General features: G+C 67.1%; 58 protein-coding genes and 1 tRNA gene. 36 read left to right on the top strand and 23 right to left on the bottom strand.

Annotated elements, in window-relative coordinates:
- The 5 genes from ABIB26_RS00005 to purU form a co-directional block, all read left to right on the top strand.
- Positions 1–222, top strand: a 222-nt coding sequence (locus ABIB26_RS00005) for an L-serine ammonia-lyase, iron-sulfur-dependent, subunit alpha (RefSeq protein ID WP_354238397.1), incomplete at its 5' end; no start/stop codon positions are given.
- Between the two features lie 13 nt (positions 223–235).
- Positions 236–1249 (top strand): lipoyl synthase, encoded by a 1014-nt coding sequence (gene lipA, locus ABIB26_RS00010; RefSeq protein ID WP_354238399.1) that lies wholly within the window; start codon positions 236–238, stop codon positions 1247–1249.
- A 19-nt stretch (positions 1250–1268) separates the two neighbouring features.
- Positions 1269–2096 (top strand): methylenetetrahydrofolate reductase, encoded by an 828-nt coding sequence (locus ABIB26_RS00015; protein WP_354238400.1) that lies wholly within the window; start codon positions 1269–1271, stop codon positions 2094–2096.
- Complete coding sequence (cycA, locus tag ABIB26_RS00020) at positions 2093–3559, top strand: D-serine/D-alanine/glycine transporter (RefSeq protein ID WP_354238402.1); 1467 nt, start codon at positions 2093–2095, stop codon at positions 3557–3559. The genes ABIB26_RS00015 and cycA overlap by 4 nt, the downstream gene beginning before the upstream one ends.
- A complete protein-coding gene (purU, locus tag ABIB26_RS00025; RefSeq protein WP_354238404.1) occupies positions 3556–4464 on the top strand; it encodes a formyltetrahydrofolate deformylase in 909 nt (302 codons plus the stop codon). The genes cycA and purU overlap by 4 nt, the downstream gene beginning before the upstream one ends.
- 27 nt (positions 4465–4491) lie before the next feature.
- Here the strand turns inward: purU and ABIB26_RS00030 are convergent, their stop codons facing one another.
- Positions 4492–5514, bottom strand: coding sequence for a PHP domain-containing protein (locus tag ABIB26_RS00030; protein ID WP_354238406.1), 1023 nt, complete (start codon positions 5512–5514; stop codon positions 4492–4494).
- Positions 5515–5716: 202 nt separating this feature from the next.
- On the opposite strand from ABIB26_RS00030, the gene ABIB26_RS00035 reads away from it, so the two are divergent.
- Genes ABIB26_RS00035 through ABIB26_RS00045 form a run of 3 tightly spaced genes read left to right on the top strand, consistent with a single transcriptional unit; the run spans position 5717 to position 7883 of the window.
- Positions 5717–6907: a GGDEF domain-containing protein gene (locus ABIB26_RS00035; RefSeq protein ID WP_354238408.1), complete on the top strand. Its 1191-nt coding sequence runs from the start codon at positions 5717–5719 to the stop codon at positions 6905–6907.
- Between the two features lie 23 nt (positions 6908–6930).
- Positions 6931–7401 (top strand): ester cyclase, encoded by a 471-nt coding sequence (locus ABIB26_RS00040; RefSeq protein ID WP_354238410.1) that lies wholly within the window; start codon positions 6931–6933, stop codon positions 7399–7401.
- Positions 7398–7883: a hypothetical protein gene (locus tag ABIB26_RS00045; protein ID WP_354238412.1), complete on the top strand. Its 486-nt coding sequence runs from the start codon at positions 7398–7400 to the stop codon at positions 7881–7883. The genes ABIB26_RS00040 and ABIB26_RS00045 overlap by 4 nt, the downstream gene beginning before the upstream one ends.
- 25 nt (positions 7884–7908) lie before the next feature.
- Here ABIB26_RS00045 and ABIB26_RS00050 read toward each other — a convergent pair whose 3' ends face one another.
- Positions 7909–8394 (bottom strand): hypothetical protein, encoded by a 486-nt coding sequence (locus ABIB26_RS00050; RefSeq protein WP_354238413.1) that lies wholly within the window; start codon positions 8392–8394, stop codon positions 7909–7911.
- 181 nt (positions 8395–8575) lie between these two features.
- Here ABIB26_RS00050 and ABIB26_RS00055 point away from each other — a divergent pair, with 181 nt between their 5' ends.
- From ABIB26_RS00055 to ABIB26_RS00065, 3 genes are all read left to right on the top strand, one after another.
- Positions 8576–8878, top strand: coding sequence for a DUF4193 domain-containing protein (locus tag ABIB26_RS00055; RefSeq protein WP_354238415.1), 303 nt, complete (start codon positions 8576–8578; stop codon positions 8876–8878).
- 116 nt (positions 8879–8994) lie between these two features.
- On the top strand, positions 8995–9399 hold the full coding sequence (locus ABIB26_RS00060; protein WP_354238417.1) for an NUDIX domain-containing protein: 405 nt from the start codon (positions 8995–8997) through the stop codon (positions 9397–9399).
- 176 nt (positions 9400–9575) lie between these two features.
- Positions 9576–9905 (top strand): nucleoside triphosphate pyrophosphohydrolase family protein, encoded by a 330-nt coding sequence (locus ABIB26_RS00065; protein WP_354238419.1) that lies wholly within the window; start codon positions 9576–9578, stop codon positions 9903–9905.
- Between the two features lie 243 nt (positions 9906–10148).
- Here ABIB26_RS00065 and ABIB26_RS00070 read toward each other — a convergent pair whose 3' ends face one another.
- The 7 genes from ABIB26_RS00070 to ABIB26_RS00100 form a co-directional block, all read right to left on the bottom strand.
- Complete coding sequence (locus ABIB26_RS00070; protein ID WP_354238421.1) at positions 10149–12284, bottom strand: FtsX-like permease family protein; 2136 nt, start codon at positions 12282–12284, stop codon at positions 10149–10151.
- Positions 12285–12370: 86 nt separating this feature from the next.
- Positions 12371–13084, bottom strand: coding sequence for an ABC transporter ATP-binding protein (locus tag ABIB26_RS00075; RefSeq protein WP_354238423.1), 714 nt, complete (start codon positions 13082–13084; stop codon positions 12371–12373).
- Entirely contained in the window at positions 13081–13608 is a 528-nt protein-coding gene (locus ABIB26_RS00080; protein WP_354238424.1) for a PadR family transcriptional regulator, read from the bottom strand. The genes ABIB26_RS00075 and ABIB26_RS00080 overlap by 4 nt, the downstream gene beginning before the upstream one ends.
- A 144-nt stretch (positions 13609–13752) precedes the next feature.
- Complete coding sequence (locus tag ABIB26_RS00085) at positions 13753–14823, bottom strand: CU044_5270 family protein (protein WP_354238426.1); 1071 nt, start codon at positions 14821–14823, stop codon at positions 13753–13755.
- Positions 14789–15385: an RNA polymerase sigma factor gene (locus ABIB26_RS00090; protein WP_354238428.1), complete on the bottom strand. Its 597-nt coding sequence runs from the start codon at positions 15383–15385 to the stop codon at positions 14789–14791. Before ABIB26_RS00090 ends, ABIB26_RS00085 begins: the two co-directional genes overlap by 35 nt.
- A 263-nt stretch (positions 15386–15648) precedes the next feature.
- Positions 15649–16782: a CU044_5270 family protein gene (locus tag ABIB26_RS00095; RefSeq protein WP_354238430.1), complete on the bottom strand. Its 1134-nt coding sequence runs from the start codon at positions 16780–16782 to the stop codon at positions 15649–15651.
- On the bottom strand, positions 16779–17249 hold the full coding sequence (locus ABIB26_RS00100; protein WP_354238432.1) for an RNA polymerase sigma factor: 471 nt from the start codon (positions 17247–17249) through the stop codon (positions 16779–16781). Before ABIB26_RS00100 ends, ABIB26_RS00095 begins: the two co-directional genes overlap by 4 nt.
- A 232-nt stretch (positions 17250–17481) precedes the next feature.
- Here ABIB26_RS00100 and ABIB26_RS00105 point away from each other — a divergent pair, with 232 nt between their 5' ends.
- The 6 genes from ABIB26_RS00105 to ABIB26_RS00130 all read left to right on the top strand — a co-directional run bounded on the left by ABIB26_RS00105 (position 17482) and on the right by ABIB26_RS00130 (position 22777).
- Positions 17482–18702, top strand: a complete 1221-nt coding sequence (locus ABIB26_RS00105; protein ID WP_354238434.1) for an SLC13 family permease — start codon at positions 17482–17484, stop codon at positions 18700–18702.
- A gap of 111 nt (positions 18703–18813) precedes the next feature.
- The gene (locus ABIB26_RS00110) at positions 18814–19476 is read left to right on the top strand and encodes a PRC-barrel domain-containing protein (RefSeq protein WP_354238436.1); all 663 of its coding nucleotides are present in this window, start codon (positions 18814–18816) and stop codon (positions 19474–19476) included.
- Positions 19477–19835: 359 nt separating this feature from the next.
- Complete coding sequence (locus ABIB26_RS00115; RefSeq protein WP_354238438.1) at positions 19836–20504, top strand: hypothetical protein; 669 nt, start codon at positions 19836–19838, stop codon at positions 20502–20504.
- Between the two features lie 175 nt (positions 20505–20679).
- On the top strand, positions 20680–21396 hold the full coding sequence (locus ABIB26_RS00120; protein ID WP_354238439.1) for a glycosyltransferase family 2 protein: 717 nt from the start codon (positions 20680–20682) through the stop codon (positions 21394–21396).
- An 8-nt stretch (positions 21397–21404) separates the two neighbouring features.
- Positions 21405–22073: a TIGR04282 family arsenosugar biosynthesis glycosyltransferase gene (locus ABIB26_RS00125; protein WP_354238441.1), complete on the top strand. Its 669-nt coding sequence runs from the start codon at positions 21405–21407 to the stop codon at positions 22071–22073.
- Positions 22070–22777 (top strand): class I SAM-dependent methyltransferase, encoded by a 708-nt coding sequence (locus ABIB26_RS00130; RefSeq protein ID WP_354238443.1) that lies wholly within the window; start codon positions 22070–22072, stop codon positions 22775–22777. The genes ABIB26_RS00125 and ABIB26_RS00130 overlap by 4 nt, the downstream gene beginning before the upstream one ends.
- Here ABIB26_RS00130 and ABIB26_RS00135 read toward each other — a convergent pair.
- Both ABIB26_RS00135 and ABIB26_RS00140 read right to left on the bottom strand, forming a co-directional pair.
- A complete protein-coding gene (locus tag ABIB26_RS00135; protein ID WP_354238445.1) occupies positions 22732–23181 on the bottom strand; it encodes a hypothetical protein in 450 nt (149 codons plus the stop codon). The genes ABIB26_RS00130 and ABIB26_RS00135 overlap by 46 nt on opposite strands.
- Before the next feature lie 50 nt (positions 23182–23231).
- Positions 23232–24437, bottom strand: a complete 1206-nt coding sequence (locus tag ABIB26_RS00140; RefSeq protein WP_354238447.1) for a molybdopterin-dependent oxidoreductase — start codon at positions 24435–24437, stop codon at positions 23232–23234.
- Between the two features lie 111 nt (positions 24438–24548).
- On the opposite strand from ABIB26_RS00140, the gene ABIB26_RS00145 reads away from it, so the two are divergent.
- Genes ABIB26_RS00145 through ABIB26_RS00155 form a run of 3 tightly spaced genes read left to right on the top strand, consistent with a single transcriptional unit; the run spans position 24549 to position 28001 of the window.
- Positions 24549–26015, top strand: coding sequence for a glycosyltransferase family 87 protein (locus ABIB26_RS00145; protein ID WP_354238449.1), 1467 nt, complete (start codon positions 24549–24551; stop codon positions 26013–26015).
- Between the two features lie 49 nt (positions 26016–26064).
- Entirely contained in the window at positions 26065–26946 is an 882-nt protein-coding gene (locus ABIB26_RS00150; protein WP_354238451.1) for an MTAP family purine nucleoside phosphorylase, read from the top strand.
- Positions 26943–28001: an NAD-dependent epimerase/dehydratase family protein gene (locus tag ABIB26_RS00155; RefSeq protein WP_354238453.1), complete on the top strand. Its 1059-nt coding sequence runs from the start codon at positions 26943–26945 to the stop codon at positions 27999–28001. The genes ABIB26_RS00150 and ABIB26_RS00155 overlap by 4 nt, the downstream gene beginning before the upstream one ends.
- A 65-nt stretch (positions 28002–28066) precedes the next feature.
- Here ABIB26_RS00155 and ABIB26_RS00160 read toward each other — a convergent pair whose 3' ends face one another.
- A complete protein-coding gene (locus tag ABIB26_RS00160; protein ID WP_354238454.1) occupies positions 28067–29215 on the bottom strand; it encodes a sensor histidine kinase in 1149 nt (382 codons plus the stop codon).
- Positions 29212–29952, bottom strand: coding sequence for a response regulator transcription factor (locus ABIB26_RS00165; RefSeq protein ID WP_354238456.1), 741 nt, complete (start codon positions 29950–29952; stop codon positions 29212–29214). The genes ABIB26_RS00160 and ABIB26_RS00165 overlap by 4 nt, the downstream gene beginning before the upstream one ends.
- A gap of 224 nt (positions 29953–30176) precedes the next feature.
- Here ABIB26_RS00165 and ABIB26_RS00170 point away from each other — a divergent pair, with 224 nt between their 5' ends.
- The 3 genes from ABIB26_RS00170 to ABIB26_RS00180 all read left to right on the top strand — a co-directional run bounded on the left by ABIB26_RS00170 (position 30177) and on the right by ABIB26_RS00180 (position 32492).
- Positions 30177–30788 (top strand): hypothetical protein, encoded by a 612-nt coding sequence (locus ABIB26_RS00170; RefSeq protein ID WP_354238458.1) that lies wholly within the window; start codon positions 30177–30179, stop codon positions 30786–30788.
- Between the two features lie 119 nt (positions 30789–30907).
- Positions 30908–31657 (top strand): YcnI family copper-binding membrane protein, encoded by a 750-nt coding sequence (locus ABIB26_RS00175; protein WP_354238460.1) that lies wholly within the window; start codon positions 30908–30910, stop codon positions 31655–31657.
- Positions 31658–31799: 142 nt separating this feature from the next.
- Positions 31800–32492 carry a maleylpyruvate isomerase family mycothiol-dependent enzyme gene (locus ABIB26_RS00180; RefSeq protein WP_354238462.1) on the top strand — a complete coding sequence of 231 codons (693 nt, stop codon included), beginning with the start codon at positions 31800–31802 and terminating at the stop codon, positions 32490–32492.
- A 61-nt stretch (positions 32493–32553) separates the two neighbouring features.
- On the opposite strand, the gene ABIB26_RS00185 is transcribed toward ABIB26_RS00180, so the two are convergent.
- Positions 32554–33240 carry a haloacid dehalogenase type II gene (locus ABIB26_RS00185; RefSeq protein WP_354238463.1) on the bottom strand — a complete coding sequence of 229 codons (687 nt, stop codon included), beginning with the start codon at positions 33238–33240 and terminating at the stop codon, positions 32554–32556.
- A 378-nt stretch (positions 33241–33618) separates the two neighbouring features.
- On the opposite strand from ABIB26_RS00185, the gene ABIB26_RS00190 reads away from it, so the two are divergent.
- The 4 genes from ABIB26_RS00190 to ABIB26_RS00205 all read left to right on the top strand — a co-directional run bounded on the left by ABIB26_RS00190 (position 33619) and on the right by ABIB26_RS00205 (position 36443).
- Positions 33619–34227: a hypothetical protein gene (locus tag ABIB26_RS00190; RefSeq protein ID WP_354238465.1), complete on the top strand. Its 609-nt coding sequence runs from the start codon at positions 33619–33621 to the stop codon at positions 34225–34227.
- Between the two features lie 192 nt (positions 34228–34419).
- Positions 34420–35178 (top strand): hypothetical protein, encoded by a 759-nt coding sequence (locus tag ABIB26_RS00195; RefSeq protein ID WP_354238467.1) that lies wholly within the window; start codon positions 34420–34422, stop codon positions 35176–35178.
- Between the two features lie 16 nt (positions 35179–35194).
- Positions 35195–35908 (top strand): class F sortase, encoded by a 714-nt coding sequence (locus tag ABIB26_RS00200; RefSeq protein ID WP_354238469.1) that lies wholly within the window; start codon positions 35195–35197, stop codon positions 35906–35908.
- 73 nt (positions 35909–35981) lie between these two features.
- Entirely contained in the window at positions 35982–36443 is a 462-nt protein-coding gene (locus ABIB26_RS00205; RefSeq protein WP_354238471.1) for a cupredoxin domain-containing protein, read from the top strand.
- A gap of 87 nt (positions 36444–36530) precedes the next feature.
- On the opposite strand, the gene ABIB26_RS00210 is transcribed toward ABIB26_RS00205, so the two are convergent.
- Positions 36531–36899, bottom strand: a complete 369-nt coding sequence (locus tag ABIB26_RS00210; RefSeq protein ID WP_354238473.1) for a hypothetical protein — start codon at positions 36897–36899, stop codon at positions 36531–36533.
- Between the two features lie 589 nt (positions 36900–37488).
- Here ABIB26_RS00210 and ABIB26_RS00215 point away from each other — a divergent pair.
- From ABIB26_RS00215 to ABIB26_RS00230, 4 genes are all read left to right on the top strand, one after another.
- Entirely contained in the window at positions 37489–38868 is a 1380-nt protein-coding gene (locus ABIB26_RS00215; RefSeq protein WP_354238475.1) for a hypothetical protein, read from the top strand.
- Positions 38869–38879: 11 nt separating this feature from the next.
- Positions 38880–39590, top strand: coding sequence for an ABC transporter ATP-binding protein (locus ABIB26_RS00220; protein ID WP_354239255.1), 711 nt, complete (start codon positions 38880–38882; stop codon positions 39588–39590).
- Positions 39587–40771, top strand: coding sequence for an ABC transporter permease (locus ABIB26_RS00225; protein WP_354238476.1), 1185 nt, complete (start codon positions 39587–39589; stop codon positions 40769–40771). Before ABIB26_RS00220 ends, ABIB26_RS00225 begins: the two co-directional genes overlap by 4 nt.
- 527 nt (positions 40772–41298) lie before the next feature.
- Positions 41299–42750: a glycosyltransferase 87 family protein gene (locus ABIB26_RS00230; RefSeq protein WP_354238477.1), complete on the top strand. Its 1452-nt coding sequence runs from the start codon at positions 41299–41301 to the stop codon at positions 42748–42750.
- A gap of 53 nt (positions 42751–42803) precedes the next feature.
- Here ABIB26_RS00230 and ABIB26_RS00235 read toward each other — a convergent pair whose 3' ends face one another.
- Together ABIB26_RS00235 and ABIB26_RS00240 are read right to left on the bottom strand one after the other, a co-directional pair.
- Entirely contained in the window at positions 42804–43478 is a 675-nt protein-coding gene (locus ABIB26_RS00235) for a ScbR family autoregulator-binding transcription factor (RefSeq protein WP_354238478.1), read from the bottom strand.
- Between the two features lie 139 nt (positions 43479–43617).
- Positions 43618–43690 (bottom strand) — tRNA-Lys (locus ABIB26_RS00240).
- 211 nt (positions 43691–43901) lie between these two features.
- Between ABIB26_RS00240 and ABIB26_RS00245 the strand changes: the two genes are divergently transcribed.
- The 3 genes from ABIB26_RS00245 to ABIB26_RS00255 all read left to right on the top strand — a co-directional run bounded on the left by ABIB26_RS00245 (position 43902) and on the right by ABIB26_RS00255 (position 46556).
- Positions 43902–44558 (top strand): hypothetical protein, encoded by a 657-nt coding sequence (locus ABIB26_RS00245; RefSeq protein WP_354238479.1) that lies wholly within the window; start codon positions 43902–43904, stop codon positions 44556–44558.
- 362 nt (positions 44559–44920) lie between these two features.
- Positions 44921–45538 (top strand): DUF47 domain-containing protein, encoded by a 618-nt coding sequence (locus tag ABIB26_RS00250; protein ID WP_354238480.1) that lies wholly within the window; start codon positions 44921–44923, stop codon positions 45536–45538.
- A 1-nt stretch (position 45539) separates the two neighbouring features.
- Entirely contained in the window at positions 45540–46556 is a 1017-nt protein-coding gene (locus ABIB26_RS00255) for an inorganic phosphate transporter (protein WP_354238481.1), read from the top strand.
- A 573-nt stretch (positions 46557–47129) separates the two neighbouring features.
- On the opposite strand, the gene pstB is transcribed toward ABIB26_RS00255, so the two are convergent.
- From pstB to ABIB26_RS00280, 5 genes are all read right to left on the bottom strand, one after another.
- Positions 47130–47909 carry a phosphate ABC transporter ATP-binding protein PstB gene (gene pstB, locus ABIB26_RS00260; protein WP_354238483.1) on the bottom strand — a complete coding sequence of 260 codons (780 nt, stop codon included), beginning with the start codon at positions 47907–47909 and terminating at the stop codon, positions 47130–47132.
- Between the two features lie 54 nt (positions 47910–47963).
- Positions 47964–49073 (bottom strand): phosphate ABC transporter permease PstA, encoded by a 1110-nt coding sequence (pstA, locus tag ABIB26_RS00265; protein WP_354238485.1) that lies wholly within the window; start codon positions 49071–49073, stop codon positions 47964–47966.
- Entirely contained in the window at positions 49074–50006 is a 933-nt protein-coding gene (gene pstC / locus ABIB26_RS00270) for a phosphate ABC transporter permease subunit PstC (protein WP_354238487.1), read from the bottom strand.
- 141 nt (positions 50007–50147) lie between these two features.
- A complete protein-coding gene (pstS, locus tag ABIB26_RS00275; protein ID WP_354238489.1) occupies positions 50148–51269 on the bottom strand; it encodes a phosphate ABC transporter substrate-binding protein PstS in 1122 nt (373 codons plus the stop codon).
- Positions 51270–51427: 158 nt separating this feature from the next.
- The gene (locus tag ABIB26_RS00280; RefSeq protein ID WP_354238491.1) at positions 51428–51601 is read right to left on the bottom strand and encodes a hypothetical protein; all 174 of its coding nucleotides are present in this window, start codon (positions 51599–51601) and stop codon (positions 51428–51430) included.
- Between ABIB26_RS00280 and ABIB26_RS00285 the strand changes: the two genes are divergently transcribed.
- On the top strand, positions 51602–52729 hold the full coding sequence (locus tag ABIB26_RS00285) for an FUSC family protein (RefSeq protein ID WP_354238493.1): 1128 nt from the start codon (positions 51602–51604) through the stop codon (positions 52727–52729). It begins immediately after the preceding gene.
- Between the two features lie 58 nt (positions 52730–52787).
- Positions 52788–54161 (top strand): DNA repair protein RadA, encoded by a 1374-nt coding sequence (radA, locus tag ABIB26_RS00290; protein WP_354238495.1) that lies wholly within the window; start codon positions 52788–52790, stop codon positions 54159–54161.
- A gap of 175 nt (positions 54162–54336) precedes the next feature.
- Here radA and ABIB26_RS00295 read toward each other — a convergent pair whose 3' ends face one another.
- Positions 54337–55755 carry an MFS transporter gene (locus tag ABIB26_RS00295; protein ID WP_354238497.1) on the bottom strand — a complete coding sequence of 473 codons (1419 nt, stop codon included), beginning with the start codon at positions 55753–55755 and terminating at the stop codon, positions 54337–54339.
- Positions 55756–55862: the final 107 nt, after the last annotated feature.

A 55862-nucleotide genomic window follows, 5' to 3' on the forward strand; every position in this document is an offset into this window, starting at 1 on the left:
GACCCGATCGGCGGACTCGTGCAGATCCCCTGCATCGAACGCAACGCGATCGCCGCGGCCAAAGCCATCAACGCCGCCAAGATGGCGCTCTGGGGTGACGGCACACACCGGGTCTCCCTCGACGAAGTCATCGTGACCATGCGCGAAACCGGCAAGGACATGTCCTCCAAGTACAAGGAAACCGCGATGGGCGGCCTCGCCGTGAACGTCGTCGAATGCTGAAGGAAAGAGAACTATGACCCTGGCACCTGAAGGCCGCAAGCTGCTGCGCGTTGAACAGCGCAACTCGGCAGTACCGGTCGAACGCAAGCCCGAGTGGATCAAGGCCAAGGTCCAGATGGGCCCCGAGTTCGTCCAGCTCAAGAAACTCGTCAAGAAGGAAGGCCTCCACACCGTCTGCGAGGAGGCCGGCTGCCCCAACATCTTCGAATGCTGGGAAGACAAGGAAGCGACCTTCCTGATTGGCGGCTCCGAATGCACCCGGCGCTGCGACTTCTGCCAGATCGATACCGGCAAGCCCTCCCCGGTTGACGTTTTCGAACCGACCAAGGTGGCGCGTTCCGTCCAGGCCATGGCGCTGCGCTATGCCACCGTCACCGGGGTGGCCCGCGACGACCTCGCCGACGAGGGCGTCTGGCTCTACGCGGAAACGGTCCGGAAGATCCACGAACTCAACCCGGGCACCGGCGTCGAACTCCTCATTCCTGACTTTTCCGGGAAGCCGGAGCACATCGAGGCCATCTGCGATTCCAAGCCCGAGGTCTTTGCGCACAATGTGGAGACGGTTCCCCGGATCTTCAAGCGCATCCGGCCGGCGTTCCGGTACGACCGGTCCCTGGACGTCATCACGCAGGGCCGGAACCTGGGCATGGTGACGAAGTCGAACCTGATCCTGGGCATGGGCGAGACCCGCGAAGAGATCTCCGAGGCACTCCGGGACCTGCACGACGCCGGCTGCGACCTCATCACCATCACGCAGTACCTGCGCCCGAGTGAGCGGCACCTGCCGGTGGACCGCTGGGTCAAGCCGCAGGAGTTCGTGGACCTGCAGCAGGAAGCGGACGAGATCGGCTTCCTCGGCGTCATGAGCGGGCCGCTGGTGCGTTCCTCGTACCGCGCCGGCCGGCTCTGGGCCACCGCGATGCGCAAGAAGGGCCGGGAAATCCCCGCCCAGCTGGCCCACATCGAAAGCTCCGGCAGCACGCGCCAGGAAGCCAGCTCCATCCTCGCCGCGCACGCCGGCGTCTAACACCCGTAAAGGACCAAAGATGTTCCCCACACGACTAGAGATCATCCCTTCCGAGGGAATCGTCGAAAAAGTCACGGCGGACGTGCCCCTGGGCACCACACTCACCATCACCTGCCTGCCCCACCACGGGATCGGGCGCACCATCCGCACGGCAGTCCAGCTGGCCCAGCTGGGCTACACGGTGGTCCCGCACCTCGCGGCACGCGCCCTGCAGGAGCGCTCCCAGCTCGTCGGAATCCTGCGCGACTGCGACGCTGCCGGCATCAGGGAAGTCTTTGCCGTCGGCGGGGACTCCCCGCGGGCCGCCGGGCCCTACGGCACGGCGGCAGAGCTGATGGAAGACATCGCCCAGTACTCCGGCGGCGGCATCTCCATCGGCATCGCCGGCTACCCCGAGGGCCACCCCTCCGTCTTCGGGCTCGACCTCCTGGACGCACTGCTGGCAAAGCAGCACCTGGCGAGCCACATTGTCACGCAGATGTGCTTTTCCGCCCCGAAGATCGTGGACTACGTGGGCCTGCTGCGCCGCGAAGGCGTGGAGCTGCCGGTCTGGGCGGGCGTCGCCGGCACCGTGCCCAGGGCCAGGCTGGTGGCCCTGGGCACCCAGATCGGCGTCGGGGCCTCCCTGAAATTCCTCAGCCGCAAGGGCCCGCTCGCCCGCCGGCTCCTCAGCGGGGAACACTACGAGCCTGCGACCCTGATTTCCGAGCTTGCCGAACACCCGGACAGGGTATCTGGCATCCATTTCTACACTTTCAATCACCTGAGCGCGGTGACGGACCGGGCAACCCCTCCGTCGAGTCCCGTGGCTACCGAACTCGTTTCGATGCAAGGAGCAGCAAAATGAAGACCCAGAGTGAAAACCTGGCGCAGGCCCCGCACCTGGAGAGGCAGCTCAGCAACCGGCATATCCAGCTGATTGCGATCGGCGGCGCCATCGGTACCGGCCTGTTCATGGGCTCCGGCAAGACGATTTCGGCGGCCGGGCCTTCCGTGATCTTCGTGTACATGATCATCGGCTTCATGCTGTTCTTCGTCATGAGGGCGATGGGCGAACTGCTGCTGAGCAACCTGCACTACAAGTCCTTCAGCGACTTTGCCGCGGACCTGCTGGGCCCCTGGGCCGGCTTCTTCACGGGCTGGACGTACTGGTTCTGCTGGGTGATCACCGGAATCGCGGATGTTATTGCGATTGCCGGCTATTCGCAGGAACTCTGGCCGGGGCTACCCTTGTGGATCCCCGGACTGGTCACCATCGCCATCCTGCTGCTGCTGAACCTGGCCACGGTGCGGGCGTTCGGTGAGACCGAGTTCTGGTTCGCGCTGATCAAGATCATCGCCATCGCGGCACTGATCGTGGTGGGCCTGTTCATGATCTTCAGCGGTTTCCAGTCCGACGCCGGCCCAGCCACCTTCACCAACCTGTGGAGCCACGGCGGCTTCTTCCCGAACGAGTTCATGGGCTTCGTAGCCGGTTTCCAGATTGCCGTGTTCGCGTTTGTAGGCATTGAACTGGTGGGCACCACGGCCGCGGAGGCCAAGAACCCGGAGAAGAACCTGCCCCGCGCCATCAACTCCATCCCGATCCGCGTGCTGCTCTTCTACGTGGGCGCCCTGATCATCCTGATGTCCGTCACGCCCTGGACCCAGTTCCAGGCCGGACACAGCCCCTTCATCGCCATGTTCTCCCTGGCCGGCCTGGGTGCCGCCGCCACCATTGTGAACCTGGTGGTGCTGTCCTCGGCCATGTCCTCGGCCAACTCCGGCATCTACTCCACCTCGCGCATGGTCTATGGCCTGGCCCAGGAAGGCGACGCTCCGGCCGTGTTCAGCGGCCTGTCCCGCCGGAAAGTCCCGCAGAACGCGCTGTTCCTCTCCTGCGTACTGCTGCTCTCCGGCGTGGTGCTGATGTACGCAGGCCAGGATATCGGCAAGGCCTTCGACATGGTGACCACCGTGTCCGCCGTCTGCTTCGTCTTCGTCTGGTCCATCATCCTGGCCAGCTACATTGCCTTCCGCAAACGCCGCCCGCAGCTGCACGACGCATCCAAGTTCAAGATGCCCGGCGGCATCCCCATGGTCTGGGTGGTCTTCGCCTTCTTCGCCTTCGTGCTCTGGGCACTGACCACCCAGCCGGACACCCTCGCGGCCCTGCTGGTCACGCCGGTCTGGTTCATCATTCTTGGCATTGCCTGGTTCTTCCTGCGCCGGCGCCCCGCCCACCTGGCCCGCTACGCGACCTTCCAGGCCGACCTCGCCACCGAACTCGCCCTGGAACAGGAAGCAACCAGCGGGCGGCAGGGTCAATGAACACCGCGCAGACTTTGAACAATCCCACCCAGGAACCGGCGGAACATACCGCCCTGACCGAGCATGTGCTCACCCTTGACTGTGCGGAGTCCCCCGGCATCGTCCACGCGATCTCGGGGTTCCTGCTGGATCACGGCAGCGACATCATCGACATCAAACAGTACGGTGACCGCGGGCAAGGGCACTTCTTCATGCGCGTCCACTTCTCCGCCGCGAAGGAGTCCTTCGGCACCGAGCAGCTGCGCGGGGATTTCACGCCCCTGGCGGAAAAATGGAAGATGAACTGGCAGCTGGAGCCACAGGGCCGCAAACGCCGGGTCCTGGTCATGGTCTCGAAATTCGGGCACTGCCTCAACGACCTGCTCTTCAGGGCACGCACCGGAGACCTTCCGATCGACATCGTGGCCGTGGTGTCCAACCACCGCGACCAGGAGGGACTGGTCCAGTGGCACGGCATCCCGTTCTTCCACCTGCCGGTCACGAAGGACTCCAAGCCGGAGGCCGAGGCCAGGCTGCTGGAACTCGTGGATGAACTTGACGTGGAACTGGTGGTCCTGGCCCGCTACATGCAGGTCCTCAGCGACGGCCTCTCCGCCCAGCTGGCAGGCCGGACCATCAACATCCACCACTCCTTCCTGCCCAGCTTCAAGGGTGCCAAGCCTTACCACCAGGCCTATGACCGCGGCGTGAAAACCGTGGGCGCCACGGCCCACTACGTCAATGCCGAACTGGACGAGGGGCCCATCATTTCGCAGCAGGTCATTGACGTGGACCACACCTACACCCCGGACGACCTGGTGGCGGTGGGCCGGGACGCCGAATGCGCCGCCCTGCGCAACGCGGTCCGCTGGCACTGCGAGGGCAGGATCCTGCTGCTCGGCAACCGGACCGTGATTTTGCGATAGGGCACGGTCCTAACGGAGCAGCCGGATTCAGTTCCCGGACGCGGCCCAGGCCAGCAGGCGTTCCAGCGGCCAGGTGGTGATGATCCGGTCCGCCGGGACGCCGTTGGCTGCCGCCCGCTCGGCCCCGTACTGGAGGAAATCGAGCTGGCCCGGGGCGTGCGCGTCGCTGTCAATGCTGAACAGGCATCCGGCGTCGAGGGCAAGCTGGATGAGCCGGTCCGGCGGGTCCTGGCGTTCCGGCCGCGAATTGATCTCGACCGCCACGTCGTGTTCGGCGCAGGCGGCGAAGACCAGTTCCGCGTCGAACTCCGATTCGGGGCGCGTCCCCCTCGACCCTTGAATCAGCCGCCCCGTGCAGTGGCCGAGCACGTCCGTGTGCGGGTCTGCAACCGCGTTGAGCATCCGCCGGGTCATGGTGCGCTTGTCCGAGCGGAGCTTCGAGTGGGCGCTTGCCACCACCACGTCAAGGCGCTCCAGCAGTTCCGGCGTCTGGTCCAGGGTGCCGTCCTCGAGGATGTCCACCTCAATGCCGCGCAGCAGGCGGAAGCCCCCGTCGCGGCGGGCGTTGATGCGTGCCACGACGTCGAGCTGCTGCTCCAGACGCTCGGCGCTCAGCCCGTTGGCGATGGTGAGCCGTGGCGAATGATCGGTCAGCGCAAGGTATTCGCGGCCCAGCAGCTGCGCGGCGTCCACCATGAGCTCAATCGGAGACCCGCCGTCTGACCAGTCGCTGTGGCTGTGCAGATCTCCCCGAAGCAATCCCAGCAGCTCTCGGCCGCCTTCAGCCAGGGGGTGCGAGCCACGGCGGCGCAGTCCCGCCAGGTAGCCGGGCACATCGCCGTCGAGGGCTTCCCGGATGACTTCCAAGGTGCGGTCCCCGATCCCTTTCGTCCGCTTGAGCCGGCCGTCCCGCGCCCGCGCCTCGAGCTCCGCCGGCTCCAGCCCGGCGATGATTCCGGCGGCTTTCCGAAACGCCTGCACCTTGAACGTGGGTGCAGGCTCGCGTTCGAGCCAGAATGCAATCTCATTGAGGGCAGCGGCGGCGTCCATGCCACCATCTTGCACCAGGCCGGGCCCACACGGGCCTCGACTGACCCTGACGTACGGGCGCGCCAGCCGCAGACCGCGTCGCAACCCGGGGTGCCGGGCCGGGTTCTGAGAGACTTGACCCGGCCGGGGCCTGATCCGGCAGGGAACTACGCCGAGGGTCTGCCGGGGGGCCGCCTCCGGCAGCTTGGAAATCGTCCGGAAAATGGTCCAACTCGACAGGTCAACGCTCATGGTCGTCTTCGCCGTGATGACGCTGACCATGCTGGTGCTCTTCTACTTCGATACTTACCGGAAGAGCCGGGCACCGTTTGCCGGCTGGTGGTGCGTCGCCGTCGGCTCCTTTTTTTGTGCTGCCGTCTTCTACTTCCTGGGCGAAGTCTCGGGCGTGGTCTGGGCGCCGAGCGTGGGGAACGGGGTCATGGTGCTGGGTTCCGGCTGCGTCTGGGCGGGCGTACGCTCGCTGGCGGGACGACGCGTCCGTCCCGTGCTGCTGGCCCTTCCCGCTGCTGCGGCCTGCACGGTTGGCTTCGCGGTCCACACATCGGGCGACACCCGGATCGGCAGCATCGTCCTGCTGGCCATGATGGGGACGGCAATCGGGCTGGCCTCACTCGAGCTGTGGCGCGAACGGGCGAGCTCCTGGCACCTGGTGCGCTCGCTCGCCGTCGCGACCGCTGTCTGTGCCGCCTACTACCTCAGCCGGATGGCCGGACTGGCCCTCCTTGGACCCCAGGACGCGCTGTTCCAGCTCCTGTTCGGCACCGGCGTCACCCTTCTGATGGCGATGGTGCTGCTGGTGGTGGTCTCCTCCAGCATCACCGCACTGAACACCGCCCGCCGGACCGAGGACCTGACGGAACTGGCCTCCCGCGATGCCCTCACCGGGCTGCTGAACCGCCGCGAATTCACGCAGCGGGCACAACAGCGGCTCCGGAACAATCTGGACGCCGGCGTTGACACGGCGATTGTCATGGCGGACCTGGACAGCTTCAAGGCCATCAATGACGGATTCGGCCACGACGCGGGCGACGGCGTCATCCGGGCCTTCAGCGATGCCTGCCGCTCCGCGATGCGGACCGCCGATCTGGTGGCACGTTACGGCGGCGAGGAATTCGCCATGCTGCTCACCGGTGTCGACGCGGATGAGGCAGTACGGATCGCGGACCGGATCAATGCGGTGCTGGCAGAACACAGCTCCCTGCCCGACGGCGCGCCGCCGGCCACCGCGAGCTTCGGAATCGTCGACACGCGGAACCGCAGCGGCGGGCTCCAGCGGCTGATCCGGGAAGCGGACGAGGCCCTGTACGAGGCGAAGGCCGCGGGCCGCAACCGCGCCGTCGTCGGCCGCGCCCTTGCAGAAGCGGCCGGACACGCAGTGCCTCTTGCCCCCTAACGGATCAGCGGGCAGGATGACAGATGACCACAGCGGCCGTCCGCGCGGGCCGGCCCGGTGACAATGACGGAGGATTCATGACCAGGGATGCAAATATCCACGCCCAGGAGCGCTTCGCTGCTGCCGTGAACAGCGGCAGGCTCGATGGCATCGATGAAGTCGTCGCGGCCGAGTGCGTGGACCACGACCCCGCACCGGATCAGGGTCCGGGCCCGCAGGGATTCAAAGACTTCTTCGCGGGACTGCGCGCGTCATTCCCGGATCTGAACATCGCCGTCGAACACCTCACAGCCACCGACGACGACGTCGCCTTCGCCTACGAGATCACCGGCACCCATCAAGGGCCGCTGATGGGCCACGCACCCACCGGACGGAGCATCAAAATCCGGGGGATGCAGATCGGACGCTTCCAAGACGGCAAACTCACCGAACGCTGGGGCAGCAGCGATCAACTCGGCATGCTCACTCAGCTCGGCCTGGCACCCCAGCCATGAGAATCATCCGCGCGCTCGCCGCCGGAGCCGCAGCCGGGGCCGCCGGGACCACGGCACTGAACACCCTCACCTACCTGGACATGGTGTGGCGGGGCCGCCCCGCCAGCAGCACCCCGGAGGCGACCGTGGAAAAACTCGCCGACGTCACCGGCCTGACCATCAAGGGCAACGAGGAAGAACGCACCAACCGCATCGCCGGACTCGGCCCGCTGACAGGGCTGGCTGTCGGCGCCGGCGTCGGCGCCGTCCTGGGTCTCGCCCGGGAGGCTGGCTGCCGGCCCGGACTCCTCGGCTCCTCACTGACTGCGGCGGCCGGCGCACTGATCGGCAGCAACGGACCCATGACCGTCCTCGGCATCACGGACCCCCGCACCTGGTCTCCCGCGGACTGGGCCAGCGACATCATCCCCCACCTGGCCTACGGCGTCGTAACCGCCGCCACCCTGCAGGCACTCCGCCCCGGCCTCCCCCGCCGGCGCTGACCGGACGCAGGCGGGAAGTGCCTTGTTAATCCCGGTGAGGCCTGGGCTGGACCTGCCAGGGAGGCAGGACGAGAAGGAACATGATGGCCGCCGTCACCACGCCGGACGCAAAGATCGCAGCGAGATGGATGGAGAGCGGCCCGCCGCTATACATGGTCAGCCCGACCGCCAGAAGCGAGGCGGCCAAAACAGTCAGGACCACCGGTTTTTGCCGCCGAAGTCCCGCCAGGAGCAGAAGCGCCGGAACGACGTACCAGATCACGCTGGCGGTTCCCATAGAATTGATCTGCTCGGTGACGGCGGCGCTGCCCGGGATAAAGGCAACCAGCGGCTGATAGAACATCGACGCACAGTGAAGCATGAGGCCCAGCAGCCCCGCCGCGGCCAGTGCGAAATCCACGGCGGCCAGTTGGACTGCCAGCCCCACCGGGGGCAATCCGGGAACCAGAAGCCGCAGGAGCAGCAACAGCAAAGCAACCACGGCGAGGCCCACGGCAAATTCGGTCGGCATTTTTACAGCCTACAGAGCTACGCGGCGAATCCGCCGGTGTAGCTTATGAGGCCACGGGTTGCCCCGGATATCGCGAATCTGCCGCACCTGCAATTCGTTCTGACAACGGGTATGGAATACCTATGAGATCCTGTACGTTGCATAGCCGACACCCATAACACGAGAAAAGAGAACCACCTAAGTGGCAACCGACTACGACGAACCCCGCTCCGACGTCAAGGAATCACAAAACAACTCCCTGGAGGCACTGCAGTCCGCCAGCGCCCCGGACGCACGGAGCGTCGTCCGCGACCTGGACGAAGCCGACGGCCTGGACGGGCTCGACGTCCCCGGCGGCGAATTCGTCGCCGAAGAACTCACTGTCCAAGTGATCCCGCAAAAGCATGACGAGTTCACCTGCTACTCCTGCTTCCTGGTCCGGCACCGCTCCCAGCTGGCCCGTGAGAAAAACGGCCACGCCTACTGCAACGAGTGCGAACGCTAACGATCGCGACCATCCAATACCGCGGCGGCGGCGCAAGACCCTTCCATCTCCCAGAGGCGGTCTCGCAGGACAGACAGTCCTGGCTTCGACGCGAACCTGTCTGGTCGGCTGGTTCCATGGCCCATCGTGTTGCAGTCGGGGCGCTCGTCGGGCCTTTGGGAGTTCTCCTGTGCCACCGGCGCCCGTCCGTGCGCTGGTATGCCGGTAAGTGGGACTTTCCTGGTGGTCATGTCGAGAACGGCGAAACGGCGGGCGACGCTTTGACCCGTGAGCTTCGTGAGGAGATCGCGGTGACAGTTGCCCCGCCTTCGGGTGAGCCGGACTTCATCATCCGCGAAAACGAAGACTCACCGGACGGTTTGGCTCTTTCCGGATGGGTCCTCACGGAATGGTCAGGCAACCCGGCGAATGTTGCCGCAGAAGAGCACGACGACGTCCAATGGTTCGCGCCCAGCGATGCCCTCGAGCTCGATCTAGCCCATGACGCCTACGCGGCGGTGCTGCGTCGGATCGGCGCTTGAGTCACGCCAACGAGCAGGACGAATACTGGCGCAACCGCACGTTGGTCGCTCTCACCGATGTCGATCATCTGGGCCCAGGCCAGCGCTGAGTCCATGGGATTGTCATCGCCGGGCTGCGAACATCTGGCCCGCGCGCCTCTGACCCCTCGGGTCAAGGCGGGCCTTAGGGTTGCCCCATGGATCTGAGCCAACTCGAGCAAGAATTAGAAGACGTATCTGAACGGTATGCGCGAACAAATGGAATCGAGCGAGACTCGAACTGGTACACACTCAAGCTTCATGAAGAAGTCGGAGAGCTCACGCAGGCATACCTTATGAAGACCGGACAGGCACGATCCAAGGGGTTGAGCCAAGTCGAAATTGAGGACAATTTCAAAGCTGAGATAGCCGACGTTTTCGCTCATATTCTGCTCCTGGCAAGGCACCACGGCGTCGACGTACTTGGCGCCGTGGACGACAAATGGCTTCGGTGGCATCCGTCCCGCGCGGAGCCGGCAAACTCGTAGGGGGGCATTTTCTCGGATCCGTGCGTCCGCCCGTCCCTCGCCGGACCGGCGGGATGTCTATGGTGCCGCGCGACACTGAGCACCATGAAGCCCGGACCAGAAATATTGTCGTCGGAGTGCCCGGGCGCATGCTGCATCCCGACCATCGCAGCAGGATTCACATCGGCGGTCAGGCCCCGACCAGACTTCTTGGTCGGGGCTTCTGGCACCGATGGGACAACCTTCGTGTGGACCGTGGCGCTTTTATTCGAAGCGTGTGGCAGTCATTGCCGTATTGCCCCGGATGAGGCTGAAGGTTGCTGTGACCGCGCCGAGGGCGAGAAGGAGGCTGAGGGACAGCGCGGCGTAGTACTCGGTGCTGGGCCAGGTGATGGTCCGGCCGCCACCGAATGAGGTGATCATGAGCCACGCGACGAAGAACCCGAGCCCGACCGATAGCAGCAAAACGGCCAGGAGGGGCACCGCGGCCTCCTGAACAATGACCCTGCGAAGGACGGACACGGGCATGCCCATCAGCCGGATCAGGCCCAGCACGCGTTTGCGGTCCAGGATCGCGGCCGCGGTGGACACGGCCAGCGAGACGCCTGCGATGACGACGGCCACGAAGACACCGATGTAGGCAAGGGCCGCCAAGCCCTGGATCAGCCGGGTGTTGCTCATCGTTGCGGTGTCCGCGGGAGAGGTGGCAGGGGTGGCAGTTACGCCGGAGGTGTTCAGAGCCGTGCGCGCCCGGTCAATAGCCTCCGGAGTCCCGTCGGTACTGACCACCATCACTACCGGAACAAGGCCCTCCAAGTTATCGACCGGCGCGGCCGCGAGCGGAACCGGCTTGCTGGTCCAGGTGTTCAGGAACGACGCGTCGAAGGCCTCAATTTTCCCCGCCTGGATCTCTGCGAAGCCGAGGGAGGGCGCATCGGCGGCCGCAATATACATGTCCATGGTGTCCCCGCGGCCGAGGGCCGTTGAGGCGTAGCCGATGGTGGCGTCACGGATGCCGGTACGTTCCTTGGTACTCTGGGCGGCGGCGGACACCTGGCCTGGTGTGTAGCCGCTGGACACGAACGCGTAGACGCTGGTGTCCAGGAGCAGCCCGGGACGGGCCTGGGGTGTCTCGACCGTTCCGATGGCGCTGATGCCTCCGGCGAAGACGGAGACCATGAACACGGCAATGACCAGCCCGGAGACGGAACGGAAAACTGCGACGGGGGTCCGGCGGATCCGGCTGGCGGCGATGACGGTTGAAGCTGTACGTGCCCGCTGTAACCCGATGGTGCTGACCGCCTTGGTCAGCCACGGGCCGACGGTCACGATGCCGACCGAGGTCAGCGCGAATCCGCCGATCAGCAGCGGCGAAGTCCACGGATTGCCGTCTGCATCGATCTTGGTCAGTAGGGTTCCGGTGGCCATGCACGTCAGTCCGGCCAGCAAGGGCACGGCACGCCACCCGGTGGGGGTTTTCTCGTGCATGGCCCGGGTGACTCCCAACGGGCCGATTCCGCTCCTGGCGGTACGGCCCGCTCCCACCAGCGCGGCGGCCAGCACCACGAGGACGACGACGGCGGCAGCGAATCCCGCGCCGAACGTGAAATCTGCGAGGAACATCCTCATGCCGTTGACAGGTATTTGGGCTGCGGCCGGCCGGAAGACGCCGGCGAGAATCACACCAAGGAGGGCACCGGCCAGGCTGGGGACGGCTGTCTCGACGGCCGCCATGCCTGAGACCAGCCGCGGCGAAGCGCCGATCAGGCGAAGGGTCGCGAACCGTTCCCGGCGCTGGGCGGCGCCCAGCCCGGTCGCGATGCTGACCAGCAGCAGTACCGGGAAGAGCACCGCGATTCCGCCAACCAGCAGCGCGGTCCGGTACAGGCTGGCGCTCTCGCCGTAGGGGTTAGTGGTGAACTCGGTGACGAGCATTGCTGCCGGACCCTGGCGGAGCTGGGCCTCCGTGACGCCGGTGATGACCACCAAAGCGTCGGGCCCGGGGAGGGCCGTGTCATCGATGATGCCAACGAACTGTCCATACCGATCTCCCAGCTCGTCGGCCGGGGTCGATTCGATCAGTCTCTGGAGTGCGGGTGAGGCGTAGTACTGTCCCGGGGCCGGCGGGGCGTCGATGCCCGGTAGCTTTACGGTGGTGGTGGGGAGCGCGGCGATGTCGCGGTGATTGATGAGCTGGTCACGGAAGACGTCCACCGGGAATCCCAGCAGAATCCTCTCCGGCGTCAGGGGTATCGGTTCCAGAGGTCCGTTGACCGTGCGCCCGTCGGCTGCCAGCGGCACAGTAGCCGAGGCCTGGCCCATCTCCCGCAGCCACGCACCCCGCGCGTCGCGCTGCGCCAGCCCGTTGGCGCCGCCCCAGAGCAACAGCAGCAGGCACACCCCGACGGCGATCCCTCCGGCGATTCAAGCGAGCCGGCCGTAGGCGGACCGGCTGCCGACGACTGCCAGTTTCAGCAGCCCGGGATTCATGCGGACACCCGGTAGCCGGCGCCGATCACGCCGTCGCGCACCATCACTTCCCGGTCCGCATATGCGGCGGTGCGTGCATCGTGAGTGATCATCACCACCGTCGTGCCTGCTTCCCGGACCAGCTCGACCATGAGCGTCAGCACATTCTCTGCGGCGAGGGAATCCAGGGAGCCGGTGGGCTCATCGGCGAACAACACGGCGGGGGAAGTCACCAGGGCACGGGCCACGGCGACGCGTTGGGCCTGGCCGCCGGACAGTTCACCGGGCAGCTTCGCGCCCAACCCGCCCAGACCGAGGCGGTCCAGCAGCTCCGCCGACCGGCGCAGCGCCTCCGGGCGCCGGGTCCCGGCCAGGAGTAGCGGGATGCTGACGTTATCCACCGCCGTAAGCTCCGGCAGCAGCTGGCCGAACTGGAAGACGAACCCGAAATCGGTCAGCCGCAGCCGGGCCCGTTTCGGCTCCCCGAGGGCACTGGTCTCCATCGGGGACCGGCCGGCGGGACGGTAGGTCACCGAACCGCCGTCGGGGACCAGAACGCCGGCCAGGCAGTGCAGCAGCGTGGACTTGCCGGATCCGGACGGGCCCATCACGGCGAGCACCTCCCCTGCATGGACGTCGAGGTCGATGCCCCGCAATGCCTCGGTCTGCCCGAAGGTGTGCTGCAGGGCGCGGGCACTGAGGATGGGTGCAGCGGTGTCATTGGTGCTCATGCACTCTGGAGCTCCTTCTTGAGTTGGGTCAGGCGGGCGCTGGTGAGGTCGATCCAGCGTAGGTCGGCTTCGATGTGGAAGAGGCCGTGGTCGCACATCAGGACCTGCAGCAGGTCCGCGTCCTGCTTCAGGCGGGTCAGTTCACGCATGCGGGCCATGTGCTCGCTGCGCTGCACGTCGAGCAGCCGGTCGGCGTCGTCGTCGAGCAGCAAGGCGATCACGGTCTTGGCAAAGAGGTTGCTTTGCAGGGTTTCTGATGGAACGTCGGGGGTGAACAACCACTCGTGCACCCTGTCCTGGCCGGCAACGGTGATCTCGTACTTCTTGCGGTCCGGACCGCCGCCGGTCTCCTCACCCAGGGCGCGGATCAGCTCGTCACGGACCATCCGGGCCAGGGTGGAATACACCTGCCCGAAGGCCAAGGCCTTTCCGGCTCCGAAATAGCGGTCATAAGAGTGCTTGAGGTCGTAGCCGTAGCTCGGCTCGCGGCTCAAGAGGCCCAGCAGGGTAAGGGAGTTGTTCACACCTTCATCTATACACTTAGTGAATAGTGTGACGCCAGCTTTGCGTCAGACAGATCTGGCCGTGTCGTGTGTCCGGGGCAAGGCAAGCGGGCAATGGCCGCCTGGAGCTTAGCTTTCCAGGCGGCCATTCGTGTCCGTTGCAGTTTAGGGCGCGGAGTCCACCACGGATGTCCGCACCGAGGTCCAGGTCGAGACGGTCCCGGCGGGAGAGCCAGGATAGTCCTTCAGCAGTACGTCCTGTTCCCCGATCACCAGTCCCGAGGTGGGATCGATGATGATGTCCTGCCTCGCTCCTCCGTCGGGAGAGGGGATGCCGATGGCGATCCCCGTCCTGCCGTCGACTGTTGCCTGCCTGTCGCCGACGGTGACGCCGGGGATGAGGGCAGCGGCCTTGTAGAGGGCGGCGCGAAGGTCGGCGGGGACGACTCCGGTGCGCAGTCCGTCCGCGATCGTAACGAATGCCTCTGCTTCAGGAGACTTCCCGGCGCCTTTTGTCCGCTCGTAGATGATGTCCAGCAGAGCCTGTGGGTCCCTGGGCAGACTGCCGGCTTCCTTGAGGGGTGTGCCGATAATGACTGTTGGCTTGTTCCCGTAGAAGGCACCTCCGGGGGCACGCTGAATCCCGACCGGCCGGGGCTGCCCTTCCGGCCACAGTGATGAGGCAACCCGTTTCCGCATCTCGGCTGCTGCGGCCTTGGCGGCTTCACTGGAGGACTCAAGGGGGACACGCTCTTCACGGTTCCAGACCCATTCCCCTTCCCTGTCTGCCGGAACATAGACCTGCCCACCCGCCGTTTCCTGCCAGGAAATGTCACTTCCATCGGCCGCTTGCATGCCTCCGCCGGTGAGCTCCGTCGTCTCGATTTTCAGGTACTGGCCGGGTCCCACCACCGGGTCGGAGGTCCGGATGGTTGCTGCCGCGGCGTTGTTCAGGACCTCGGCTGCTTCAGCGGTTGCTCCCGGACCACTTGGCCGGACAACATCTGCCACTATGATTCCGCCCACGAGCAGGGCCGCGGCGGCCGAGGCCATCAGGACACGGCGCCGGAAGCGGATCGGGCTCACCGTGGCCGGGGGGTGCGTGCCGGTCGTTGCCCCGGGACGGGAATCCGAATCGATTCTGGCCATGAGTTTGGTGCGGCCGCGGGCCAGCGTGGCCGCAGGGGCGGAGCCGATGTCGCTACGCATTTCGCGCAGCAGCTGCAAGTCGTCCATGGTCGTTCTCCGTTTCATCAAGTTTTCCGAGGTTGAGTTCGGTCCGCAGGGTCCGGCGGGCGCGGTTCAGGCGGGACCGCACCGTTCCCACCGGAACGTCCATGGCCAGGGCGATGCCCTCATAGGTCAGGTCCGCCCAGGCATAGAGCAGCAACGTTTCGCGGTCGATGGCGGCCATGGACTTCAGCGTGCCGGCGATGCGCCCGGTCGCCACAACGGCGTCCACCTGGGCAGCGATCCGGTCCGAAGAATCAGCGACGGATTCCCGTGAAGCTGCTTTCGCCGCGGTTTTCAGCACCTTGGCTTCGGCGCGGTGGTGCCGCCGGAGCAGATTGGTGGCAATGCCGAACAACCAGGGCCGGGCATCATCCCGGTCAAGGTCGTAGGTTTCCAGCTGTTCCCAGGCGACCAGAAAGGTCTCCGACGTAACGTCGTCGGCCGCGAAGTCGCCGGCCCTTCTGGCGGCGTATCTGTAGATGACCGAGGCGTGTCTGTCGTATAACTCCCCAAAAACTGCGGGGCTGGCCCGGGACCGCCTGATGATGTCGTTATCTGTGCTCACACTATGTATTGCCCGTTCCCCGCAAAAGAGTTCACGGAGGCATCCGCGATATGCGCTAGGGGTCCCTGATCGGGAGAAAAATCAAGCATATCCGGGGTCGCAGGCGCCCAAATTGAATGGGCACTCCCGTCAAGGACTGTCGGTTGTCCCGGTTGGATCGGGCCGGAAGCGCCGGGCCCTTCGATGAGACCGGAGGGCTGAACCGTGAGAAGACCTCCCGGGAGCTCATGCTCCCGGGAGGTCTTCCGGTGGTCCAGCCGTTGCTATGGCGCAGAATCGACCACTGAGGTTTGAACTGAGGTCCAGGATGTCGCCGTTCCGGCGGGGAAGTCGGCGGTGGCTTTCAGCGACACATTCCGTTCTCCGATCAGCAGGCCGGTTGTGGGATCAATGATGATGTCCACGCGGCCGCCGCCGTCGGGGTCTTCCATCCCGATCGCGACGCCTGTCTTGCCGTCAAGGGTGGCCTGGCGGTCCCCGACTGTGATCCCTGGGATGAGCGCCGCCGATTTGTAGAGCGCGGCCCGCAGGTCTGCGGGGATGACTCCGATGCGCAGCGTATCGGCGATGGTGATCAGCGCTTCTTCTTCCGGTGACGAGCCGTGGCCCTTCGTCCGTTCGTAGATCACGTCCAGGAGTGCCTTCGGATCCCGGGGCAGATTCCTGACTCCCTCGTCCAGAGGCATTTCATTGATGATGGTCTGCTCGTTGCCGTAAAAGGCGCCGCGCGGGGCACGCTGGATCCCGGCCAGACTCACGTTTGCGTTGGTCAGTGATTTCGGCCTCGTGGTCGCTTCGACTTTTGCGGCTTCACTGAAGAACGTGTCAGGGACGCGGTCTTCACGGTTCCAGATCCATTCTCCATTCCGGTCTGCCGGGACATAGACCTGGCCACCGGTCCTAACCAGCCAGGACAGCTGCGTTCCGTCGGGGGTGACCGTACCTGTGCTGTAGACGGCTTTCGTGTCAATCTTCAGGTACTGGCCCGGCGTCACGACCGGGTCTGACGTTTTGATGGTGGCGGCCGCCGCGTTGCTGAGCACCTCGGCTGCCTGTGCGGTGGCGCCGGTGTGTGGGCCGGGGACCAGTACGTCGGAGGCGACCAGGACACCGGCGAGAACGGCAGCAGCGGCAGCGGAGAGCAGAAGCGTCCTGCGCACGAACCTGCGGGGGCGGCGCGAGGAAAGCGAAATGACAGCGGGGCCGGTGTCGACTGGCGTGTGCGGGCCGTCCATGTGGCCCGCGGGGAGCTGGTGAGGCGCAGCGTCGGCATCGGGAATCAGGAATGAAAGCGATCTGGCCCGGCTCCTGGCCAGTTCAGATTCGGTGACGGAGTCTCCCGGATCGGCAGAGGCAAGCCGGCGCTCGAGGGTACCAGACATAGTGGTTTTGTTCATTTTGCTGCTCCCTCTGGCTGCGTCTGTGTCTTAAGTAGGTGGCTGAGCGCCTTGCGGGCCCGGTGCAGGCGCATCCTGACCGCGGTGGCGCTGGTGTTAAGCAGGTCGGAGACCTCTGCGGAGCTGAAGCCGTCCCAGTACGTCAGGAGCAGCACCTGGCGGTCTTCGGCGCGGAGCTGACTCAGAGCTTCATGGACTGGGGATCCATTGGTGCGGCTATTGTGGTCCCGCTCGAGCTGAAGAGCACCGCGGAGGCTGGCGGACCGGACAGCTGACCGGTCATGGTTGCGGAGCACGTTTTTCGCAATCCCGAAGAGGACCATGACTGAAAGGCTGCCGTCCTGCGCTGTCTTCTCCCAGGTGATCCTGAAGACCTCGGCACAAAGATCTTCGGCGGTAGCGGCGTTTTCTGTTCGACGGCGGAAATAGCGGTAGATGCGGTCGTGGCCGGCAGCGTGCGCGGCCAAGAATCGTTTCTCCTTCTCCAAGTCCCCTCGTTCCATACGGACTGTTTGTAGGCTCATGCCCTGTTAATGTCCGGCAGCCCCCAAAGTGTAACCACGCGACCCAAAAACTTTGGCAGCTGGGGCGCGCTCAATCCGGGGGAGATTCAAAAGGACGTTGACCAGCTGACGTGACGGCACCTGGGCCCGCACCCTAATGGTTCGTGCTGCGGGACGCCGGGACTAGAATCCGTGCATGCGTCTGGCGATCATTGGAGCGGTCCTGCTTCTGGCCGGTGCCGCGGCGGCGGCCACCGGGGTGCTGCCCGTGGCCGATCTCGCGGCACTGTTCGACCGGGTGGCGCCGATCCTGCTGTTCGTCGTCGCGATGACCGTGGTGACCGAGCTGGCCAGCGAGGCCGGCGTCTTCCTTTGGGCGGCCCGCCGGTTACGGCATTGGGGCCGCGGGCACAGCGTTCTCCTGTGGCTGTTCCTGGCGGCTTTCGCCGCGTTGAGCACCATCTTCCTGTCCCTGGATACGACGGCGGTGCTGCTGACCCCGGTGGTGGTCACCGTGGCCCGGCAGCCCGGACTGCCGGCGCTGCCCTTCGCCCTGACGACGGTGTGGCTGGCCAACACCGCCAGCCTGCTGCTGCCCATTTCCAACCTGACCAACCTTCTGGCCCAGCACAGCCTCGGCGGTCTCAGTCCGGCGGGTTTTGCGGCCCTGATGTGGGCCCCGGCCCTTGCTGCCGCCGTCGTACCGCTGGTGTTCATCGGCATCGTCTTCCGCCGCGACCTGCGCAAGCGCTATTCGCGGATCGCGGTCAGCCGGATCCGGCCGGATCTGCCAGCCAGCGCCGGGTCCAGCGCCGGGTCCGGCGTTGCCGGGCCCCCAGCCGGGGACCGGGTTCTGCTCGCCGCGAGCGCCCTCGTGCTGGCAGTCTTGCTGCCGGCCCTGGTGTCCGGGGCCCCGGTGTGGATACCCTCCGCGGCCGCCGCCGTCGTGCTGGGCGTTGTGTTTGCGCTCCGGCGGCCGCGGGTGCTCAGGGCCTCGTTGATTCCCTGGTCCCTGCTGCTGTTCGCCTCCGGGCTCTTTCTGGTGATGGAAACCGCCCGGCATCTGGGCGCTCCGGCGCTGCTGAGCCAACTCGCCGGAGAAGGCCAGGGCCTCCTGGATCTGTTTCGGCTGGCCGCAACGGGCGCCCTCGGTTCCAACCTGCTGAACAATCTGCCCGCCTACCTGCTGGCCGAACCGCTCGCCGGGACCCCGCCGCGGCTGGCGGCCTTGCTGATCGGAGTCAATGCCGGCCCGCTTATCACTCCGTGGGCGTCGCTGGCCACCCTGCTCTGGCACGACCGGCTGGTGCGGATGAATGTCCTGATCAGCTGGAAGGGCTACGCGCTCTTCGGGCTGATCGTCGCACCCCTGACGGTGCTCGCCGCGGTGACGGCACTGGCGGCCACGCTGCCGTGAGTCCCTTCACGGCCGCCCGGGGCCAGGGCACTTTCCGATTCCGAACAATCAGGCAAGAATAAAGGACACCGCCCCGCTCCCCCGCATCCACTTACGACAAGGATGTGCGCCATGCTCAGCCTGCAGGACATCGACAACATCGTCCTCAACGGAGGCATCGTCGTGGACGCGGCCGGGGACAAGATCGGCTCCGTGGAGCAGGTCTTCATCAGCGGCGATTCCGGGGATCCGGCCTTTGTCACCGTGCGGACCGGCCTGTTCGGCATGTCCGAATCCTTTGCCCCGCTCTCCGGGGCCAGACTCAAGGAATCCGTGATCCAGGTGGCCTTCGCCAAGGACCTGGTGAAGAACGCCCCGCGCATCGACAGCGACCGCGGCGCGATCACCGCGACGCAGGAGCAGGAGCTCTACCGCTACTACGGGCTCGTCACCGGCAGATCCGGCAATGCATTCACGCCCGGATCCAGTGCGGACGACGGTTCGACGGCGGCCGACGGTTCGAGGGTGGCCCCGGAGGCCGTGCCGGCCCAAGCCACGGCGGATGCTGCGGGCAACGATGGACTGGTGGAAGCCGCCGGGCCGCGGCTGGCGGGACCGGTGGACCTGCCGCCACTGCCGCACGGCGGGCCGCCACCCGCACCGCCGCATCTTCGCAAACATGTGCCTGTGCCGCCCCCGGGTCCGCATCCTGGTCCGCATCCGGGTCCGCATCCTGGTCCCCAGCGGTGGCACCGGGCGCCCGGTCCCCCGTCGGAACGGGGCCCCGCTCAATAGTCGCCGACGGAAGCCGCCGATTCAGCTCGCGGAGTCGCGGGCGTCCTCGAGCCGCGCGTTAGCGTCCGTACGGGCCGTCATCAGGCAACCGCCAACGTGTGCAGCCGGCGCGAGAGCCAATGGCAGTCCCCGAAGACGTGCGCCAGGGTACAAACTCCCGGGGCTCCAGGCCGGCGGGTCGGTTGTGGGGCCGGCCGGGGGCGCGTAACGGATTGGCGACGGTTGCGGTAGGACCCATCCGGGGCCGGGGGTGCCGTCGAAGTACTCCTGACAGACCACTCCACCACTCCGGACCCGGAGAAAAACCCAGGCCAGCACCGCGGCCGCGGGACACCCCCACCACGCAACAGGAGCACACCATGCATACCCCACTCAAGACCTTCCTCGGCGTCGCCGCGGCCGGTTCCCTCATGTTCTCCCTGGCCGCCTGCAGCCCGGCCAACAACGCCCCCGCCCCGGCCGCCTCTTCGGCGTCGGCCGAAATGCCGAAGCCGCTGGCGTCCATCCCGGCCCTGACCGGGGTGAGCACCGCCGTGAAGCTGGACGCCTCCTTCACCGCCGCCCTTGAGACCCTGAAACTGACCCCCGGCGTGGTCGGCACCGCCGCGCTCACCGATGGGTCGCTGGTCTTCCCGATCACCGCCGGCAAGGTCGACTACTACGACCCCGCCAAGGACTACCGCCCCTACGTCCAGGGCCTGATCAGCCACGCCGGCTCCGGCTTCTCCCTCACCGCCGGGGACACCAAGGTGGACCTGACCAACTTCACCATCGACCCCGGCACCTCCAAGCTCTACGGTGACGTGGCCGTCAACGGCGAAACCGCCGCGAAGCAGGCCTACATCTTCAACCTCGACGGCTCCACCCTGAAGCCGTTGGCGAAGTCCGGCGACACCGCCGTCCTGGAAGGCACCCGCGTGCTGATCTCCGACACCGCCGCCGGCCTGCTGAACAAGACCTTCAAGACCGACGCCGTGAAGGCCGGCATGCTCGTCGGCATCGCCAAGATCACCGTCAACACCAAATAGCCCACGCCAGGAAAACCCGCCGGATGCATGGTCTGCACCGGCAGGAAGTGCCGCGGCCCTCCCTGAGGGTCCGCGGCACTTTTCCGAGGGTCCGCGGCACTTTTCCGTGCGCATACCGTAAGGATTCCCGGGCCAAGCAACGCCGCCGGATCCGTAGCCTTGAAGGATGGTTGACATGACCGACGCCAAGGTTGATGTCGTTCTCCCGTGTTTGAACGAACGAGGTGCCTTGCCGTGGGTTTTGTCCCGCCTGCCGCGCGGGTACCGGGCCATCGTGGTCGACAACGGCTCCACGGACGGTTCCGCCGCGCTGGCGGCCAGCCTTGGCGCCGTCGTGGTGACGGAGGTGCGCCGGGGCTTCGGGGCCGCCGCCCATGCCGGTCTGCTCGCCTCAACGGCCGAGTTCGTCGCTTTTTGCGACTGCGACGGCTCACTCGATCCGGCGCAGCTGCCGGCGCTTCTCGCGCCCGTCATGGACGGCAGCGCGGACCTGGTGCTGGGCAGCCGCCAGCCCCAGCGCGGGTCATGGCCCCTCCATGCCCGCATCGCCAACGGTGTCCTGGCGTGGCGGCTCCGGCGCCTGACCGGGGAACGGGTCACGGATCTCGGCCCGATGCGGGCCGCACGCCGGGAGGCTCTGTTGTCTCTGGCACTGGAGGACCGCCGCAGCGGCTATCCCCTGGAGATGTTCCTCAAGGCAAGCCTGAGGCACTGGCGGATCCGGGAGCTCCCCGTGCCCTATGCCCCCCGCACCGGCAAGTCGAAGGTGACCGGCACCGTCCGCGGAACGCTGACCGCGGTGAAGGATATGTCCGCCCAGCTCAAGGCTGCCGCCAACGCTTCGGCTTCCGGACCGGTCCGGACCGCCGCCCGCGACGAAGAACCTATATGAGGGACAGCATGGAACTGAGCGTGGCGGTCATCGCCAAGGAGTGTGTGCCGGGTAAGGTCAAGACCCGGCTCAGCCCTCCACTGACGCCCGAGGCCGCGGCCGCGCTGGCGCAGCTGAGTCTCAGCCGCACGCTGGACACGGTTCGGCATCTCCGGGCACGGCACAGGATTCTGGTCATCGACGGAACCCCGAACGCGCACGACGCGGCGCAATTCACGGTGGTGCCGCAGGCTGCCGGCGGCCTCGACGAGCGTTTGGCCGCCATATGCGATGCGGCCACGGGTCCGCTGCTCATTGTCGGCATGGACACCCCGCAGCTCTCAACGGAGCACGTCGCTCCACTGCTGCGCGACTGGTCCTCGGACGCACCCCGGCACGAAGCCTGGCTGGGGCTGGCTACGGACGGCGGCTTTTGGGCCCTAGCGCTGCGCCGGCCCGACGGCGCGCTGATCCGGGGAGTGCCGATGTCCACTGAGACCACCGGAGCCGAGCAGCTCGCCCGGCTTGCCGCGGCCGGACTCTCCGTCGGAATGCTTCCCGAGCTTCGGGACATGGACCACTTCAGCGACGCCCTGCAGATCGCTGCCGAAATTCCGGGCACGGACTTCGCCTTCGCAGTGGATGAGGCCTCGGACCTGGCGCAGGCCGAACACCCACGCGCGGGAGTACTGCGGTGACCGCCGTCGGGGTTGCCCCCGTGGCGCTCTTTGGCCAGGGCCGGCACGAGCCGTACGCCCGCGCCCTACAGAATGGCGCCGGAACCCTGACGCTGCGCCCGGTGAACCACTACCACCACGCGGAACCTGTGGAATTCGATGTCAGCAGCTGGTGCGAGGATGCCAGCCCTATGGAAAGGTCACTCCTGAACAGTCTTCAGGGGCCGATCCTCGACGTCGGCTGCGGACCCGGCAGGCTGCTGGCGGCAGCCCGGTCACTTGGGCTGCAGGCGGTGGGCATAGACACGAGCGCCGAAGCGGTCCGTTGGGCACGCGTCCGTGGGGACCGCGCCCTGGAGCAGTCCGTCTTCGCCGCGGTACCCCAATCCGGGCACTGGCAGACTGTTCTCTTGCTCGATGGCAACATCGGCATCGGCGGAAGTATCACCTCCCTGCTTCGCCGCTGCCGGCAGCTCATTGCGCCCTCCGGGACACTCCTGGTGGAAGTGGAGGCCGACGAGGACCTGGATGCCGCCTACCTGGCGGTGCTGGAAGACGAACTGGGCAACCGGAGCGAGCCTTTCAGCTGGGCGCGGACCGGCGGGGCAGGCCTGGAATCCCGGGCGCAGTCCGCCGGATGGACGGTTTCCGCCATCCAGCGCCGTCAAGGCCGGGTGTTCTACTGTCTCTCGCCGCGGCCGGAGCCGCCACGTTCAGACCTGTAGGCACGTTCAATCCCGTAGATGAGGATTGCGGCCAGGGTTACCAGGAACGCCCAGAACCAGAGCAGGTTGGCGGCGTAGTCGCCGTCCAGTGCGCTGAGAATGCGGGCCACGGACTGCGCCTTGAGCAGCACCCCCGCGATCAGCGTTACCACCGCGCCCGTCATCAGCGCGCCGCGGAGAACCGCCACCGACGCCGGACGCAGCCGGGACCCCACCCGGGTGAGGCCCGCGCCGGCCAGGGTGGAGATCGGCACCATGACGCCGTCGTGGAGCAGGACGGCCACCGCCAGCCAGACCAGCAGCCCGAACAGTTGCGGTGGCCCCAGTTTGGTCGGCAACCCCAAAAGCCCGTACCCGATCAACCCTGCGCCCGCCACTCCGAGTACGTACCGCGTGATCTTCACGGAATTTCCCGCCCGGGCCGGGGTTGAAACCTTCGGGCTCTTCACGGTTTTCACAGGACCTCCACAGTCTTCAGCCATTTGGTTTGCAGGACGCCGGGGCGCCCGGGCGCGATGATGCGGGCCGGATACCCGTGTTCCAGATCGAGAGTCTGCCCGTTGAGTTCCAGGGCCACCAGGGTCAGCTCATCCTGCACGTAGACGGCGGGCATGGACATGATCCGGTAGTTGCCCTCAGGTTCCAGGCTGGTGACACGGAGCGAGGACGACGGCGGGGCCCCGACAGCGCTGACCAGATCCCGGGTCCGCACGCCCTTCCACCGGGCCGTCTGGCTCCAGCCTTCGACGCAGGCGATGGGCAGCTCGCTTTCATACTGCGGCAGGGCTTTGAGCTCCGCCCACGTGAAGGAACGTCTGGTCCCCTGGTGGCTGACGGTCAGCTTCCAGTCCGCAGCGCCGGCCAGGGCCGCGACCTTCGCATCGGCGGAAGTGCGGTTCACCGGAACGGCCTGAGGGCCCGTTCCCATGGCCCGGGGCGCGAAAAAGTTGAGCGGGTGCAGCCACGAGAACGACTGCCCGGCCGTCGTGAGCACCACCACCCCCGTGGTGGTCCCGACGGCGGCCAGGAAAGCACGCCGCGACCAGCGGCCCGGTGCCGGCGCGCCGTCGTCGGTCAGCTGCGCGGGGGCGTCGGTCAGCTGCGCGGGGGCGAGCGCGCCGGAAGCCCCCGCCGGCCCGCGGCCCGGACGGGCGCGCCAGTGCTCCATGATCGCCGGAAGCTTGACGGCAATGTGGAGCAGCAGCGACCCCCAGATGACCCACGACAGCCAGAAGTGCGTTTCACGGAACGGGAAGGGCCAGGGGTACCACTTGTAGGTGTTGATCAGGCCGGTGGTCAGCTCCACCAGCGAAGAGGCGATGAACAAGGCGATGGAAGCCCGCTCCAGGCCGTGCGCCACGGACTTGATCGGAGGCCACTTCAGCAATTCGGGGTAGACGGACCACAACTTGGCCAGGAGCAGCGGAATGGCAGCGATACCGGCGGTCACGTGGAGCCCCTGGGTCAGCTGATAGATCCAGACGGGCCGGGTGGGGAAGAACATCCACGACGGCGGTTCCTGCAGCCCGTGGCTCAAGAGACCGGTCAGGAAACAGATGGTGAAGCTCAGGCCGAGCCACCGCCCCAGGACAACCGTCAGCCGCGTACTGCGCGTCGGCGACGCAAATCTGGCGGCCAAGGCGTTGGTGAGCTTTTCCATACGTAGATCACACCACCATTCCGGCCGCCGAACCGCCCCCAGACCTTACGATTCGCTGAAACCTTCGGCAGGGCGCAAAGGCAGCTCCCGAAATGAGGCAGGATCGGTAGGGTGGCTGCCAGTACATCAGAATCAATCCGCACCAACGGGATCAGGCTCTTCGTGGTCCTTCCCTTCGTGTTCCTTGTGGGTGCCGCCTTGTTGTGGTGGATGGTGCTCCCCGGCAACCCGTTCGACCCGGCGCCGATAGTCGGCACCTGTCTATCCTCGCTGGTCCTCGTGGTTGCCGTCCTGCTCCTGCGGCACGTGCCGCGGCGCAGGGTGGGAGCCGTCATCGTGGCGGGCACTGTCCTGCTGGGCTTGGTTGCCGTCAGCGCCCCGCCCCGGACCAGCAACGATTCAGCCCGGTATGCGTGGGACGGCATCGTCCAAAAAGCAGGCATCTCGCCGTATTCCTATGTGCCCATCGACGAGACCCTCAGCGGCCTCCGGCCCGGCTGGCTGTTCGCGCCGGGCGCCTCCGGCCCCGATGGCAAACCTGTCTGTCCCCAGAACCTGTTCGGGACGGAATCCGTTGCCGCAACCGGCTTTCCCTCCGGGGACCCGTTGTGCACGGCAATCAACCGGCCGCATGTGCCTACCATCTATCCGCCCACGGCCGAACTCTACTTCGTCGGGGTGCGTGCCGCCGTGCCGGACACCGTCGGCTACCTCGCCTTCCAGCTCGGCGGGCTGCTCATCAGTGTGGCCGTCACCCTCATGCTGCTCCGTGTGCTGGCCAGACGCGGACTGCCCCGCGAGCTGGCCGCGGTGTGGGGATGGAGTCCGTTCGTGCTTCTTGAAGCGGTGAACAACGCCCATGTCGATGTGCTCGGCGGTGCTTTCATTCTGGCCGCCGGCATGCTGCTGGCCGGCGGGAGGCCGCTCCGGTCGGGAGTGGCGTTCGGGGCAGCGGTGGCGACCAAGCTCATCCCGGTCATCGCCGCACCCGCACTGCTTTTCCGGCGCCCGGTCAGGTTCATCGCCGCGGCGGCGGGAACTTTCGTGCTCCTCTACGTGCCGTACCTGGCGGTCGCCGGGGCCGCGGTTCTCGGGTTCCTGCCCGGATACCTCAAGGAAGAGGGGTACAGCCAGAGCGGCGGCATCCGGTTCGGCCTCGCGCAGCTCATCTCCGCCGGCCAGTGGCCGCCGGTTCTCAGCGCGGCCACGCTGGCCATCGTGGCGCTGGCAGTCATGCGGCGGACACGCGCCGACAACGTCTGGGACCAGCAGACCGTCATGATCGGGCTGACGCTGCTGATTGTCAGCCCCAACTACCCCTGGTACGCGCTGATGCTGTTGCCGTTCATCGTGCTCAGCCGCAGGTGGGAGTACGCCGCGGTGATCCTTGCCCTGGACGTCATTTACATGGTGCCCAAGGTGGAGCGTTACAGCTTGCCGATCAACCAGGGCCTTCTCCTCGCCGCGGCCGCCGCACTTGCCGCCGGAGCCTGGCTGCGGCGCCGCGCCGGGCTGCGCCTGGCCGCCGCGTCGGCGCTCCGGACCGAAGCCTTGAGCTGCAACCCGGAACAACGGTGACCGGGACGGCCCGGTCGTGGGAGCTCCCGCAGGCTGGCAGGATGGCCCTATGGAACAATCATCTAGCCGCACGGCACAGGCGCGCATCGGAATCATCGGGGGCTCCGGGACCTACCGGCTCCCCGGCGCAATAATCCGGGCGACCGTCGACGTCGGCACTCCCTACGGACCGCCGTCGGGCCCCGTGACGCTGGCCGACGTCGCCGGAAGGACCGTGGCATTCATGCCCCGCCACGGCGGGGAACATTCGCTGCCGCCCCAGAAGATCAACTACCGGGCGAACCTCTGGGCACTCAAGAGCCTCGGCGTCGAGGCGGTGATTTCCTCCTCGGCGGTGGGCGGACTGCATGAAGGCTTCGGGCCGGAGACGTTTGTGGTCACGGACCAGCTGATCGACCGGACCTGGGGACGCACCGATACCTTCTTCGACGGCACCGTGGCCGACGGCGTCACCGCGGCCGGCGTCCAGCACCTGCCGGCCTCGGAGCCGTTTTGCCCGGCCCTGCGTTCACTTCTCGGTGCCGCGCTGGCGGCGCAGGGTGTCCGCTACGTTCCGCAGGGAACCGTGGTGGTGGTCAACGGGCCGCGCTTTTCCACAAAGGCCGAGTCGGCCTGGTACGTCACCGGCGGCGCTGACATCATCAGCATGACCCAGTACCCGGAACCGGTCCTGGCCGCCGAGCTGAACATGGGCTTCGCCAACCTGGCGTTCATCACCGATTCGGATACCGGGCATGACGGTTCGGATCCGGTGACCGCCGAAGCCGTTTTTGCGCGCCTGAAGGATGCCCAGCGCAGCGTGCTTGCAGTGCTCGAAGCGACGATCGCCGCCATTGGCGATGATTATGCTCCCCGCACCCTGATGGATCCAACCGCCGTGGACCGGATCATGGCTCTTCCGGTTGCGGGCCAGGCGGTGTCCGCCCGGTGAGGCTCCTCGTCACCGGCGGTGCCGGGTTCATCGGTTCGCATATCGTCGACGCCGCGCTCGCCAAAGGATGGTCGGTCCGGGTCCTGGATTCGCTGGACCCTGCCCTCCACGCCGGCCCGCCGGAGTTTGATCCGGAGGTGGAGTTGCTGACCGGAGATGTCACAGACCCGGACGCGGTGGACCGCGCGCTGCAGGGAATGGACACCGTCTGCCACCAAAGCGCGAAGGTGGGGCTCGGCGTCAGCTTCGCGGACGCGCCCGACTACATCCGCAACAACGACTTCGCGACCGCTGTCCTGCTGGCTGCCATGGAGCGCCGTGCCATCGGGCGGCTGGTCCTGGCTTCCTCGATGGTGGTCTACGGCGAAGGGGCCTACACGGACGCCGAGACCGGGCTGCCTTGCCGGCCGGGTCCCCGCGACGAGGCTGACCTGCGCGCCGGGATCTTCGATCCCCGCAACCCGGAAACGGGAGCAGTCCTGATCCCGGCGATGGTCACCGAGGACGCCCCGCTGGATCCTCGGAACGTGTACGCCGCATCAAAAGTCAGCCAGGAGCATCTTGCCGCTTCATGGGCCAGGAGTACTGGCGGCTCAGCGGTCGCGCTGCGCTACCACAACGTCTACGGCCCCAGGATGCCCAGGGATACTCCCTACGCCGGCGTCGCTTCGCTGTTCCGTTCGGCCCTGGCCCGCGGCGAAGCGCCACGCGTGTTCGAAGACGGCGCCCAGCGGCGCAGCTTCATCCATGTCCGGGACGTGGCCGCGGCAAATACCGCCGCAGCAGAGGCGCTGTCCTCCGGCGGCCCGGGCTTCCGCGCTTACAACGTGGGGGCCGACGAAGTGCACACCATCGGCGACGTAGCCCGGGCGCTGAGTGAATTCGGCTCCGGTCCGACGCCGGTTGTGACCGGAGAGTACCGCCTCGGGGACGTGCGGCACATCACCGCCTCCTCCAAGCGGATCAAAACCGAACTGGGCTGGTCCCCGGCCGTCGGCTTTGCCGAAGGCATGCGGGAATTTGCCACCGCTCCCCTGCGAGGCGCGAGCCTCTGAGCGGAACGGGCGGGGCCGCAGACTGCGGGCCCGCGGCCGGGGATCCCCGGCGCTCCGCCGGGCCCTCAAGCCACGCGGGCTCCGTACCGCGGGAGGGTGACATCGAACCGGCATCCGCCGGGAACGTTGCGGACCGACACCCCACCGGCGTGGGCTTCGACGATGCCCGCCACGATGGCAAGCCCGAGGCCGGCCCCTGCAGACATCCCTGCCGTCGTCGAGGGTGTCCGGGAGGGCGTGCCGCGCCAGCCGGCGTCGAAGATCTTGCCGAGGTCTTCTTCCGGGATTCCACCGCCGGCGTCCTCGACGCTCAGCGCCACGTGTTCGTCGCTGGTCTCGCGGGCCGAGATGAGGATCTCGCTGTTCGCCGGGGAGTGCTGGATGGCGTTCATCAGAAGGTTGTCGATAACCCGGGAGAGTTCCCGCGCGTCGCCGAAAAGGGTCAGGTTTCCGGTCCGCGACTCCTTGAGCGTGATCGATCGTGATGCGGCGACCGGGTGCAGGTCTGCCACAGCATCGCTGACCAGATCAAACAGCGACACGGGCCCCATATGCAGGGACAGCGTGCCCGTCTGGATCTTGGAGAGCACAAACAGGTCCTCGACCATACTGCCCAGGGTTTCCGTCTGGAGACGGATCTGCCGGTAGTAGCGGGCAGGGTCTTCGGCGACGCCATCCTCAAGGGACTCGGCCATCGCCCGCAACGCGGCCAGCGGGGTGCGCAGATCGTGCGAGATCCACGCAACCAGACGGCGTCGTGATTCATCCAGCGTGGCCACCTCCTCCCGGGACCGGGCGAGCCGCTGCGAAGTATCGGCCAGCTCGCGGGCCAGGGCGGCGAACTCCAGCCCGTCGTGATCCTCGGGCACAACGATCTGGCCGTCCCCGACTGCCCGGGCCGTGGAACGCAGCCGGTCGCTGGTGCGGGTGATGCCGACGCCGATCACCGCGGCGCCGGCCAGGCTGACAGCCGCCGTGACCCCCATCACCCAGAACAACACGAGGAGATCGTGATCCGAGATATACATCTCGGCAGCGATCGCGATGGTCGCGGCCGCAACCGACGCAACCGTGGCTCCCACCACAATGAGGAGCCGAAGGAGCATCGATTTGTGCCGCGCGAGACGCAGTGCAATCCCTGCGAGGACCGCGACGGCGGCCGCTGCCCCCACCGCGGTGAGGAGGATGATGCCGAAGTCGGCCAGCCCGATCATGACCCACCGGTCCCCGGGACGCTCAGCCGGTACCCGACGCCCCACTCGGTGGTCAGGAACAGCGGTTTGGTCGGGTCGACTTCGATCTTCTCGCGGACCCGGCGGACGTGGACCGTGACAGTGGACAGGTCCCCGAAATCCCAGCGCCACACCTCTTTCAGCAGCTGCGCCCGGCTGAAGACCTGATCAGGATGTTTCAGCAGGAAGGCAAGCAGATCGAATTCGCGGACCGCCAGGACCAGCAGCCGTCCGTCCTGGAAGATCCTGCGGTTGGACGCATCCACCCTGAAGCCGTCCAGGACGAAGGGGGCTTCGGGGGTGATGTCAGTGATGCTGCGGCGCAGGATCGACTGCACGCGAAGGACGAGTTCGCGCGGCGAAAAGGGCTTGGTCAGGTAGTCGTCGGCACCGGCTTCGAGTCCCTCGATGCGCTCCTCGGTGGAGCCGAGTGCGGTGAGCATTAGGATCGGTGTCGAGGCACGGGCCCGGATCCTTCTGCAGACTTCCGCCCCGTTGATACCGGGAAGCATCCGGTCCAGCACGATCAGGTCCGGCCGCGTACGCTCCGCAGCAGTCAAGGCGCTGATTCCATCGATGGCCTGGTCGACGATCAGGCCGGCCGAGCGAAGGTAGTCGCACGCGACCTCCCTGACCGTCGGATCATCCTCAACCACGAGGACCCGACGGTCGCGCAGATCTCCGTCAAGGTGCCGCGCGCTACCTCTGGTTTGCGCCATGTACCCACCCTATGTCGCCGCCGTCCAGGCTGCGAGAGCCCACCGGCCCCAGCAGGAACACGTCGGCAATTCGTAATGATTGCCGCCGCAAATCCGTCCGCGTTCCGCCTACGACGCCGACGGGCCGTGTCATGAACTCCCCTCTTGGGGACCGAGGCCGGCCGTCCCGTAGAATTCCAGATAAATCCCAGCCCTGCCCTGGAACCCGGAAAGGACCGCCCACTGTGACGCGAGCTCCCTTCCGGCTGTTCCGCACCGGGCTGATCGGCTCCATCATTCTGGGGCTGGCCGCCGGCGGACACCTGGCCGGCGGTGGCCAGCTTCCCCAGCCGGCGATCCTCACGGCGCTGTGTGCAGTGGCGATGATCCCTGTAGCGGTCCTGACCCGGTTCCGGCTGCCCCTCCTTGTCCTGACCGGGCTGCTCGGGGCGGGACAGGCCTGGCTTAACTGGTCCTTCGACGCCCTGTCCGCCGCTGCGCCGGCGACGTTTCCGGAGCCCGGGGCACACGGCCATGCCGGGCATGCCGCTGCGGGCCTCGCCCCCGGGGTGTTCAGCCAAGCCATGCCGTCCCCGGCGGCGGGCATGGACGGGGCCATGTTCGCCGCCCACGCGGTTGCGACGCTGGGCACCGCCGTGCTGCTGGCCCGCGGGGAACTGGCCCTTTCCACGCTCTCCGCGTGGCTGCGCCCCCTGGTGCAGCTGCCCCAACCTTTCACCATCGCGCCGGTGCGCGTCGCCGGACCCTGCGCAGCCACCCCAAGCCGCCCTCTGGACCGGGCCGGCCGGCGGCTGCCGACCCGGCGGGGCCCGCCCGCTCCCGTGCCGGCCGCCTGAGACGAACCCTTTTCACACACGGACAGGGACCGCAGGGGGCCACCCGCTGCTTTCACCGGACGGATGCTGTTCCGTCCGGTTCCTGCTCCGATTTTTCTTTTGTGAAAGGCACCATTGCCATGAAGACCTCCCTTCGCCGTACCCTCAAGACCGCCGCAGCCGCCACGATGACCGCCGGCCTGCTCGCCGCCGGCGCCGCTGCAGCCTCGGCCCACGTCCACGTCGAAACGGATGACACGGCCGCGGGCGGCTACACGCACCTGACCTTCAACGTCCCCAACGAATCCGCGACGGTCAAAACCAGCAAACTCGAAGTCACAATGCCCGCCGACACCCCGTTCACCTCGGTGTCTGTGAAGCCCATCGAGGGTTGGAAGGCCGAGCTCACCACCAGCGACCTGCCCCAGCCGGTCACAGTCGCCGGGGCAACGATCACCAAGGCCGAAAGTTCCGTGGTGTGGACCGCCGACGCCGCCCACCAGCTCGGACAGAACGAATACCAGGCGTTCTCGCTCTCCGTCGGCGTCCTCCCCGACGCCGGGACCACGGTGACGCTTCCCACCGCCCAGACCTACACCGACGGCACGGTGGTGAAGTGGGACGAGAAGACCGTCGAAGGCCAGGACGAACCCAAACACCCGGCCCCGTCGTTCGTGACCACAGCCAAGGACGCGCCCGCCTCAGCCGCTCCGGCCGTGGCCACGGCGCCCTCCGCGTCCCCGGCTCCGTCTGCGGCCCAGGCCGCGGCGACCACCACATCCGGTGATGCTGGCTCCACTGCCGGCTGGTTCGGACTCGCAGCGGGTCTGATCGGCCTCGCCGCCGGCGTGACGGCCCTCGCCCGAACCCGTACCGTCAAGGCCAACTGACCGTAACGGGCCACACCCGAAGCTACCCGCGCCGGGCCCTCCGCCGCGGGTAGCTTCGTGCAGCCCTGTCAACGGCGCCCGCCGCGGCACGGCCGTCCGTAGATCCCGGATGGCTTCCCCGGTGGCCCGTTATGCTCAACTCATGTCACCCGATTGCTACCTTGCCGAGCTGAGCAGCAGCCTCGAGCGCCTGAGGACGCTGGCACGCCAGCCGGACGAAATACTGGCTCGATCTGTTCCGGCCTGTCCGGGCTGGACCCTCGTTGAGCTTTTCGGGCACCTCGGTTCGATCGAACGGTGGGCGGCCGCAGTGGTCCGCGCGGGGACGTTCGTCGAGGAACCGGCCCCGCCGGCCGAGGCCGCGGCATGGTTCCTCGAAGGCGCTGACGCGTTCCTCGCGACGATGGCGGCGCTTGATCCGGAAGCCCAGTGCTGGAACTTTGGCCCGCCACCGCGCACGGCCGGGTTCTGGCTCCGGCGCCAGGCACACGAACACGCCATCCACCTCGTCGACGCCTGCCAAGCGTCAGACCTGGAAGGACCTGCCCTCGGAGAGGACTTCATGCTCGACGGTATTGACGAGGTCCTGGCCATGTTCGCCCCACGCCAGCTGCGGTTCGAACGGATGCCGCACCCAGAAGGGGCCGTGACCTTCCACGTGCCCGGGGGCACCAGCTGGACACTCGGCCAGGGTGCCCCCGCGGCCTCGATTACCGCGCCCGTACGCGGAATGTACCTCGGTCTCTGGGGCCGCTCCAATCTCACAGGTACAGCAATCATCGAAGGTGATGCTGACCTGGCACTCCGCGTCCTTCAAGGCCCACTCACACCGTGAGCCGGCACGATCAGAGGTGGTTCATGAATCACCCGCTGTTCACGACGGCGCATGGCGTGGGCTATGGCCTGGCTGCCCGCGCCAGAACCACGGCAAGGCCGCCGATCGATTCCGCGGTGTGGTCCGGCCCAGCGAAGTAGCCCGGGTAGGCACTCCCGGACCGGTTGATCCACGCGGTGGCCAGCCCCGCACGGGCGGCACCGTGAATGTCCCAGGGGTGGACGGCGACCAGCATCATCTGCTCCGGCGCCACCCCGCAGGCGGCGGCTGCGTACTCGTAGGCTGCCCGGGCCGGCTTCCAGCCCGAAGCGTCTTCGACGGAGAGCAGGAGGTCGAACTCGTCAAGAATCCTGGCCGGAGTGAACAGCGCTTCAGCAACTGCAGTGGACCCGTTGGTCAGGGTCGCCAGCCGGTACCCGGCGTTTTTAAGTGCCCGAACGCCCTCGGGTACGTCAGGATGCAGCCCCAGTTCTGCCATGCCGGCCATGATGTGTTCCACCGCCTGGTCCAGGCCCCGGTCCAGGGCCAGCCGGCCGAGGACTCCACGCAGAACCTCGGCCCCGATCTCGGCGAACCGGCCGTTGTCCCCGGCCGCGGTAAGGGCGAATCCGTCCCTCAGCAGAGAGGCGAACCACAGCGTGGCCAGCGGTGCAGGGGCACCGACGTCGGAGAACCGCGCCCCCATGGGGGACATGTCGGAGAGAGTTTCATTAACATCGAACACAATGACGGACGGCGGCGTGGTCACAGCTTCTCCTTGCAGGTAAGTGTTGCCCGGCTATTTGGCCGCCAACGAGGCGCGGTCGTTGCGCACCCGAAATCCGGGTATTGCAACGGAATTGACAGCCTAAGCCCGGTCGACCCAGACCTCAACGGTGCAGTTACTGGCGCTGGAAGAGGTTGAGAATGTTGCCTTCGCTATCCGTGAACCGGGCGGCCTTTCCCACCGGGTCTCTTCAGCGCCGCGTCAGCGCCGGCCGGAAGAGTCCGGAGCCCGCCCCACACTGCGGAGTCTCATTCTGGATTCACGTGTCGGTGGACCGGTCCGTGGACGACGCGGCAACGAATACCTTACGAAGTGTCAGTGTTTATCCTCAGTCCGTGAATGTGTGGAAGTGGTGCCTTGATGAGAAGCAGGATCTGCGCCGGTCCGTCCGGTAAGAGCCCTCTGGCCGTTGCGGCACTCTTGGCGCTCTTGCTGGCCGGCTGCGCTGCCGACCCGGGCGGCCCTGCGGCGAGCGGCGGCACGGGTCCCCAGAGTTCGTCGTCGACCCCTGCTGTCCCGGCGCCAGGGGCGGTCGACGAGGCCCCGTCGGCATCGGCGAAGATGGTGTGCGGGAAGGAAACCCGGACCAATATTGTCCGGATTCTGGCCCTGTCCGTTCCTCCCCGGACCAGCGATTCCTGGGCGGATAAACTCTATACCTGCACCTACGCGCTGCCTGCCGGTTCCCTTGTGCTCTCGGTCAAGGAAGCGGCGGACCCGGCCGCCGCACGCGGCCATTTCGACGGGCTGCAGCAGACCACTGCTTCGGCCCGGCCTATCGAGGGGATGGCGAACCTGGGCCTTCCGGCCTTCGAGAGCACGGACGGGTCCGTGGTCTTTGTCAAGGACAGCTTCGTCCTGAAGGTGGACGCCACGGCCCTGTCGGCAACTCTCGGCCCGCACAGCGTCTCCCGCAACGCGTTCGCGTACGAGGTCGCCACCGCCGTCCTGGCCTGCTGGTCCGAGTAAGCTTCCGGGCGCTGACGGCCCTGTGCCAGGACGCGCCCCGGGGTGCCGGTGCAATCGCCGGCCCTCTCCCGGAGTGTGCAAAGAAAGATTCCCCGGACCCCAATCCGTGATGCGGACCACAACGAACCGTTTGTGTCACCATCATTGGCATGCCCATCAGGGGAATGCCGGTGTCATTGGAGGAAACAAGTCATGAAGAAATCCGCTTTCCTGATCGCCCCGGCCCTGGCCCTGGGCGTCCTCGCTCTCTCCACCAGCCCGGCCCTCGCGGCCGACAAAACCACCTATCAGGCAAACCTTGCCGCGATCAACGGCAGCAACGCCTCCGGCACGGTGATGATCACCCTCAACGGTGATCAGGCCACCGTCACGGAAAAAGTCTCCGGACTCGCCGCCACATTCAGCGGAAAACCGTACCCGCACGTCCAGCACATCCACATCGGCGCCAAGGGCACCTGCCCCGATATGTCCGCTGACGCGGACAAGGACGGCGTGATCAGCACCACCGAAGGCGCCCCGGCGTACGGCGCGATCGGTACCACCCTGTCCACCAGCGGCGACACCAGCCCCGCGGCCGGCACCGACCTGACCGTGGCCGGCATGGGCGCCAGCTACACCTACGAGCGCACCTTCGCCCTGGACGCGAAAACGTCCGCTTCGCTCAAGGCCGGCACCGCCGTCGTCGTCGTCCACGGACTGGACCCGGCCACCCTGTCCGCCGCCGCCCAGAAGGCACCCAGTGACCTGGTCCCGTCCCTGCCCCTGGCCGCAACGTCACCGGCACTGTGCGGGACCCTGACCGCGATGCCTGCCGGGGCCCCCGGCACCGGCATCACCACCCCGGCCACCCCGGCCGGCGCTGACATGGGTCTCCTCGCGGCAGGCGGAGGCCTCGTCCTGGCAGCGGGCGGAGCCTTCGCAGTCCGCCGCCGGATGAGCGTCAAGGCCTGACACCGGGCAGGGTCTGATGTCATCTGATCTGAAAGGCCGCCGCGGACGCACCCTTGCGTCCGCGGCGGCCGCCCTGCTCCTGGCCGGCGGCATTACCACCCTCGGACTCGGGCTCCATGCCGAGCCCCCGGCACCCGCCGGAAACCCCTCGGCGTCCGTCAGTGGCCCGGCCCCGTCCTCCGCCGCCGCGTCAGCAACAGCAGCGGCCGCGGATCCGGCCGCCCCCGCCGCTCCCCCGCCGGCACAACCAGCGGGACCGGTCCTGGCCGCGTCCCTGCCCGTCAGCGTCGATGTTCCCTCCATCGGGATCAACTCCGCCCTGCTGCAGCTGGGTAAACAGGCAAACGGTGAAGTCCAGACCCCGCCCGGGGAGCCCGGCTCCCCCGCCGGCTGGTACAAGGACTCCCCCGCCCCGGGCCAGAACGGCTCCGCGGTGCTCCTTGGCCATGTGAACTCCACGAAAAACCCCATCGGGGTGTTCTACCGGCTCCACGAGCTCACCCCCGGCCAGGAAATCGCCGTCACCCGCGCCGACAGCACCGCCGCCGTGTTCACCGTCGACAAGGTCCAGATCTACCACAAAGCCAGTTTCCCCACCGTGGAGGTGTACAAGAACGCCGACCGGCCCGAAGTCCGCCTGATCACGTGCGGCGGCTATGACCCGGCCACCGGGGAATACCTGGACAACACTGTCGTCTTCGCCCACCTGACCTCCACCCACCCCGCCTGAGCCCGGGACAACCACTCCCGCCCGGCGTGCCGATTTCCCGGCAGCCCCGTCCAGTTTCCCCGGAGGGAACACCATGAATCTGAGCCGAAGCAATTCCGTCCACCTCGCCGCGGCACTCCTCGCCGGATCAGCGGTACTGGGCGTCGCCGCCTGTGGAAGTGGGGCCGGCAGCAGCAGCGCCGGACCAGCCACATCGGCGCCCCCGGCAGCTTCCGCGTCCGCGAATTCCGCCGCCTCACCCCCAGCCGGTTCGGCCCCGGCCGCAGCTCCGTCGCCGTCCGCCGCCCAGTCCCCGGCTACGATCCACATCAAGTCCTTCGACTACACCGGCCCGGACACCGTCCCGGCAGGGGCAACGGTGACAGTGATGAACATGGACTCCGAGGCCCACACGGTGACTGCCGAGGACGGTTCCTTCGATGCCGTCGTCAAAGGCGGGGAATCCGTCACCTTCACCGCCCCCGTCAAGCCCGGCACCTATGCCTACCACTGCACGTACCACTCCAATATGCAGGGGACCCTGACCGTCAAATGACCTCGGCGTGAATTGAGAAACCAGGACCCGGCAAGGAATCCCCGCGGATCGGCGGACCCGCTCATCGCGTCCGCTGTCTCCCCCAGATCAGCGCCACCTGTCTCCCTTTGCTTTGACGTACTGCTGCCACACGTACCGCCACGGAATGACGGCCAAGATGACGACGACCAACGAGCAGGTGAATAGCACTTTCCCTGTGGCCTCATCCATGTCACCGGCCATCAGCTGGGGGACGGCAACAACCGACAGCCAGATCAGTTTCCGGATCGATTCGAACAAGAGCAGCGGCAGCAGCTTGACCGGGTATCGCAGGCCCAGGAACGCCAGCAGTGACATTGCGGTGAGCAGGCAGGCGACCACTCCTTCATGCAGAAGCCAGGGATCCGGGTGGTTGACGTATTCCGGCCACTTGAACACGGCCAGGCCGAAGCCCATCAGGGCATATCCGACTCGCATGAGGTGCAATCGGTAGAGCGGCAAATCCGCCGCGACGGCACTGGGAGGCCGGGGTGATCTTGCCGTTTCACTCGTGGTCATGGGTCCTCCCGGAGTATGCGGAATTGTGCTGTTGGATGTGGGTTGGCGAGGTCCCTGGTACGCCGGCGTGCCGCCGTCGCCGTCGTGGGCGTCGATGACCTGCACCGGGACCAAAGTGGCGCCCCGGTCTCGTGGGTGATAGCGAGGACGTCGAATTATCCGGTCCAGACGGGAGACGGGATGGGATGGAGGGTCCATGACGTTCACTCTCTGGTCGGGGCTCTCAACGCACTCGCGATGAGTAGAGCCCGAAACCCCAGAGTCCCTTGCCCCGAAGTCTAGGTCATGCTCCGAGCGGAGTGCATGGGGCTTTCGGCCCCACCCGGCCGGGGCTGAGCGTGCCGCGAATGGGCCGGCCAACGCCGCCTGGCTCGAACTGATTGGCTGACAACACCGGCTGCGAGCGCGGCGGCTTGCTGAATATCCACGCCCCGGCGGCGAGCGCCTATAGGCTGTGAGCACATCTCTCGCAGAGAGGTTCTGTGGGGAGTTACCGAATGGGGCAGAGATGAGGATTTTCAGGCGCGTCGTCATGCCGGTCGCATGGCTGGCAGTGTTCGCCGTCATAGCCGTGGCACTGGTCAAGATCGCTTTTGTCGACGGGATGAAGCCAGGCCCGGCGGTGGTGGGGCCCCAGGCCGAAGTCACGATTCCGGTGGTCCAGGCCATCCGGGCTACCGTCACCAATACGGTTCAGATCAAGGCAACGATCCAAAGCGACGCACCACTCGGTGTCCGCAATACAGCCGCCGGGGTGGTGTCCCACATTTTTCTGTCCCCCGGGGCCAAGGTGAACTCGGGGGAACGGCTGTACCAGGTCCGTGCTGAAGTTCCCGCTGAGCCGACGGCGGAGTCCGTCACCGGCACCTCTGCGTCGGCCCAGCCGGGCGGGACTGCCGCCCGGCCTGCCCGGACGATCGCCCGTCCCACTTATACGTATACCGACGTGTTGGCTCCCTCGTCCGGTGAACTGGAGACCCTTACGGTCCTCATTGACCAGCAGGTGGGCGTGGGCGAATCCACCGGGACCGTTAATCCGGGGACCTTCACCGTGGGCGGCTCAGTCGACGCCGCACAGCAGTACCGGCTGCTGGCCAAGCCCAGTTCCGCACGGATATCCGTCGTGGGAGGCCCCGCTCCTTTCGAGTGCGCCTCCGTGGTGTTGAAGAGCGCGGACAGCGGCAGCGCAGGGATCGCCGGCGGGAGCACCGGAGGGAACGGTTCGGGCGGAATCTCCGGAGGCGCGGCCCGGTCCGTCCCCTACGCCGCCAGCCCCGGCGGAGGCGGGGCCCCCGAACAGGGCGGGACACCCACCGGAACCATCAGCTGCCCCGTCCCGGCCGAGGTGGAGGTGTTTGCGGGACTGGGCGCGACGATGACGGTGACAGCCGGCCAGGCCATCGATGTCATCACCGTGCCGCTTACTTCTGTGGATGGGAGCGTGAAGGAAGGATCGGTCTGGATTGCTCCCGCAGGCGCAGCCCCGGAAGCCGCTCCAGGTGCAGTCCCGGAACCAGCCCCGGACGCCGCCCCGGACGCCGTTCCAGACACCGCTCCAGGGGCAGCCCCGGCCGCAGCCCCGGACCCCGCTCCGGCCGCAGCCCCGGACGCCGCTCCAGGCGCAGTCCCGGAACCAGCCCCGGACGCCGTTCCAGAACCAGTCCCGGAACCAGCCCCGGGCGCCGCCCCAGGTCAGCCCGCAGGAAACGGTGCCGGGCAGCCTCAACAGCGCAAGGTTCAGCTGGGCCTCAACGACGGCTCGGTGGTGGAGATCGTTTCCGGCCTGGCCGAAGGGGAATCTGTCCTCGAGTTCATTCCCGGCGCACCGGCGCAGGTGCAGCCGGGCCCGGGGTTCGCCGGGCCTGGCTCGTTCCCGGCCGGAGGCTGACGGTGGAGGAACTGGTCACCCTCAAGGGCGTGACACGGACCGTCCGGCTGCCCGATGATCAGGAACTGCACATTCTCCGGGGCGTGGATCTCGCCGTCTTCAGCGGCGACCACACCGCAGTGATCGGGCGATCCGGCTGTGGCAAGTCAACTTTGCTGAACCTGCTCGGACTGCTGGACCTGCCCACCAGCGGCGAACTCTGCTTCCAGGGAACGCCTGTGCAGAAGCTCGGCGGCAACGCAAGGGCCAAGCTGCGGGGCTCGTCGGTAGGCTTCGTGTTCCAGCAATTCAATCTTCTGCCGGGCCGCAGCGCACTGGACAACGTGATCACGCCCCTCCTGTACGCCGGCGGGGCCACATTCTGGCGCCGCCGGGAAATCGCCATGGATATGTTGGACCGGGTGGGTCTCGCCGCGCGTGCGCAGACCCACCCCAATATGCTCTCCGGCGGTGAACAGCAGAGAGTGGCGATAGCCCGGGCCCTCGTCCGCCGGCCGCGACTGATCCTGGCGGACGAACCCACGGGGGCACTTGACGTGGACACGGGGCAGGCGGTCATGGCCCTGCTCGACACCGTGGCGACGGAATCTGGAGCCGCCCTCATCACCATCACCCACGACGTCAATGTCGCGGCCCTGGCGCGAGCCTGCTACCGCCTGGAATCGGGCGTTCTGACCCCGGCCGAGACCCCGGCCAAGGCCACGGCGGTGATGCCAGCATGACCGGGGTGGCCTCGGCCCTGGTGGAGGCGTGGCAGGAACTGTGGATCAACAAGACACGCATACTTCTGGCGCTGCTGGGAGTGGCCCTTTCAGTTGCAGCCCTGACCTCCGTGGTTGGTGTGGGAAATCTGGCGCGTGAGGGGTTCACCGCGAGCTCCGAACGCAACGGCGGCCGGTCGGCGACGCTTGGCATCGGCGTCTTCGGTCCCAGCCAGCCGGATCCGCAGAAACTCGAGCAAGCCTACCGGGGCATCATCCAGCGCTACGGGATAACGCATTACACACATGTGGCCCCGGCGCAGCAGCCGTTCCAGTTTCCTCGCGGCGTGCAGCAAGTTCAGCTCCAGGTCGTGGATCCCGGCTACGGCGTAATTCACCGGCTGGAGGTCAGCCAGGGCGGCTGGTTCGCGGCAGACGACGAAGACAGGCTGGCCCCTGCAGTGGTCGTTTCGGAGGCGTTCTACAATGCCGCGGGACGGCCAAACCTGATCACTTCACCGAAGGTGAAGTTGGTTGGCACTCAGGAAACGACTGCGGTGATGATCGGGGTGGTTCCGGATCCGTATCCGGAGTCACCGCCGTCGGCCTATATGCTGACCGGTGCTGCGGAGCGGGCAGGGGTACCCGGGGCAGAGTTCGGGCAGTTCAAACTCTGGGTCCAGGACGGCCAGGCAAATGCGCTCAAGGCGGCCATCACATCAGACCTTCAACTGCAGTTCCCGGGTATGCAGGCCCAGGTCGACCGGATGGACTACGCCAGCCAGGGAGACCCATTCGCGGCGGTGCAGTTGGCTGTGGGCGGCATCGCCGGGCTCGTTCTGCTCCTGGGAGCTGTCGGCATGCTGAACATCTCCATGGTCACCGTGCGGTACCGGGTGCGCGAGATCGGCATCAGACGAAGTTTCGGTGCCACCTCCCGACGGATCTTCCTGGGCGTCATGATGGAGTCTGTCGTGGCAACGGCGGTGGCCGGGGTGGCCGGGGTGATGCTGGCCGTCGCCGTGGTCAAGAACCCATGGATCGAGTCCAAAATCGCTCCCGGCCTGAGTGAATACCCGGCGTTCCCGATCGAGGCCGCCATGCTGGGCTTAGGGGCCGCCGTCCTCGTCGGGGCGATAGCCGGAGCGATACCGGCGTTCGTGGCAGTCCGCGTCAAGGTGATCGACGCTATCCGCTTCTAGGAGACGCGCCGGCCGCCAGCTGGGCGGCATCACAGGGCGCCCGTTCGGGCTTCGGCTGGCCATCAACACGCGTCCCGTTCCCCGGTCCCGGTGTAGCTCACGACGGACATCACGGCAGGTCGTAGCCGCTCACGTAGGCGTCCTGGCCTACTTGCCACGCGGGCCGGGGGCACTTTGCCGCGGTCCGGCGTCGAAATGGACGACGGCGCCCGGCGTTTCGTGTCAAAGTGCCCCCGGACGGCGCCGGGTAGCCCTGCCGGCCCCCAAGCTCCGCCCGATAATTTGCGCCTCTATGGGCCCGGGGTGGGTTCGGGCTGTAGACAGCCACATTCCAACGGCGTCTGGTCCGCCGCCCCGGCAAAGGATGGCCGCAAACAAGAACAATCGCGGCGGCGCGCCGCCGGATACGGCGTCTTGATCTAGCTTCGGTAGGATGAAACAAGACGGTTGTCCGGTTTAGTAGCGACGGTTTGGCTGGGGGCTTCGACGACGTGCCGAATCGGCAGTCAACATTGGGGGATACACGAATGGCACTGCTCGACGCCGAAGAAACGAACGCACCGCCAGCCGCGCCCTCTCTTGAGGCCGTGCCGGACTCCACCCCGAGCCGGCCCGGCCGGACCTGGCCCGGCCGGACCCGGAGCTGGACGGGGCGACGGCGGTGGGGCCTCCCGGCTCTGCCTCTGCTCGCGACCCGGCTGACCGCACCGTTGGCCCTTGCCGGCGCGGTGGCCCTGGCCGCCTTCTGGCTCGGCGCCTGGTCAAAGCAGGGGATCGACTTCAGCGTCTATTGGCACGGCGGCAAGATCCTCAATGAGGCCGGCCCGGCGGCGTCAGGCCTTTACGGGCCCTCCGTTGCCTGGGCCGGCGGTCCAGGATTGCCATTTACCTACCCGCCGTTCGCCGCATTGCTCTTCGGGCTGCTGGCCCGGCTTCCGGAAAAGATCGCCCTGAACCTCTTCAACACCGCCGGCGTCCTCGTAGCGCTCTGGGTTGCCGTCCGCGGCGTCCGCTACTGGCACGCCAAGGCGGACTGGCGCAGCACCTTCCGCTCCACCAGAAACCGCCTGGTTGCGGCCGCGCTGGTCCTGGCCGTGCTGAACCTGGGCCCGTGGCGCGAGACCCTGGCGTTCGGCCAGATCAACATCCTGCTGATGGGCCTGATGGCCGCGGACCTGCTGGCCCGCAACCCGCGCTGGACCCGGGGCTTCCCCGGCGGCGGTTTCCTGGTCGGCGTCGCGGCGGGCATCAAACTCACACCACTGGTGTTCGGGCTTTACTTCCTGATGCGCAAGGACTGGCGCGGACTGCTGAACTTGGCGGCGGGATTCGCCTCCACCGTGCTGATCGGGTTCCTGCTGCGCCCCGCCGAATCCCTGCAGTTCTGGCTGGAAATCCTGCCGGACACTTCCCGGATCGGCGGCGCGGGCTACGTGGACAACCTGTCCCTCAAGGGCGCTCTGCTGCACTTCGGCGTCCCCGCGGCAGCCGTCACCGTGCCGTGGCTGGCGCTGAGCCTGCTGGTGGTGGTGCTGGCCGCCGTGATCATCAAGACCGCCAGCGACCAGGGTGCCCGGGTGGTCGCCATCTCGACGACGGCGCTCACCATGCTGCTGATCAGCCCGGTCTCGTGGTCCCACCACTGGGTGTGGGTCGCCGCCGTAATTCCCGCCTTCGCCTGGACCCTGCGCGAAACACCGGCCCGGTACCGGATCACCCGCTGGCTGATGGGCGGGGTGCTGGGCATCTCCGTGCTCGTGTTCCTGTTCTCGCCGAAGACCATCGGCACCGCCCTGGGCGCGGAGAACCTGGACATCCAGACGCCCGGGCTCTGGATCATGGCCTCGAGCGCCGGGGTCTTCTGCGCCCTCGCCATCCTGGTGTGCTGGCTGGTGGTGCTGCGGCGCGGGTCACTGGAACCGGCCTTCGACCTCCACGGCGACAGCGCCCCGGCCAAGGTATCGCCAGCCCAGACCTAGACGCTCCACGGCAGGGCGCCGCAAGGCTGCTCCCCGCCGGGCCGTCGCAGGCGTCACGCCGAGGACTCCACCTCCGCCCCGCGCGGAATTGGAACTTCAGCGGCAACCAGTCTGGACAGGGTCTGCGGGTCCTCGTGAAAATCTTCATGCATGATCCCGGGAAGCAGGATGGACCACATCTCATCAATCCGCTGCATGACATCAGCGCGCCCGGTCAGGACGCCGGAGACCATCTGAACCCCGGTAAACGATGCAACAAGGTATCTGGCAAGAGCCTCGGAATCGACGGAGGACCGTACCTGTTTTTCTCTTTTGGCCCGATCGGTCAGCTGCTCCATGACCGCTATCCAGTCCTCGTACGGGCCCTGCACCGGCGGGCCGAATGCGGTTGCTTCCAGCGTGAGGCGGATGCCTGCCCTGACTGCAGGTTCGTGCACCAGCTTGAGCCCAAACGCGCGGCACAGGAGGATCATGGCGGGCAGGGCGGGCCCGTCCTCGGCGAGGAGAGTTTCGCTCTCCGCCACGACGATCCGGTGCTGCTCCTCGATGACCGCCCGGGCCAGATCTTCCTTGGACTGGAAGTGAAAGTAGAGCGCCCCCTTGGTCACCTTTGCCGCATCGGATACCTGGGTCAGGCTGGCGCTGCCGTAGCCGTGCTCCTCAAAGACCGCTGCCGCTCCGGCGATGATCGCCTCACGGGTGGCCTTGGCGCGATCCTGCAGGACCATAAGTGAATCCCCAACTCTGCAATTCGGTCTGGTTCCCGGATTCCCTCATTCGCCGGCTGCAGCAAGCAGGCATCCTTGCCGACGGAGATCCTGAAACGACAGCAGGCCAGAGGCAAATTGTCTCTGACCTGCGACGGGGTGGGCCCTGTGGGGATCGAACCCACGACCCACGGATTAAAAGTCCGATGCTCTACCAACTGAGCTAAAGGCCCCAGCCAACAGCCCTGGAATCACGGATAAATCCGCGGCTCAGGAGCCGATCAGCCCAGTCCATTTCTGGACGTTAACACTGTACCCCAGACCGGAGCCGGATTTTCGCACGACGGCGGCGCGCCGCCGTCGTGCCGTCACCGCCCCGGCCGCCCCCCGCCGGCGGCCGGCCCCATGGTCGATTCCCGTACAGCACAGGAGTAGCGTGGTGGCATGAGCGAGCAAGCAGCATCCAGCAGCCCCGGACCGCACCGGCACCACAAGCCGAAGCCCTTCGCGCCGATCGACTTTGAACCCTTCGCCGGCGGCGCCGATCCGGCCCGCATCTCCGAGGCCGCTCACCTCGCTGCGCAGGCACTGGTCCGCCGCGGACGCGACAGCGACGATCCCACCATCACCAGGCGGCTGGTGAAACTCGCCGATGAGCAGGGACTGGACGCCATTGCCGAGATGTGGGCCGAAAGCCCGGCACGGTCGCTCCCGGGCGCCTTGTGGCGCCTGTACGCCCTGCGCGCCGCCACCATCCAGGACCCGGAGCGCATTTCGGTCTACTTCAAGGCGGGCAAGGACACGGCGCAGGTTGCCCATGTGGTGGCCGGCGCCGCCGAGCCGCCGGGGGCGGATGAAATGAAGTCGATGGCGGATGCCATCCTCTCCGGAGCGTTCGACGGCGAGTTCGACGTCGCGCTGGAACGATCCGCGGCGTTCTGCCGGGTCGTGGCGCTGGGCCAGGCAACCCTCGCCGACGGTGCCGAGCACAGCAATGAGAACCACGCGAGCAAGCTCACACGCAATTCGCACCTCCTGGTCAAGACCGCCGAGGACCTGGAACACGCCGCCAATGCCTGGCGGCTGGGCGAACTGGACTGAGGCGGTCCGGACTGACACCGGCTGCGGCCCGGTACACACCCCGGCTACACACGCCGATGCCGGACTGTCAACGTTGACTTGGTGCAGCTGTCGTAGAACACTGAAAGCGGTGCCGAACCGCGAAACCCCCGGGCTTCAACATCTAGCCGCCTAGAGCGGCCTACCGCCGAGAGGCGTCTCCGGTTCGGCACCATTTTTCTGCCCTTTGCTGGCCGGCGTCACATTCCCCGCGCCTCTTTTGACGGTTTCCCGGCCCCCGCGACACTGCCGGTAAAGTAATCCTCATGCGCGGGTCATCGTCACGTCACACGGCCGGCAGACGACACCCCCAGCAACTCCTTCCCGAAGACCGGTGACCCCACGTGAAGCTGCGCCTTTTTCCCCAGGAGCCCGCCGGGCTGAACCTACTTTCCCTGTTGGCACGCCAGATTGTGCTCGCCACCGGCACCCTCTCGGAAATCCTCGGCGCCCCGGCAAGCGAACACGGCCGGCTCGTGGAGGATATGCACAACCACGAGGCCAAGTCCGCCGAGCTGCACTTTGCCCTGCTGACCCACATGCGGACCAGTTTCGTGAACCCGCTCCCCCGCGAAGACATGTACGCTCTCTCCCGCTACCTCAACGAGGCAATGGAGAAACTCGACGCCGCGGCCGAGCTCGTGTCCCTGTACAAGCTGGACCGTCTGCCCAAGCGGGCCGCGGACCAGCTGGAGATCATCAGCCGGCAGGCCGAGCTCACCGTCGACGCCATGCGCAGGCTCAACAACCTGGACGACCTCGAGGACTACTGGATCGAGATCCTCCGGCTGGCCAAGCGCGCGGAACGGACCCACCGCGTCTGGGTGGCGGACATGCTCAATGACATGAAGTCGGCCCAGTACGCGCGCAACCGCGACATCGCCAACCAGCTCGTGGAAGTCACCAAGGACATGCGGCGGATTGCCACCCAGGTAGGCAGCATCATCGTCAAGGAATCCTGAGGTGACGGGGTTCTTCTTTGCCCTGGTGGTGATTTTCGCCGCGGCGTTTGCCTTCCTGAACGGCTTCCGGGACGCCTCCACGTCCGTGGCCCTGGCCGTGCGGACACGGGCCCTGACCCCCACCGTCGCGGTACTGCTGGCCGGCCTGTTCAACTTCATCGGCGCGGGCCTGAGCGCCACCCTGGCGCTGGAAGTCAGCCGGAGCTGGGTCCAGCTGCCGGCCGGGCAGAACGGCCTGACCATCCTGATGGCGGGCCTCGCCAGCGCCGTCGCCTGGGGTGTCTACACCTGGTGGCGCGGGATCCCGTCCTCTTCCACCCACGCGCTGGTGGGCGGCCTGGCCGGTGCCGGCGTCGCCAGCGTCGCGGTGGGCGGGCATTCGGTCGCCGGCGTGGATAATTCCCTGCTGTTCCAGGTGGTGCTGCCCCTGCTGCTCTCACCGGCCATTGCGTTCGCGGGCGCCTATCTGCTGGTCTGGCCGGCGACCTGGGCCGCGCGCTACACACCCACGAACGTCGTCAACAGCCGGTCCCGCCGGGCCCAGGCCATCGCCGCCGGCGTCGTCGCGTTTGCCCACGGACTGCAGGACGGACAGCGGACCGGCGCCGTGCTGATCCTTGCCCTGCTGGCCGCCGGGCTGTCCGACGTCGGCTCCGTGCCGATCTGGGTGGCGCTGCTCACCGCGTCCATGCTGGCGGCAGGGACGCTGGCCGGAGGCTGGCGGATTTCCTACACCGTGGGCTACCGGCTGATCCGGATGGATCCGCTGCGCGGGTTCGTCGCCCAGCTCTACAGCTCGGCGATCCTGCTGGTCGGCGCGATCGGGCTGCACTGGCCCATCTCGACGACACACACCGTGACCACTGCCGTACTGGGGGCCGGCACGAACCAGGGGTTCCCCGCCACAAACCGGCGGCTCGTGATGCGCATCCTGGCTTTCTGGCTGCTCACCCCGATCGTCACCGCAGCCGTCGCGTTCGTGCTGGAACTCTCGCTCTCGCCGCTCGTGGGGTTGTAGGGCCGCCGGACAGCGCCGAAACCGTCCGGGGGCACTTCGACACGGACACACCGTCAGCCAGACCCTGCGGGGCGGAGATGCGGGCCAAAGTGCCCCCGGGCCAAATCCACCGACGTCGTCCGGGTCTTTGACTTCGTCGCAGCCACTAATCAGGGAGGGATGAAAGGGTGGGAGGCTGGGCGAAGTTTCACCAGTTTCACCCCGGACGCCCCGGTGCAGAATCCCTTTAAACCGACCGCCGGAGCCACCCCGCCGGACCTGATCGGGCGGGCCGGGCTCCTGGACGAATTAGAGTACGGCCTGCAGCAGGGCTCGGGTGCTCCCGGACTCCTCACCATCAAGGACCGGGTCCAGGGGCATCGGCAAGACCGTCATGTTGAGCGCGCCGGACAGCGCCGAGAAACCGTCCAGGGGCACTTCGACACGGACACACCGTCAGCCAGACCCTGCGGGGCGGAGATGCGGGCCAAAGTGCCCCCAAGCCAGCATGCGCCCTTGGAGCAACCGGGCCAGCACGCACCTTTGGAGCAAACGGGCCGGCATGCGCCCTTGGAGCAACCAGTAAAGAGCGGGTTATCCGAAACGGCCCGAGACGTAGTCCTCGGTCGCCTTCTGCGTCGGGTTGCTGAAGATGGTATGGGTGTCACCGTATTCGATCAGCTTGCCCGGTTTTCCGGTGCCGGCAATGTTGAAGAACGCGGTCTTTTCGGAAACACGCGCGGCCTGCTGCATGTTGTGGGTCACGATCACCACGGTGTACTGGTCCTTGAGCTCATTGATGAGGTCCTCGATGGCCAGCGTGGAGATGGGGTCCAGGGCCGAGCAGGGCTCGTCCATCAGGATGACCTGGGGCTCCACGGCGATGGCGCGGGCGATGCAGAGGCGCTGCTGCTGGCCGCCGGACAGGCCGGAGCCGGGCTTGCCGAGGCGGTCCTTGACCTCGTTCCAGAGGTTGGCGCCCTGCAGCGAGCGCTCCACCAGGGCATCGGCCTCGCCCCTGGAGATCTTCTGGTTGTTCAGCTTCACGCCGGCCAGCACGTTGTCGCGGATGGACATCGTGGGGAACGGGTTGGGGCGCTGGAACACCATGCCGATCTGCGAGCGGACGGTCACCGGGTCCACGCCGGGGCCATAGAGGTTGTCGCCGTCGAGCAGTACTTCACCTTCGACCCGGGCGCCGGGAATCACCTCGTGCATGCGGTTCAGGGTGCGCAGGAAAGTGGACTTGCCGCAGCCCGAAGGGCCGATGAAGGCCGTGACGGACTTGGCCTCGATGCTGACGTTGACGTCTTCGACGGCGAGGAATTTGCTGTAGTAGACGTTCAGGTCTTTGACGTCGATGCGCTTAGACATGATGTTCCTTCACTTGCTGGGGTACGGGCTGGAGAGTTGGGGCGCCGGCGCCGGCTAGCGGCCGGTCTTGGGGGCGAACGTGCGGGCAACCAGGCGGGCGCCAAGGTTGAGCAGCATCACCAGGATGATGAGGACCAGGGCGGCTCCCCAGGCGCGCTGGGAGGACGGATCCGGGTTGGACGGCGAGGTGGGGTTCAGGATCTGCGTGTAGATGAAGGTGGGCAGCGAGGCCATCCAGCCGCCGAACACGTTGTTGTTGATCGAGGTCGCGAAGCCCGCGGTGACGAGGATCGGGGCGGTCTCGCCGATCACCCGGGCAATCGCGAGGGTGACGCCCGAGGCGATGCCGGAGATCGCCGTCGGGATGACCACCTTTAGGATGGTCCGCCACTTGCGGACGCCCAGGGCGTACGCCGCCTCGCGGAGTTCGTTGGGGACGATCTTGAGCATTTCCTCGCTGGAGCGCACCACAACCGGGATCATCAGCACGGACAGTGCGACGGCGGCGACGGCACCGGTTTTGGTGCCCGGCCCCACGACGGCGAAGAAGAAGGCCGCCGCGAACAGGCCGGCCACAATCGAGGGGATTCCGGTCATGACGTCCACGAAGAACGTGATGGCGCGGGCCAGCGGGCGGTCGTTGCCGTACTCCACGAGGTAGATGGCGGTCAGCAGGCCGACGGGCACCGAGATGACGGTCGCCAGCAGGGTGATTTGCAGGGTGCCGATCAGTGCGTGGAAGATGCCGCCCACCACCGGGGCGCCTTCCTCGACGCTCTTGTTGTCGAAGGCGCCGGTGACGCCGTTCATGGACGTGGTGAGGAAGCCGGGGTCCGTGAGCCCGGGCAGGCCGTTCACCAGCACGGTCCAGATCACGGAAATCAGCGGCAGCAGGGCGACCAGGAACGCGCCCACGACGAGGCAGCTGGCCAGTTTGTCCTTGGCCCGACGTGAGCCCTCCACGACGGCGCTCCAGCCGACGAGGCCGGCGGCGAAGAGGATGGCGGAGACGATTCCCCAGCCGAAGGCGTTGAAGCCGATCAGGGCCAGGACGGCAGCGCCGAGAATCAGGGCGATGCCCAGCACCAGATAGGGGGCCCACTTCGGCAGCTGGCCCTTGGTGAGGGCCGAGCGCTTCTGGACGGGGGTCAGGGTGGAGGTCATTTAGTTGGCTCCCGAGAATTCTTTGTGCCGGGTGATGATCCAGCGGGCGATCATGTTCACGCCGAGGGTGATGACGAACAGGACCAGGCCGGCGGCGATCAGCGTGCTGACCTTCAGGCCGCTGGCCTCGGGGAAGTTCAGGGCGATTTCGGCGGCGATGGTCTGGTTGCCCGACGTGATCAGGCTCGCGGTCAGCGCGCCGGAGGACAGCACCAGCGCGACGGCCATGGTCTCGCCGAGCGCGCGGCCCAGGCCCAGCATCACCGCACTGACGATTCCGGGGCGGGCGAACGGCAGCACGGCCATCCGGATCATTTCCCAGCGCGTGGCGCCGAGCGCCAGCGCGGCCTCCTCGTGCAGCTTGGGGGTCTGCAGGAAGATCTCGCGGGTCAGGGAGGTGATGATGGGCAGGACCATGACGGACAGCACGATCCCTGCGGTGAGGATGGTCTTGCCGGTGGCCGAGGCGGGTCCCTGGAAGATCGGCAGCCAGCCCATGTTGTTGGCCAGCCAGTTGTAGGCCGGTGTGATTTCCTTGGCCAGGAAGGCGGCGCCCCAGGCGCCGTAGACCACCGAGGGGATGGCGGCCAGCAGGTCGATCACATAGCCCAGGCCGGACGCGAGCCGGCGCGGGGCGAAGTGCGAGATGAACAGCGCGACGCCGATCGCGACCGGGGTGGCGATCACGAGGGCGATGACGGCTGCGATGAGGGTGCCGATGACGATCGGCCAGATGTAGGCGAAGAAGCCTTCGCCGCCCTGGATCTTGTCCGGGGAGGCCGTGAGGGCGGGGATGGCCTGGATGACGAGGAACAGCGCCACTCCGAAGAGCACGGCCAGGATCAGGCACCCTGCGGCCAAGGTGGCTGCGGAAAAGACTTTGTCTCCGGTGCGGCCTGCGCCCCGGGACGTGGTCAGGGAGGTGGGGGTCACTTCACGATCCTTCAGATCTTTGGGTACTTCGGACAAACACGTCGGTTCCCTGCCCCGGCCGGCCGTCGGTGACGGCCGTACCGGGACAGGGAACCTGGATCAGGCTGGTGCTTCCACTATGCCTGTCAGCGCAAGGTGTCCCTAGGACTTGACCTTGATGGACTCGATGGACTTCAGTGCCTTGTCCTGCAGGGTCTTGGACAGCGGGGCGGACTTGGCGGCGTCGGCGGCTGCCTTCTGCCCGGCGTCGGAAACCACGTACTTGTCGAAGCCCTTCACGAGGTCGACGGTTTCCTGCTTGTCGTAGGTGCTGCAGACAACGTGGAAGGAGACCAGCACGATCGGGTAGGCGCCCGCGATGGTGGTGGTGCGGTCCAGCTTGATGGACAGGTCGTTGGCGCTGCGGCCTGCAACCGGCTTGCCGGCGTCGACTGCCTTGGCGGCGGCATCGGCGGAGATCTTCGTGAAGGAATCGCCGACCTTGATCTGCGCGATGCCCAGCTTGCCGCTGACGGCGGAGTCGTCGGCGTAGGTCACGGCGCCCGGGGTGTCGGTCACTGTCTTCACCACGCCGGAGGTGCCCTTGGCGTTCTCGCCCTTCAGGGCTGCAGGCCAGATGCCGGCGGACTTGTCGGTCCAGACCTCGGGGGCGGCTGCGGCGAGGTAATCGGTGAAGTTGGAGGTGGTGCCGGAATCGTCCGAGCGGTTCACCGGGGTGACCTTGAGGTCCGGCAGCTTGGCGTCCGGGTTCAGGGCGGCGATGGCGGGGTCGTTCCACTTGGCGATCTCGCCGCGGAAGATCTTGGCGACGGTGGCGGCGTCGAGCTTCAGTTCCTTGATGTCGGGCAGGTTGAAGGCCACGGCGATCGGGGAAATGTAGACCGGGATGTTGAGGGCGCCCTCGGGGCCGCACTTCGCCATGGAGCTGGCGTACTCATCATCCTTGAGGTAAGCGTCGGAGCCGGCGAACTGCGCGGAGCCGTCCAGGATGGCCTTGCGGCCGGCCCCGGAGCCGTCCGGGGAGTACTGCACGTTGGCGCCCTGGTTTGCGGAGGCAAAGTTGGTCTTCCACACGTCCATGGCTGCACCCTGAGCGGAGGAGCCGATGCCGGTCAGGGTGCCGGTGACCTTGGTGCCTGCGGCAGCGGACTGCGTGCCTGCGGCAGTGCCCGTTGCGTTGTCGGAACCACAGGCGGTGAGCGCGAGTGCGCCGGCTGCGATGACAGCGATAGCCGCGTGGCGGCCGAAGCGGAGTGCCTTCACTGGATGTACCCCTTTCAGGGATTTTCTCTGCGTGCCGGGCCGGAGAAGCCCGCACATAAGGATGCGTACGGTTTGTACCTCTATCGAAGGTAGGTGCCCCAGGTGAAGAGAATTGCCGTCCAAAGTGAACGGCGGGTTAACGACGCCGGTACCTTGGCTTACATCTGCCGGGTTGCCATTGCGCTCACCGCGCCGTAGCCGTACTGGCAGCCGTCCTCGCAGCGGTACCGGCAGCCGTACTGGCTGCGGTACTCGCAGCGGTACCGGCAGCCGTCCTCGCGGCCGGCGGCGGGCGGCGTGTGCCGCCGCTGCCAGCAAATAGACTGAAGCACATGGCCTCCGCGACTGGACTTTCCGCAAGCGCACGATTCCTGCGCGGCCGCGTCCGCACCGGCTTTGTCCGGAGCCGCAACTCGCTGGTGCCGGCGATGCAGATGACCGGCTGCGCCGTGGGCGCCTATGCCTTCGCAGAGTACGTCCTGGGCCACACCGGACCGCTCTTCGCGGCCACCTCCTCCCTCATCGCCCTTGGTTTCTCCCGCGATCCGAGGCTGCGCCGCGTTGTGGAAGTCGGCCTGGGCTGCACCATCGGGATCGTGGTCGGGGACCTGCTGCTGCACTGGCTGGGCGCCGGAATCTGGCAGGCCGCCGTCGTGCTGCTCTTCTCCATCCTGCTGGCGCGGTTCCTGGACAGTGGCACCATCTTCACCACCCAGCTGGGGCTGCAGTCCCTGCTGGTGGTGCTCTTGCCCGCGCCGGCCGGGGGGCCGTTCACCCGCAGCATCGACGCCGTCGTGGGCGGCGTGTTCGCACTGCTGGTGACCATCCTCATTCCCAAGGACCCGCGCCGGGAACCCCGCAATGACGTTAAGAAGCTCCTGCACGAGCTCGCCGAGGTGCTGCGGGAATGCGCCTCGGCCCTGAGCTACAGCGATTCCACCCAGGCCTGGCATGCGCTGATCCGCGGGCGGAACTGCCAGCCCCTGGTCGACGCCATGCGCCAGTCCCTGCGCGCCTCCGGCGAGGTGGCCACCCTGGCTCCCGCCTACCGGCGCTACCGGGACGAGCTGGACCAGATGGAGCAGTCGCTGGACTACATCGACCTCGCGCTGCGCAACAGCCGGGTCTTTGCCCGCCGCCTGACCAGCGCCATCAACCATGCAGCGCTCTCGGACGAGGCCACCCAGAACATCGCCGAGGTCCTGCGGGAGACCGCCGATGCCCTGGACGAGCTGTCCCGGGGCCTGGCCGAAGTCCACGACGGCGTCCGGCGCGCGCACCTGCGGACTGCCCGGGCGGAGCTGAGTGAGATCGCCGGCCGTCTGCATCCCCGGCTGCTGGACGTCCAGCGGCTCGAGGGCGAGACGGTGGTCATGCTGTTCCGTCCGCTCATGGTGGACCTGCTCGAGGCCGCGGGCGTGGATTCCAAGGAAGCCCGGGACATCCTGCCCCCGCTCTAGGGCCTCCCCGGGACCTCCGGGTCCCCTGGTTGTCACCGGCCGCGGATAGGGTGGGGCAATGGCTACCAAGACTTCCCGGGCTTCCAAGGCGCCGGGCTACAAATGCGCCGAGTGCGGCTGGACCACGGCAAAGTGGGTGGGCCGCTGCGGCGAGTGCCAGGCCTGGGGCACCGTGGAGGAGACCGGCGGCGCCGTGGCCCGGACGACGGCGGCCACCGCCGTCCTGGAGCCGGCCCGCCGGATCGCCGAGGTTGACGCGACCACTGCCGCCTTCCTGCCGACCGGCGTGGACGAGCTGGACCGGGTGCTTGGCGGCGGGCTGGTCCCCGGCGCCGTCATCCTGCTGGCCGGCGAGCCCGGCGTCGGCAAGTCCACGCTGCTGCTCGATGTCGCGGCCAAGTTTGCCCGCACCGCCCAGGACGTCCTCTACATCACCGGCGAGGAATCCGCCGCGCAGGTGAAGCTCCGCGCGGACCGGATCGACGCCGTGGCCGAATCCCTCTACCTTTCCGCCGAAACGGACCTCGGCCAGGCGCTGGGTCAGGTGGAGAAGCTCGAGCCGCGGCTGCTGGTGGTGGACTCGGTGCAGACGCTGAGCAGCGCCGATGTGGAGGGCAGCGCCGGCGGCGTCTCCCAGGTGCGCGAGGTTGCCGCCTCCCTGATCGCCTCGGCCAAGCGCCGCAACATGACCACGCTGCTGGTGGGGCACGTGACCAAGGACGGTTCCATCGCCGGGCCCCGCCTGCTGGAGCACCTCGTGGACGTGGTCTGCCAGTTCGAGGGTGAGCGCCATTCACGGCTGCGGCTGCTGCGGGCCGTGAAGAACCGCTACGGGCCCACCGACGACGTCGGGTGCTTCGACCTGAACGAGGACGGGATCGTGGGCCTGGCCGACCCCAGCGGGCTGTTTGTCTCGCGGACCAAGGAACCGGTTTCCGGCACCTGCATCACGGTGACCCTGGAGGGGCGCCGGCCGCTGCTGGCCGAGGTCCAGTCCCTGCTGGCCGAAAGCTCCAGCTCCCAGCCCCGCCGCGCCACCAGCGGGCTGGACAGCTCCAGGGTTGCCATGCTGCTCGCCGTGCTGCAGCAGCGGGCCGGCTGCCTGCTGCACAAGGACGATTCGTACGTCGCGACGGTCGGCGGCGTGAAGCTCAGCGAGCCCGCCACGGACCTCGCCGTCGCGCTGGCCGTGGCCTCGGCGAAGGCCAAGAAACCCCTGCCGCAGCGGCTCATCGCCTTCGGTGAGGTGGGCCTGGCCGGTGAGGTCCGTCCCGTGCCGGGAATCAACCAGCGCATCCAGGAAGCCCACCGGCTGGGATTCACGCATGCCGTGGTTCCGGCGAGTCCCAACGGACCGGGGCCGGTCCCCACCGGGTTCTCAGTCCGGGAGGTCGGGCACCTGACCGAGGCGCTGGGGCTGCTGATCAGCTGACGAAGTCAATCTCGCCGCACTGCCGGGCGTCCACGATGCAGCCACGGTATAGTTGCGCGCCAGCTGACGGGCAGTCGTTCCCGCGCACTCCGTCTGGCTGCCGGACAAACCGAACCGGCAATTGAGTAACGGTTCGGCCGAGGCGGACGTTGGTAAACGCCCGCCTCGGCCGAAGTCACGGCTGAGGCCGCTCAGTGGTCTGCCGCGACCGGTTCCGGCGACGGGACGGTGTCGCGGCAATGACCAGGGCCGCAATGGCCACGGCTGCGCTCAGGATCAGGCCGGGACGGTACTGCTCCAGCATTGCCGCCGCATTCACGCCGGCGCCGCCGTCGGACGCGTTGCCGTGACCGCTGACCATCGCCGTGGTGACCGCCAGAACCAGGGCGGCCCCCACCTGCGTGCTGGTCTGGATCAGGCCGGCCGCCAGGCCCTGTTCCGAATTTCGGATGCCCGCGGTGGCCTGGACGTTGATGGACGGGAAGGCGAGGGCGAAGCCGATGCCCAGTAGCAGGACCGACGGCAGGATGTCCGTCACGTAGTTGGGCGAGGTGCCCACCCGCAGGAACAGCACATAGCCGAGCGCCAACGACGCCAGGCCGGTCAGAATGAGCCGCGGGGCGCCAAACTTTTCAATGGGCCGGTCCGCGAAAGGTGCACTCGAGGCCACCAGCAGGCCAGTGGGAAGAAGTGCCAGAGCCATGCCCAGCGGGCTCCATCCCAGCACGGACTGCAGGTAGAGCGTGAGGATGAACTGGAAACTCAAATACGAGCCGAACAGCCCCACCGCGCTGAGGTTGGCCCGGGCAACCCAGCCTTCCCTGAGGATGCTGAACCGGATCAGCGGGTGCCTGACGCGGTTTTCGATTACGGCGAACGCTGCCAGCACCGCTGCAGAGGCCACGAATCCGGCGATAGTTGCCACAGATCCCCAGCCGTTCCCGGGTGCCGAAACCAGCGTGTACACCAGCCCCAGCATGCCGGCGGCGAGCGTGACCGCGCCCCAGACGTCATGCCCGCTGTCCTGATCCCTGCCTTCGGCCTGGCCGGCGGCGTTGTCCCGGGGGATGTACTTCAGGCCAAGAATCACGACGGCGACTGCCACCGGTACCGAGACCAGGAAGGTCCAGCGCCAGCTCATGGCAGTCATGAGACCCCCAACGACCAGGCCGAGTGAGAAGCCGCTTGCGCCGAAGGTGGTGAAGATGGACACGGCGCGGTTTCGTTCGCGCCCTTCCGGGAAGTTGGTGGTGATGATGGAGAAGCCGGCAGGAGCCGTGAACGCCGCGGCCAGTCCTTTGACGAAGCGGGTGGCGATCAACAGGGCGGGGTCGTCCACCAGTCCGCCGAGCAGGGACGCGGCAGCGAAGACGCTGAGGGCAATGAGGAAGATGCGGCGCCGGCCGAGGAGATCCGCCATCCGGCCGCCCAGCAGGAGAAGACTTCCGTAGCCGAGCACGTAGGCGGAGACGATCCATTGGAGGGATTCGGTTCCAAGGTGGAGTTCGGTGCCAATCGAGGGCAGTGCCACACCGACCATGGATACGTCCAGCGCATCGAGCGCCAGAACGGTGCACAGGACCAGGAGCAGCATCCACTGCGCACGGGTCCATCGGACAGGTATAAGCCGTTCTCCGGCAGATCTTTCAAGCGTGGAAGATGAAGTCATGGCCTCAAATTACATGACGTGTCATTGAATGA

The sequence above is a fragment of the Arthrobacter sp. UYEF20 genome (assembly GCF_040546335.1).
Taxonomy (GTDB): domain Bacteria; phylum Actinomycetota; class Actinomycetes; order Actinomycetales; family Micrococcaceae; genus Arthrobacter.

Coding starts and splice junctions, on each gene's coding strand:
- ABIB26_RS00165 (WP_354238456.1), bottom strand. CDS start 29,952: ATGGCGCAAACCAGAGGTAGCGCGCGGCACCTTGACGGAGATCTGCGC.
- ABIB26_RS00210 (WP_354238473.1), bottom strand. CDS start 36,899: ATGCGAGTCGGATATGCCCTGATGGGCTTCGGCCTGGCCGTGTTCAAG.
- purU (WP_354238404.1), top strand. CDS start 3,556: ATGAACACCGCGCAGACTTTGAACAATCCCACCCAGGAACCGGCGGAA.
- ABIB26_RS00235 (WP_354238478.1), bottom strand. CDS start 43,478: ATGGTCCTGCAGGATCGCGCCAAGGCCACCCGTGAGGCGATCATCGCC.
- cycA (WP_354238402.1), top strand. CDS start 2,093: ATGAAGACCCAGAGTGAAAACCTGGCGCAGGCCCCGCACCTGGAGAGG.
- ABIB26_RS00180 (WP_354238462.1), top strand. CDS start 31,800: ATGTCACCCGATTGCTACCTTGCCGAGCTGAGCAGCAGCCTCGAGCGC.
- ABIB26_RS00160 (WP_354238454.1), bottom strand. CDS start 29,215: ATGATCGGGCTGGCCGACTTCGGCATCATCCTCCTCACCGCGGTGGGG.
- radA (WP_354238495.1), top strand. CDS start 52,788: ATGGCTACCAAGACTTCCCGGGCTTCCAAGGCGCCGGGCTACAAATGC.
- ABIB26_RS00175 (WP_354238460.1), top strand. CDS start 30,908: ATGAAGACCTCCCTTCGCCGTACCCTCAAGACCGCCGCAGCCGCCACG.
- ABIB26_RS00045 (WP_354238412.1), top strand. CDS start 7,398: ATGAGAATCATCCGCGCGCTCGCCGCCGGAGCCGCAGCCGGGGCCGCC.
- ABIB26_RS00050 (WP_354238413.1), bottom strand. CDS start 8,394: ATGCCGACCGAATTTGCCGTGGGCCTCGCCGTGGTTGCTTTGCTGTTG.
- ABIB26_RS00030 (WP_354238406.1), bottom strand. CDS start 5,514: ATGGACGCCGCCGCTGCCCTCAATGAGATTGCATTCTGGCTCGAACGC.
- ABIB26_RS00095 (WP_354238430.1), bottom strand. CDS start 16,782: ATGAACAAAACCACTATGTCTGGTACCCTCGAGCGCCGGCTTGCCTCT.
- ABIB26_RS00190 (WP_354238465.1), top strand. CDS start 33,619: ATGAGAAGCAGGATCTGCGCCGGTCCGTCCGGTAAGAGCCCTCTGGCC.
- ABIB26_RS00125 (WP_354238441.1), top strand. CDS start 21,405: ATGGAACTGAGCGTGGCGGTCATCGCCAAGGAGTGTGTGCCGGGTAAG.
- pstA (WP_354238485.1), bottom strand. CDS start 49,073: ATGACCTCCACCCTGACCCCCGTCCAGAAGCGCTCGGCCCTCACCAAG.
- ABIB26_RS00225 (WP_354238476.1), top strand. CDS start 39,587: ATGACCGGGGTGGCCTCGGCCCTGGTGGAGGCGTGGCAGGAACTGTGG.
- ABIB26_RS00245 (WP_354238479.1), top strand. CDS start 43,902: ATGAGCGAGCAAGCAGCATCCAGCAGCCCCGGACCGCACCGGCACCAC.
- ABIB26_RS00105 (WP_354238434.1), top strand. CDS start 17,482: ATGCGTCTGGCGATCATTGGAGCGGTCCTGCTTCTGGCCGGTGCCGCG.
- ABIB26_RS00200 (WP_354238469.1), top strand. CDS start 35,195: ATGTCATCTGATCTGAAAGGCCGCCGCGGACGCACCCTTGCGTCCGCG.
- ABIB26_RS00120 (WP_354238439.1), top strand. CDS start 20,680: ATGACCGACGCCAAGGTTGATGTCGTTCTCCCGTGTTTGAACGAACGA.
- ABIB26_RS00150 (WP_354238451.1), top strand. CDS start 26,065: ATGGAACAATCATCTAGCCGCACGGCACAGGCGCGCATCGGAATCATC.
- ABIB26_RS00065 (WP_354238419.1), top strand. CDS start 9,576: ATGGATCTGAGCCAACTCGAGCAAGAATTAGAAGACGTATCTGAACGG.
- ABIB26_RS00015 (WP_354238400.1), top strand. CDS start 1,269: ATGTTCCCCACACGACTAGAGATCATCCCTTCCGAGGGAATCGTCGAA.
- ABIB26_RS00060 (WP_354238417.1), top strand. CDS start 8,995: ATGGCCCATCGTGTTGCAGTCGGGGCGCTCGTCGGGCCTTTGGGAGTT.
- ABIB26_RS00115 (WP_354238438.1), top strand. CDS start 19,836: ATGCATACCCCACTCAAGACCTTCCTCGGCGTCGCCGCGGCCGGTTCC.
- pstB (WP_354238483.1), bottom strand. CDS start 47,909: ATGTCTAAGCGCATCGACGTCAAAGACCTGAACGTCTACTACAGCAAA.
- ABIB26_RS00110 (WP_354238436.1), top strand. CDS start 18,814: ATGCTCAGCCTGCAGGACATCGACAACATCGTCCTCAACGGAGGCATC.
- ABIB26_RS00205 (WP_354238471.1), top strand. CDS start 35,982: ATGAATCTGAGCCGAAGCAATTCCGTCCACCTCGCCGCGGCACTCCTC.
- lipA (WP_354238399.1), top strand. CDS start 236: ATGACCCTGGCACCTGAAGGCCGCAAGCTGCTGCGCGTTGAACAGCGC.
- ABIB26_RS00075 (WP_354238423.1), bottom strand. CDS start 13,084: ATGAGCACCAATGACACCGCTGCACCCATCCTCAGTGCCCGCGCCCTG.
- ABIB26_RS00085 (WP_354238426.1), bottom strand. CDS start 14,823: ATGGACGACTTGCAGCTGCTGCGCGAAATGCGTAGCGACATCGGCTCC.
- ABIB26_RS00195 (WP_354238467.1), top strand. CDS start 34,420: ATGAAGAAATCCGCTTTCCTGATCGCCCCGGCCCTGGCCCTGGGCGTC.
- ABIB26_RS00140 (WP_354238447.1), bottom strand. CDS start 24,437: ATGGAAAAGCTCACCAACGCCTTGGCCGCCAGATTTGCGTCGCCGACG.
- ABIB26_RS00215 (WP_354238475.1), top strand. CDS start 37,489: ATGAGGATTTTCAGGCGCGTCGTCATGCCGGTCGCATGGCTGGCAGTG.
- ABIB26_RS00040 (WP_354238410.1), top strand. CDS start 6,931: ATGACCACAGCGGCCGTCCGCGCGGGCCGGCCCGGTGACAATGACGGA.
- ABIB26_RS00295 (WP_354238497.1), bottom strand. CDS start 55,755: ATGCTGCTCCTGGTCCTGTGCACCGTTCTGGCGCTCGATGCGCTGGAC.
- ABIB26_RS00285 (WP_354238493.1), top strand. CDS start 51,602: ATGGCCTCCGCGACTGGACTTTCCGCAAGCGCACGATTCCTGCGCGGC.
- ABIB26_RS00230 (WP_354238477.1), top strand. CDS start 41,299: ATGGCACTGCTCGACGCCGAAGAAACGAACGCACCGCCAGCCGCGCCC.
- ABIB26_RS00035 (WP_354238408.1), top strand. CDS start 5,717: ATGGTCCAACTCGACAGGTCAACGCTCATGGTCGTCTTCGCCGTGATG.